General features: G+C 49.4%; 41 protein-coding genes, 1 other RNA gene and 2 riboswitches (1 of these 44 running past the window's edge). Of the genes, 39 read left to right on the forward strand and 3 right to left on the reverse strand.

Going from position 1 to position 47,287, the window contains the following annotated elements:
• Positions 1–91: the start of a PucR family transcriptional regulator gene (locus tag ACSR9A_RS18015; protein ID WP_473758675.1), read on the reverse strand. It extends 1,607 nt beyond the left edge of the window; 91 of the gene's 1,698 nt are visible here — the first part of the coding sequence; the start codon lies at positions 89–91; its stop codon lies off the left edge, out of view.
• Positions 92–320: 229 nt separating this feature from the next.
• Here ACSR9A_RS18015 and allC point away from each other — a divergent pair, with 229 nt between their 5' ends.
• The 3 genes from allC to ACSR9A_RS18030 all read left to right on the forward strand — a co-directional run bounded on the left by allC (position 321) and on the right by ACSR9A_RS18030 (position 4,593).
• On the forward strand, positions 321–1,634 hold the full coding sequence (allC, locus tag ACSR9A_RS18020; protein ID WP_473758676.1) for an allantoate deiminase: 1,314 nt from the start codon (positions 321–323) through the stop codon (positions 1,632–1,634).
• Entirely contained in the window at positions 1,631–2,881 is a 1,251-nt protein-coding gene (locus tag ACSR9A_RS18025; RefSeq protein ID WP_473758677.1) for a pyridoxal-phosphate-dependent aminotransferase family protein, read from the forward strand. Before allC ends, ACSR9A_RS18025 begins: the two co-directional genes overlap by 4 nt.
• 386 nt (positions 2,882–3,267) lie before the next feature.
• The gene (locus tag ACSR9A_RS18030; protein ID WP_473758678.1) at positions 3,268–4,593 is read left to right on the forward strand and encodes a cation:dicarboxylate symporter family transporter; all 1,326 of its coding nucleotides are present in this window, start codon (positions 3,268–3,270) and stop codon (positions 4,591–4,593) included.
• A 90-nt stretch (positions 4,594–4,683) separates the two neighbouring features.
• Here ACSR9A_RS18030 and ACSR9A_RS18035 read toward each other — a convergent pair whose 3' ends face one another.
• Entirely contained in the window at positions 4,684–4,956 is a 273-nt protein-coding gene (locus tag ACSR9A_RS18035) for a hypothetical protein (RefSeq protein WP_473758679.1), read from the reverse strand.
• 160 nt (positions 4,957–5,116) lie between these two features.
• Here ACSR9A_RS18035 and ACSR9A_RS18040 point away from each other — a divergent pair, with 160 nt between their 5' ends.
• The 22 genes from ACSR9A_RS18040 (at position 5,117) to ACSR9A_RS18145 (ending at position 32,812) form a co-directional block, all read left to right on the forward strand.
• Entirely contained in the window at positions 5,117–5,635 is a 519-nt protein-coding gene (locus tag ACSR9A_RS18040; protein ID WP_473758680.1) for a DNA-deoxyinosine glycosylase, read from the forward strand.
• An 81-nt stretch (positions 5,636–5,716) separates the two neighbouring features.
• Positions 5,717–6,163, forward strand: a complete 447-nt coding sequence (locus ACSR9A_RS18045) for a YwiB family protein (RefSeq protein ID WP_473758681.1) — start codon at positions 5,717–5,719, stop codon at positions 6,161–6,163.
• Between the two features lie 2 nt (positions 6,164–6,165).
• Positions 6,166–7,845 carry an arginine--tRNA ligase gene (argS, locus tag ACSR9A_RS18050; protein WP_473758682.1) on the forward strand — a complete coding sequence of 560 codons (1,680 nt, stop codon included), beginning with the start codon at positions 6,166–6,168 and terminating at the stop codon, positions 7,843–7,845.
• A 315-nt stretch (positions 7,846–8,160) separates the two neighbouring features.
• Entirely contained in the window at positions 8,161–9,177 is a 1,017-nt protein-coding gene (locus tag ACSR9A_RS18055; RefSeq protein ID WP_473758683.1) for a glycosyltransferase family 2 protein, read from the forward strand.
• 3 nt (positions 9,178–9,180) lie between these two features.
• Positions 9,181–10,440: a mannosyltransferase family protein gene (locus tag ACSR9A_RS18060; protein WP_473758684.1), complete on the forward strand. Its 1,260-nt coding sequence runs from the start codon at positions 9,181–9,183 to the stop codon at positions 10,438–10,440.
• 87 nt (positions 10,441–10,527) lie between these two features.
• Positions 10,528–10,615: riboswitch (cyclic di-GMP riboswitch) on the forward strand.
• A gap of 80 nt (positions 10,616–10,695) precedes the next feature.
• A riboswitch (cyclic di-GMP riboswitch) is annotated at positions 10,696–10,783 on the forward strand.
• 85 nt (positions 10,784–10,868) lie between these two features.
• Positions 10,869–11,816: a glycoside hydrolase family 26 protein gene (locus ACSR9A_RS18065; protein WP_473758685.1), complete on the forward strand. Its 948-nt coding sequence runs from the start codon at positions 10,869–10,871 to the stop codon at positions 11,814–11,816.
• A gap of 419 nt (positions 11,817–12,235) precedes the next feature.
• Positions 12,236–14,434 (forward strand): glycosyltransferase, encoded by a 2,199-nt coding sequence (locus ACSR9A_RS18070; protein WP_473758711.1) that lies wholly within the window; start codon positions 12,236–12,238, stop codon positions 14,432–14,434.
• Between the two features lie 66 nt (positions 14,435–14,500).
• Positions 14,501–15,748 (forward strand): Wzz/FepE/Etk N-terminal domain-containing protein, encoded by a 1,248-nt coding sequence (locus ACSR9A_RS18075; protein WP_473758686.1) that lies wholly within the window; start codon positions 14,501–14,503, stop codon positions 15,746–15,748.
• A 90-nt stretch (positions 15,749–15,838) separates the two neighbouring features.
• On the forward strand, positions 15,839–16,723 hold the full coding sequence (galU, locus tag ACSR9A_RS18080; RefSeq protein WP_341280458.1) for a UTP--glucose-1-phosphate uridylyltransferase GalU: 885 nt from the start codon (positions 15,839–15,841) through the stop codon (positions 16,721–16,723).
• Positions 16,723–18,051 carry a UDP-glucose 6-dehydrogenase TuaD gene (tuaD, locus tag ACSR9A_RS18085; protein WP_473758687.1) on the forward strand — a complete coding sequence of 443 codons (1,329 nt, stop codon included), beginning with the start codon at positions 16,723–16,725 and terminating at the stop codon, positions 18,049–18,051. The genes galU and tuaD overlap by 1 nt, the downstream gene beginning before the upstream one ends.
• Positions 17,945–19,558: a lipopolysaccharide biosynthesis protein gene (locus tag ACSR9A_RS18090; protein ID WP_473758688.1), complete on the forward strand. Its 1,614-nt coding sequence runs from the start codon at positions 17,945–17,947 to the stop codon at positions 19,556–19,558. The genes tuaD and ACSR9A_RS18090 overlap by 107 nt, the downstream gene beginning before the upstream one ends.
• 26 nt (positions 19,559–19,584) lie before the next feature.
• Positions 19,585–20,727, forward strand: a complete 1,143-nt coding sequence (locus tag ACSR9A_RS18095; RefSeq protein ID WP_473758689.1) for a glycosyltransferase — start codon at positions 19,585–19,587, stop codon at positions 20,725–20,727.
• 43 nt (positions 20,728–20,770) lie between these two features.
• Complete coding sequence (locus tag ACSR9A_RS18100) at positions 20,771–22,591, forward strand: polysaccharide biosynthesis protein (protein WP_473758690.1); 1,821 nt, start codon at positions 20,771–20,773, stop codon at positions 22,589–22,591.
• Positions 22,592–22,635: 44 nt separating this feature from the next.
• On the forward strand, positions 22,636–23,946 hold the full coding sequence (locus ACSR9A_RS18105; RefSeq protein ID WP_473758691.1) for an O-antigen ligase family protein: 1,311 nt from the start codon (positions 22,636–22,638) through the stop codon (positions 23,944–23,946).
• Between the two features lie 67 nt (positions 23,947–24,013).
• Positions 24,014–24,763, forward strand: coding sequence for a glycosyltransferase family 2 protein (locus ACSR9A_RS18110; RefSeq protein ID WP_473758712.1), 750 nt, complete (start codon positions 24,014–24,016; stop codon positions 24,761–24,763).
• Between the two features lie 38 nt (positions 24,764–24,801).
• Entirely contained in the window at positions 24,802–25,377 is a 576-nt protein-coding gene (locus ACSR9A_RS18115) for a sugar transferase (RefSeq protein ID WP_473758692.1), read from the forward strand.
• Positions 25,378–25,394: 17 nt separating this feature from the next.
• Positions 25,395–26,270: an SDR family oxidoreductase gene (locus ACSR9A_RS18120; protein WP_473758693.1), complete on the forward strand. Its 876-nt coding sequence runs from the start codon at positions 25,395–25,397 to the stop codon at positions 26,268–26,270.
• A gap of 35 nt (positions 26,271–26,305) precedes the next feature.
• Positions 26,306–27,943: a pectate lyase family protein gene (locus ACSR9A_RS18125; RefSeq protein WP_473758694.1), complete on the forward strand. Its 1,638-nt coding sequence runs from the start codon at positions 26,306–26,308 to the stop codon at positions 27,941–27,943.
• Between the two features lie 356 nt (positions 27,944–28,299).
• Positions 28,300–29,346 carry an SGNH/GDSL hydrolase family protein gene (locus ACSR9A_RS18130; protein ID WP_473758695.1) on the forward strand — a complete coding sequence of 349 codons (1,047 nt, stop codon included), beginning with the start codon at positions 28,300–28,302 and terminating at the stop codon, positions 29,344–29,346.
• 4 nt (positions 29,347–29,350) lie between these two features.
• Positions 29,351–30,748: an MBOAT family O-acyltransferase gene (locus ACSR9A_RS18135; RefSeq protein WP_473758696.1), complete on the forward strand. Its 1,398-nt coding sequence runs from the start codon at positions 29,351–29,353 to the stop codon at positions 30,746–30,748.
• Between the two features lie 12 nt (positions 30,749–30,760).
• A complete protein-coding gene (locus ACSR9A_RS18140) occupies positions 30,761–31,381 on the forward strand; it encodes a YdcF family protein (protein WP_473758697.1) in 621 nt (206 codons plus the stop codon).
• A gap of 51 nt (positions 31,382–31,432) precedes the next feature.
• Entirely contained in the window at positions 31,433–32,812 is a 1,380-nt protein-coding gene (locus ACSR9A_RS18145; RefSeq protein ID WP_473758698.1) for an ABC transporter substrate-binding protein, read from the forward strand.
• Positions 32,813–32,866: 54 nt separating this feature from the next.
• Here the strand turns inward: ACSR9A_RS18145 and ACSR9A_RS18150 are convergent, their stop codons facing one another.
• A complete protein-coding gene (locus ACSR9A_RS18150; protein WP_473758699.1) occupies positions 32,867–34,000 on the reverse strand; it encodes a S8 family peptidase in 1,134 nt (377 codons plus the stop codon).
• A 411-nt stretch (positions 34,001–34,411) separates the two neighbouring features.
• On the opposite strand from ACSR9A_RS18150, the gene rpoE reads away from it, so the two are divergent.
• The 14 genes from rpoE (at position 34,412) to ACSR9A_RS18220 (ending at position 47,025) form a co-directional block, all read left to right on the forward strand.
• The gene (rpoE, locus tag ACSR9A_RS18155) at positions 34,412–34,984 is read left to right on the forward strand and encodes a DNA-directed RNA polymerase subunit delta (protein ID WP_473758700.1); all 573 of its coding nucleotides are present in this window, start codon (positions 34,412–34,414) and stop codon (positions 34,982–34,984) included.
• Positions 34,985–35,383: 399 nt separating this feature from the next.
• Positions 35,384–36,988, forward strand: coding sequence for a CTP synthase (gene pyrG / locus ACSR9A_RS18160; protein ID WP_046229562.1), 1,605 nt, complete (start codon positions 35,384–35,386; stop codon positions 36,986–36,988).
• Positions 36,989–37,127: 139 nt separating this feature from the next.
• A complete protein-coding gene (locus ACSR9A_RS18165) occupies positions 37,128–37,523 on the forward strand; it encodes a response regulator (RefSeq protein WP_046229561.1) in 396 nt (131 codons plus the stop codon).
• Positions 37,524–37,941: 418 nt separating this feature from the next.
• Positions 37,942–39,201, forward strand: a complete 1,260-nt coding sequence (gene murA / locus ACSR9A_RS18170) for a UDP-N-acetylglucosamine 1-carboxyvinyltransferase (RefSeq protein ID WP_473758713.1) — start codon at positions 37,942–37,944, stop codon at positions 39,199–39,201.
• A 131-nt stretch (positions 39,202–39,332) separates the two neighbouring features.
• Positions 39,333–40,700 carry a transcription termination factor Rho gene (rho, locus tag ACSR9A_RS18175; protein WP_473758701.1) on the forward strand — a complete coding sequence of 456 codons (1,368 nt, stop codon included), beginning with the start codon at positions 39,333–39,335 and terminating at the stop codon, positions 40,698–40,700.
• A gap of 22 nt (positions 40,701–40,722) precedes the next feature.
• A complete protein-coding gene (locus tag ACSR9A_RS18180; RefSeq protein WP_473758702.1) occupies positions 40,723–41,979 on the forward strand; it encodes a radical SAM family protein in 1,257 nt (418 codons plus the stop codon).
• 241 nt (positions 41,980–42,220) lie between these two features.
• Positions 42,221–42,418, forward strand: a complete 198-nt coding sequence (gene rpmE, locus ACSR9A_RS18185) for a 50S ribosomal protein L31 (protein WP_046229556.1) — start codon at positions 42,221–42,223, stop codon at positions 42,416–42,418.
• 86 nt (positions 42,419–42,504) lie between these two features.
• Entirely contained in the window at positions 42,505–42,915 is a 411-nt protein-coding gene (locus ACSR9A_RS18190; RefSeq protein WP_473758703.1) for a hypothetical protein, read from the forward strand.
• A gap of 135 nt (positions 42,916–43,050) precedes the next feature.
• Positions 43,051–43,318: signal recognition particle sRNA large type (gene ffs / locus ACSR9A_RS18195), an RNA gene on the forward strand.
• Positions 43,319–43,486: 168 nt separating this feature from the next.
• Positions 43,487–45,274, forward strand: a complete 1,788-nt coding sequence (gene dnaX, locus ACSR9A_RS18200; RefSeq protein WP_473758704.1) for a DNA polymerase III subunit gamma/tau — start codon at positions 43,487–43,489, stop codon at positions 45,272–45,274.
• Positions 45,275–45,296: 22 nt separating this feature from the next.
• Entirely contained in the window at positions 45,297–45,608 is a 312-nt protein-coding gene (locus ACSR9A_RS18205) for a YbaB/EbfC family nucleoid-associated protein (protein WP_056037661.1), read from the forward strand.
• 43 nt (positions 45,609–45,651) lie between these two features.
• Complete coding sequence (gene recR, locus ACSR9A_RS18210) at positions 45,652–46,251, forward strand: recombination mediator RecR (RefSeq protein WP_046229552.1); 600 nt, start codon at positions 45,652–45,654, stop codon at positions 46,249–46,251.
• A gap of 217 nt (positions 46,252–46,468) precedes the next feature.
• On the forward strand, positions 46,469–46,762 hold the full coding sequence (locus ACSR9A_RS18215) for a DUF2508 family protein (protein WP_341280478.1): 294 nt from the start codon (positions 46,469–46,471) through the stop codon (positions 46,760–46,762).
• A complete protein-coding gene (locus tag ACSR9A_RS18220) occupies positions 46,759–47,025 on the forward strand; it encodes a pro-sigmaK processing inhibitor BofA family protein (RefSeq protein ID WP_473758705.1) in 267 nt (88 codons plus the stop codon). The genes ACSR9A_RS18215 and ACSR9A_RS18220 overlap by 4 nt, the downstream gene beginning before the upstream one ends.
• Positions 47,026–47,287: the final 262 nt, after the last annotated feature.

Raw genomic sequence — 47,287 nt, forward strand, 5'->3', positions numbered from 1 at the left:
CGGTGCTGACCTTACGGTTTAGTCCGGCGTGCCCGGCAGCCACCGTCGAGCCGGAGAGGGAAGGTATTTTCAATAGATCGGCTAAAATCATCGGTTCCGCTTCCTCGCTCTCTTCATGTGAGAATAGATAACGCGAATATATCATTTTTATAGCTGAAAAACAATGAAAATAAGTTAATGTAACCAATGAACAGTTATATCATTAGTTAAGTTGAACAATGACTTGCTCGTGTGCCGGTGATTATAATGAAGGTATGTTAGATAAACTGTGCGATTGGAAGAGGATAGGAAGCGGATTAGCGTCAGGAGGAGGTGGCAGCATGAGTGGCAGCGCACTGGGAACGGTAAAAGAGCGAGCAGTGCTTATTTCGTCGCTTGCTGAAGATTTGGAACAGCTGCTGGTATGGTTGTCCGGTTATGGAAAGCAGGAAGGCGGCGGGGTGACACGGCTGTTGTATTCTGAAGGATGGAAGGAAGCGCAGCTGGCGCTTGCTGAACGAATGCGTATGAGCGGGCTTATGCCTTCCTTCGATCGGGTGGGCAACTTGTATGGCAGGCTGGAGGGGGTGGAAGGAGCCCTTCCCTCTATCCTGACCGGCTCTCATGTCGATACAGTCAAAAACGGCGGTCTATACGATGGCGCGTTTGGCATAGCGGCAGGGATTATAGCGCTGGATTATTTGAAAAAGCATTATGGAGCGCCTAGGCGCAGCCTGGAGGTTGTATCCTTTTGTGAAGAGGAAGGCAGTCGTTTTCCCATCGCTTATTGGGGCTCTGGCAGTGTGACGGGCCGCTTTAAGCTGGAGGATGCGGCAAGCGTAGCTGATACGGATGGTGTGCGGCTGGTGGATGCCATGCGGCAGGCGGGCTTCGGCGCTGAGGGAAGTGCTGCGGGCAAAGGCGTGGATGGGCCGAGCGAAGCTGAACGGCGCGACATTGCGGCTTTCGTGGAAATTCATGTGGAGCAGGGAATTGTGCTGGAGCGCGAGCAACTGCAAATCGGAGTGGTTGAGGCGATTGTAGGCCAGCAGCGCTATACGGTAACGGTGACGGGCGAAGCCAACCATGCGGGAACGACGCCAATGGTTTGGCGCAAGGATGCCATGCGCGGAGCTAGCAAAATGATTGATTGGCTGCTGGATGCCGCTGCTCAGCAAGGGGCTCCGCTAGTCGCGACAACAGGCTATATGGAGGTTCGGCCAAATGTAACGAATGTCATACCGCAGGAAGTATCCTTTACCGTTGATGTACGGCATACGGATGAACGGGCTCTGACGTTATTTTGCGGCCAATTTCATGAGCGCTTTGGCGAAATCGCCGCCTCCCTGGGGCTTGAGGTGCATATTAAGCATTGGATGAATACGGCTCCGGTCGGTATGGATGAACAGCTGACTAGGCAGGTGGAGCAAATTTGCGAGCGAAATGGCATTGCTCACCGCCGCATGGTCAGCGGAGCGGGGCATGATGTGCAGGAGCTGCAAAGCATTTGCCCTTCAGCAATGATTTTTGTTCCAAGCCGTGGTGGAGTTAGCCATTCGCCGCTTGAGCATACCGATTCGCTGCAGCTTGCAGAAGGGACGGCCGTGCTGATAGAGCTTTTATACCAACTTGCCTATGGAGAGGGTTCGCTATGAAAAAATATAAAGATTTATCCCCTACGCCGCGTACGATTATGACTCCGGGTCCGGTAGAGGTTGACCCGCGTGTGCTTCGGGCGATGTCTTATCCGATTTTGGGGCAGTTTGACCCGGAATTTACAGGTCTGATGAATGAAACGATGGGCATGCTTCGCGAGCTGTTCCAGACGGAAAATGAGTGGGCGTTCCCGATCGATGGCACATCGCGCTCCGGTCTGGAAGCGGTGCTGACGAGCGTCATTGAGCCGGGCATGAAGGTACTGATTCCGATCTATGGCCGCTTCGGTCATCTGCTTGCGGAAATTTCCGAGCGCTGTGGGGCAAATCTAGTGATCTTGGAGCAGGAGTGGGGTCAGGTGTTTGACCCTGATGAGGTCATTAGAGCGATTAAACGCGAGCAGCCTGCTGTCGTGGCGATGGTGCATGGCGAAACGTCGACGGGGCGCATACAGCCGCTGGCAGAAATCGGCCGAGCGTGCCGGGAGCTGGATGTGCTGTTCATTGTAGATGCGGTCGCCACGATTGGCGGCGTTCCGGTAGAGACGGACAACTGGTGTATTGACGCTGTCATTGGCGGAACGCAGAAATGCTTGTCCGTCCCTTCGGGCATGGCGCCGATTACGTATAACAGCCGAATTGAGCGGCATATCATGCAGCGCAAACGTATTGAACGTGGGCTGCGTGATCCGGGCGAACCGCTGCCCCAGCTGGGCCGGACGATTCGGAGCAACTATTTTGACCTCAGCCAGCTTCAGGATTATTGGAGTGCAGCGCGTCTGAATCATCACACGGAAGCGACATCGATGCTGTATGCGCTGCGCGAAGGGCTGCGGATTTTGCTGGAGGAGGGGCTGGAGGCGCGTTTTGCCCGCCATCTGCTTAATGAGCGTGCGCTCGTCTCCGGCATTGAGGGAATGGGACTGGAGCTCTATGGCGATCCGGCATGCAAGCTGCCTGTTGTCACCTGCGTCGTTATTCCGGACGGTGTGGATGGTGAAGCAGTCCGAGCGATGCTGCTGGAGCAGTTCGGTATTGAAATTGCCAGCTCGTTCGGTGTATTGAAGGGGAAAATATGGCGGATTGGCACGATGGGCTATAGCTGCCGCAAGCAAAATGTGCTGCAGGTTCTCGGCGCGCTTGAAGCTGTCCTGACCTATTATGGTGTGGATGTTGTAAAAGGCAATGCTGTGCAGAAGGCACTCGCTATCTATCGGGAAGCGGAAGCTGGCAGCGGCTTGCATTAAGTCTTCCAGTCGGTGCCTGCTGAGCTGGGAGAGCATTTGTCCCGTTGGGGGCAGGGGCTCCTGCCCGTGTAATTGCAATCGCTTGGCATAGTGAATAGAGTAGGAGTCCGCCCATTGTGGCGGGCTTTTTTCTATTTGATTGTGTTAGCGAGTTTTTTCTACCTGGACAGTATGAAGCTGGTTGCGTTTGTGCTGAGGCTAGCGGACAAGTGGGGTAGGTTTGTTGAAGGTTTGTTATAAAATGTGTTGTTATCTAACATGACTAAAAACGAGGCATTCTTTTTGGTTACTATAGACAATGTAAAAAATCTGCATTCCCCTTATAATGATGTTAGTAAATGATACTTGATAAGTTATGAAACATAACATAATAGGGGGATTAAAGGATGGAACAAACTAAAAAATCGCGTCAGCCATTTTACAAAGGACTATTTTTTCAAATTATGCTGTCAATTGTGGCAGGTATTGCGGTTGGATACTTGTGGCCTACGTTCGGCGTAGCCCTGAAGCCTGTCGGGGACGGCTTTATCCGTCTTATTAAAATGGTCATTGCACCGCTCGTTTTCGTCGTTGTTGTGCTGGGCATCGCCAAGGTGGGCAACATTAAGACGGTAGGGCGGATCGGCGGGAAGACGCTGCTTTATTTTGAAGTTATCACGACGCTTGCACTCATTATCGGGATGGTCATTGCGAATCTAATGAATCCCGGCGCTGGCATGAACATTGATCCGGCAACGCTATCGACTGACGGTGTTGAGCAGGCGACGAAAAACGGCCATTTGCCTAGCGGCTCGGAGTTTTTCCTCAACATTATCCCAGAGAGTGCTGTAGCGGCATTTTCAACGAATACTATGCTGCAGGTATTGCTGGTTTCCTGCTTCGTGGGTTTTGCCATTGTACATATCGGCGGCCGTACGTCTGAGGTTCTAGTCGATTTTCTAGACCATGTAAGCAAAGTTATCTTTCAAATTATGGGCTATATTATGAAGCTTACTGCGCTAGCTACATTTGGCGCGATGGCCTTTATGGTCAGCCAATATGGCGTTCAGACGCTGATGGCATTCGGCAAGCTTTTCCTTGCCATGACGGTCGCGTGTGTGCTGTTCCTGCTCCTGCTGGCTGTTGTCATGCGAGTGTTCGTGGGCATTAGCCTATGGAAGCTGATCATGCTGGTGCGGGAGGAAATCGTATTTGCCTTTGCCACAGGCTCGACGGAGGCGGTTATGCCACAGCTCATGAACAAATTTGAAAAAGCGGGCTGTGACCGCGCTGTAGTCGGACTAGTTGTGCCGACAGGCTATTCGTTTAATTTGGATGGCGCCTCCATCTATCTTTCGCTTGCTGTAGTGTTTTTGGCGCAGGCGACAGGCGTAGATCTCGGTTTGAAGGAGCAGCTGGTGCTGCTTGGCGTGCTATTGCTTACCTCGAAAGGGATGGCGGGCATTCCGGGCTCGGCATTTGTAGCCTTATCCGCTACTGCGGCAAGCACAGGCTCTATATCGATGGCTGCGGTTGCGCTCATGCTGGCGCCTGACCGCATTATGGGCAACTTCCGGACGACGGTCAACATTATTGGCTATTCGGTCGCGACGTTTGTGATTGCCCGCTGGGAGGGGCTGCTCGATAAGGGGCTTGCGCAGCAGGCGATGCAGCGCAAGGCGGTGGCTGAGGCTCCGGGTATGGTTAAGAAAGCGCCGGTTGTCAGCAAATAAACGTTTGAGGCTGCGGGGCTGTTTATGCATGGATAAGTAAGGCCTGGTGGTAATTGGAGGGGGAAGCGGAGAAGCTATGCTTGCCCCAGCTCAGGGTCCGAAAAAAAGCACGGCGAGCGGTGAAAACATAAAAATATACCAGCTGAGCAGCAGGAAGTTGACCATTGCGATAGCTGTGCACCAACTAGATTGTTTCCTAGCCTGGAATGGGCCGAATAAGCTTATGATCGAGCCTGCTAGGCTGCTTGCAAACCCAATAAGCCACTGTGAGCCGAACAGCTGTTGTTTTGTTATTAAAAAATAGACGGTTAAAAGTGCCATACATGCGGCTAATAAGGTAAGTGTGCTGCGTGCTTTGCTCATTTGATCAGCTCCTTGTCTTTTTATTTTAGAAAAATAATACGGATTGAAGAAGTACTAACTTTGTGTAGTACTTCTTTTTAGCGTGTCTTTATTTGCGTGCGAGATATTTCCCTTCAAAAATGCCATAATAGAAAAAAAGCTGGCAGGGGGTGACAGAGCGATGACAGAGCGTGTTTATTCTTTTCCACCCGTCATTGATGAGCGGGCCCGCGTGCTGGTGCTGGGGACGGCGCCGAGCGTGAAATCGCTGGAGCATCGCCAGTTCTACGGTCATCCGCGGAACTATTTTTGGGGAATGGTGTATGGGTTGTTTGACGCTGGAGCACCGGACGAGGATTATGCGAAGCGGCTCGCTTTTTTGCAGGAGCATCGGCTGGCGGTGTTCGACGTCATTGAATCCTGCGAGCGCGAGGGCAGCCTTGATGTGAACATTAAAGATGAGAAGCCCAATGATCTGCCAGCGCTGCTGGCGCAATATCCGGGGCTGCGCTGCTTTGCATTTAATGGAACGAAGGCGTACGATACGTTTCGAAAATATTTTCGCGAGCATCCGGCGTTTGACTCGCTCGCGCTGCTCAAGATGCCGTCAACGAGCCCGATTCCGACGCAGAAAATGCGAAACCTTGAGGACCGGATCGAAGCGTGGCGCGGCATTATTCCTTTTTTGGAAAAACAGTAATCGCCCTTAAGCGTTGAAATTGCAGGGATACGTGTATATAGTAGAAGCATACGTTAAGACTGAAAATACAGGAGCACGAGCATGTCAGAAAGAATGAACGTCAGCATTAAGCTGGAAAGCAGGCAGGATGGCGCTGTTCAGGTGGGTGAGCACCGCGGAGAACTGTTTCGCAAGGACCGCTCGCTTTATATCCGCTATGAGGAAACGGTCGAAGGCGAAGCGAATTCGGAGCCAATCAGGTCGCTTATTCGCTATCGCCAAGGCGAGCTGCTTATTACGCGCCGGGGAGCGGTAGATTCGGAGCAGCTTTTCGCTATTGGCGGCAAGCGGGCTGGACGCTATCGGTCCCCATTTACGTCTTTTCAAATGGAGACGGAGACGGGGCAGCTCGCGCTTCAGGCGGAGGGCGCTGCTGCGGGAGAGCTGGCGGAGCCTCCTTTTACAATAGAATGGAAGTATGATTTGTGGATCGACGAGCATTTATCTGGCCGATTTCATATTCGGCTGCATATTCAGGGGGAACAGTAACGATGAGTGGAAATGTATTAGAACGATTGTATGAGCAGGTAAAAGCGGCTATTGCCGATGCGGCAGTAGCGGGCGGGCTCGCAGCACGGGAGGAGCTTCCGGCATTCGTGCTGGAGGTGCCTAAGGATAAAGAACATGGCGATTTGGCGACCAACGCAGCGATGCAGCTGACTAAGCTGGCGAAGAAAAATCCGCGGATGATCGCCGAAACGATTATCGCGAATCTCGACTATGCGAAAGCATCGATCCAATCGGCTGAAATTGCGGGGCCAGGCTTCATTAACTTCCGTATGGACAAAAGCTATTTGTACAGTGTTGTTGGCGAGGTTGTCTCAGGCGGGGACAACTACGGGCGTACGCAAATCGGCGCAGGCAAGCGCGTGGAGATGGAGTTCGTCAGCGCTAACCCAACGGGCAGCCTTCATCTTGGACATGCACGCGGTGCGGCGGTTGGCGATGCGCTGTGCAACGTGCTTGAATATGCGGGCTATGAAGTGACCCGCGAATATTATATTAACGACGCCGGTAATCAGGTGAACAATCTGGCAAAGTCGATTGAAGCGCGCTACCAGCAGGCGCTGGGCAAGGAAGCGGAGATGCCGGAGGACGGCTACCACGGCGCGGATATTATTGGTTTCGGAGGGCTGCTTGCTGAGCAGGAAGGCGATCGTCTGCTGAGCCTCAGCACGGAGGACCGTCTGGAGTTTTTCCGCAGCTTCGGCCTGGAGCGCGAGCTGGACAAGATCAAGCATGATCTTAATCGCTTCCGCGTCGGCTTCGATATTTGGTACAGCGAAACGTCGCTTTACAAGAACGGCAAGGTTGAGCAGGCGCTGGAAGTGCTCAAGGAAAAGGGTCATGTATACGAGGAAGAAGGCGCAACCTGGCTCGATACGATGCCTTTCGGCGATGATAAAAATCGCGTGCTCGTCAAAAATGACGGCTCCTACACCTATTTGACGCCCGACATCGCATACCATATGGACAAGTACAGCCGCGGCTACGACCGGATGATCAATATCTGGGGTGCAGACCACCACGGCTACATTCCGCGCGTTAAAGCGGCGATGGAGGCGCTTGGCAACGATTCAGGCAAGCTGGTCGTATTGATTGCCCAGATGGTCAGCCTGTTCCAGGACGGCGAAAAGGTGAAAATGTCCAAGCGTACCGGCAAAGCGGTAACGATGCAGGATTTGATGGATGAGGTAGGCGTAGACGCCATTCGTTATTTCTTCACGATGCGCAGCATGGACTCGCATCTGGATTTTGATATGGATCTCGCGATTTCGACATCCAACGAGAATCCGGTGTTTTATGTGCAATATGCGCATGCGCGGATTTGCAGCATTTTCCGTCAGGCACAGGAGCAAAGCCTTGCGCTGCTGCCGCTTGAGCAGATCGACCTCAGCAAGCTGACGTCGGAAGCCGAATATGACCTGCTGCGCAAGCTCGGAGAGCTGCCGCAGGAAGTGGCGGAAGCAGCGGAGCAGTATGCGCCGCACCGCATCGTTCGCTATGTATATGAACTGGCCTCCCAGTTCCACAGCTATTACAGAGCAGAACGCGTTATTACCGAAGACGCGGCACAGACTCAAGCACGCCTTGCGCTGCTTGGTGCTATTCGCACCGTCATTGCAAATGCGCTTTGCCTCGTAGGTGTTTCGGCTCCACAACAAATGTAATATTACCCATGCAGACAAAGATCAGTCTTTGCGGCAGCGGTAGCAGACAGCTACTCGTGCCGCAAGGGCTTTTTTTTCAAAGAAATGGAGCATAATACGGTTTAAACGCGCTGTGCCGCTAGAGGACGGCGACAGCCGTTTCACCGTGAAATATAGGAAAGGATATGATTATCCATCCATTCTCTACATTTCTCGGACTGAAACGCGCTGTGCCGCCAGAGGATGGCGACAGCCGTTTCACCTTGCTTTAACCAAGGTATGCTATTATACTAATTGTCGAAAATGGACAACATCATAGAGAGCGAGGGAAAAGTCATGAGAGGCGATGAGTCCGATTTGCCTATTGTATCGATTGTCATGCCCTGCTATAACGAGGAAGAAGCGCTGCCGGAAACGGTAAGACAAATGTCCCTGCTGCTGGAACGGCTGGTGAAGGAAAGAAAGGTATCCGAGCAGAGCAAAATGCTGCTTGTAGATGATGGCAGCCGCGATAAAACGTGGTCGCTTATTGATTCCTTCCACCGGAGCAACCGTTTTGTGAGCGGGCTGAAACTTTCTCGTAACGTTGGGCATCAGCGGGCACTGCTGGCGGGCTTGTTGACGGCGAAGGAATATGCGGATTGCATAATTTCCATCGATGCCGATTTGCAGGACGATATTAAGGTGATCGACGAGTTTATTGAGAAGTACAAGCAGGGCTACGAGGTCGTGTACGGCGTACGCAACAAGCGGACGACCGATACGATGTTCAAAAAGTTCAGCGCGCAATTTTTCTACAAATTAATGATTAAGCTTGGCGTCAACGTCGTTTACAATCATGCGGATTACCGGATGATGAGCAGGAAGGTCGTTGATAAGCTGGAGGAGTACCAGGAGGTCAATCTGTTCCTGCGCGGCATCATTCCTACCATCGGCTTCAAATCCGACAGCGTGTATTATGATCGTCTGGAGCGAACTGCTGGCGAATCGAAATATCCGCTGAAAAAAATGCTCATCTTCGCATGGGAAGGCATTACCTCCTTCAGCGTTTCTCCTATCCGCGCAGTATCGGTTGTCGGCTTTTTCATGTCGGTCATGAGCCTTTTGTTCGCCCTTTATGTATTCGTACGGCATTTGCAGGGCAACACGGTATCCGGCTGGAGCTCGATGATTCTTTCGATTTGGTTCATTGGCGGCATTCAGCTGCTATGCATTGGACTAATTGGCGAATATATCGGCAAAATTTACATTGAAACGAAGAAAAGGCCGAAATACTTCGTTGAAACAGAGCTGCATAACGTTGCATTGGCGGAGCCGAAAACGAAAACGCAGCAATTACAAGAGACGAGGTGACGAATGGAATCGCTGCTGCTTAAAGCAAAATCGAACACACAAGTTTTGATCTTCCTGCTTTCCTTGTTTGTCATCACGAGAATATTGCTTTATTTTGCAGGCTTTCTCGGCATGAATCTGTTTCCGAACTATCAAGTACCGCCAGACTATACGGTCGTACAGGGGCATGATTTCACATCGAGCCAGCTCTCGATCCAGACGGATATTTCACAGCTGAAGAAGCCGAGCTTTGAGGATTTAAGGAAATTTGACAGCGTATGGTATTTGGGTATTGCCGAAAATGGCTACGATACGTATAACATCAATGAACCGCATCCTAGTGCAAATTGGGTGTTTTTCCCTTTATACCCTTTGTTAGTCTTCCTGGTGGAGTCTATTTCTAAATATGATTCGACGGTCGTGGGATCGGTTTTATCGAATTTGTTTTTGCTCGTATCGCTCTTATATTTTTATGGCATTTGTTTGAAAAGAGGGCTGAAACAGGAGCACGCCCAAGTTGCGGTGCTGCTGCTGCTTGTTTTTCCGACCGCCATCTTCTATGCCGTGCCTTATACCGAGAGCCTGTTCCTCATGCTGTCGCTTATAACCGTATATTATGCGATGCAAAAGCGATATTTTCTCGCGTTTCTGTTCGGGGGCTTGTCCGCTGTGACGCGCAATCTGGGCTTCGTCAACTTGTTTTTCGTTGTGGGGACGCTGTTGATTGAACACAGGCTGTACCGTTTCAAGTGGAAGGACGCAAAATATTTAGGTTATGCTGTTATTTCAGCACTGCCGCTGGCTGGTTATCTATTGTATATGAAATGGCTCACGGGCGATTTGCTGGCTCCGATTACGGAGCAAAGCATCAACTGGTATCGCAAGACGGTTGCTCCATTTTCAAACTACATTCATTTTATCCAAAAACCTTATTTCTCAGGAAATGGTGGCTGGGAAAATGGCCTGCTTGCCTTTATCATTGCTAATGCCGTCCTCGTCATTTTTGCTGCCTTTCTTATTATGCGCTGGAAAGATATTCGCCGTAATGCACATGAATGGCTGTTTTTTGCATATGGTCTGCTGCTTATGCTCATTCCGTTCGCCAGCGCCGAATTTTTGCAAAGCATTCCACGCTATGTCATGGTCGCGTTCCCCTTCTATATTTATTTTGCGGATGTGCTGAAAAATAATAAGCCGCTGCAAATGTTTTATTTCATGATGTTTTTCCTGCTTCATATTGTGTACGCGATCTGCTACTTTAATGGATATTTTTTCGTTGTATAATTTATGAAAAAATAATTTGACGAAATTTGCGATCAAGGTGTACAATAACACCATATTACATTAGCTCATACTTTATACCTATTACGTTTAACGAAAAGGCAAACTCAGGGAAACCTGATGTGCGCAAAGCTACAGGGGCTTCATTCCTAACGGAATATGCTCGCCAGCTGCCGAATTCAACATCGCTTCTTCCTTTATTAATCAAGGTAGACTTTGTTCTTTCGGGAGCAGGGACTATCTTTTTTTATTGCTTCAAACACGAAAAGGCAAACTCAGGGAAACCTGATGTGCGCAAAGCTATAGGGGCTTCATTCCTACGGGAATATGCTCGCCAGCTGCCGAAGCCCAACATAGCCTCCTTTGCCTGATGAAGGTGTGGCGTGTTCTTCGGACCACGTACCATCATTCGCTCGGGGGAGGAACTTACAATGAAAAAGACAAAATTCGCACTTACACTCCTTATGCTCGCTTCGACATTACTCTGGGCACTCCCTGTTAGCGCACAAACGAACTTTTACAATGGAGCATGGATCGGCACTTGGCCGAACCAAAGCTTGAACAACATTGCTGCCTACGAGCAACTGATCGGTGGACACCAAGATGTTGTACATACTTTTGTCAATTCGAATCAAGGGATCAATGAGTGGAAGGGTTTTATGGACTATGTAAATAGTAATGGTTCGATTAACCTACTTACCCTTGAATTTAAAAATAAAAATTACAAAGAATATTCGACTGCTGATATCAATAGAGGCGTAGTAGACGCTTACCTGAAACAAACAGCTAAACAATTGATGAACTGGCAGGCGGCTAATAAAAACCCTGAAATCTGGCTGCGCCTTTTCCACGAAGGCAACGGCAACTGGTACGGCTGGGGCGTTGGCGACAGCACAGTGAACACGAACGAAACCTACAAAGCGGCATTCCAACGTGTCGTTACCATTTTCAAGGAGCAAGGCGCAACAAACATCAAATTCATGTACAACGTAAACGCTGAAAATGTTGGCAAAAACGCTTCGTTTACAGCTATGTACCCAGGCGATGCCTATGTGGACATGCTTTCGATCGATGGCTACAATTTTGGAACGAAAGAATCGTGGAGCTCGTGGAGAACGTTTAACGATGTATTCTATGCTTCTTACCAAGCGCTGACAAGCATGTCGAGCAAGCCAATCATCATCGCTGAAACAGGCACAACCGAAAGCGGCGGCAGCAAAAAAGAATGGGTTATTGACGCTATGAACCAAGTGCAATCGCCAGCGTACAGCCAAATCAAAGGTTTGATCTGGTTCAATGAAAACAAAGAACTGGACTGGCATATCGATTCGTCGGCTGATAGCCTGAGCGCTTACCAAACGCTGCAAAAAACACTTTAATAGATTTGGGCGGTAGTAAAGGCCTAGGCCTAACCTCTTCTTTAAATCACTAGTTGATATAGTACCAAATAGGTATTCTGAAAAAACTCTAATTTCGCGTAAACCGCGTAAAATTAGAGTTTTTTCGCTTTTTTTCTACACATTTGCATAGAAGATTAAGATGTTAAGAATAAAAATTAACTTTTAAAGGGGCAAGGATTGTGATAAGATAACTTTGAATTTGAGCCTTAGCCGCCAAAAATATCATATTTCCGGCCAATTTAACAAATATCGACAGCGAGAATAGACAGTATAGTCAATCCATGTTGTAGATTAGTCAGAAAAGGAATGGAATTATGGCGAATAAATAGAGCGCAAAGGATTGGGGTTATTTGAAAACAAAAGCTAGGTACATATTAACAACGGTATCCATTGCTATCATGATCGTGTATCTAGTATGGAGACTTGTACAAACACTCCCATCTGGCTGGTCATTAATTTTTGGATCTTTGTTATTATTTTTTGAAATCATTTCTATTTTTCAATCCGTTTTATTCCACATTCTTCTGCTAAAACCCACTGAAAGAAAGCCTGCGCCATTACCTGACAACCTTTATTCTGTGGATGTTACAATCGCTACCTACAATGAACCGCCATCCTTGGTTAGAAAAACCATCCTTGCCTGTAAAAATTTGAATTATCCGGAGCATTTATTAAATATTTGGGTATGTGATGACGGAAAACGAGCGGAAATGAGAGAAGTAGCCGAAGGCTTAGGCGTTCATTATCTCGATCGTCCCGGAAACGAGCATGCTAAAGCGGGTAATTTGAATCATGCGCTGACGAAAATGAAGGGCGATTTGCTCCTCACGTTGGATGCAGACATGATGCCAAAACCGGATTTTTTACAGCGAACGGTAGGTTTTTTTGCAAAAAATGAAAAGCTTGCTTACGTACAAACGCCCCAAGTTTTTTACAATGAAGATATTTTCCAATACAACTACTACCAAGGGCGTAATATTCCGAACGAGCAGGATATGTTTATGCGGCTTGTTCAGTCGGGAAGAGACCGTTTTAATGCTGTTATTTATGTGGGCAGCAACTGTATTTTTCGGCGCAGCGCTATTGATCATATTGGCGGTTTCGTTATTGGCACGATCACGGAGGATTTGGCTACGGGGATGAAGCTTCAATCCAATGGGTTTGATTCTTATTGCTTGAATGAGGTGCTGGCACTAGGCCTAACGTCTGAGTCCATATCCGATCAAATTAAACAGCGGGCCCGCTGGGCTAGGGGCACGATACAAACGACGAGGATGTCCAATCCGCTTGAGGCAAAGGGCTTATCGTTGATGCAGCGGCTGCTTTATTTCTCCAACCTGCTTTACTGGTACTTTGGCGTTACACGCTTTATGTACATACTGTCACCTATGCTCTTCTTGACCTTTGGCGTGGCTATTCTTGAAACAAGCTTGCAACAGCTGCTTATCTTCTGGCTGCCTTATTTCTTGTTCTCGATTACTGTAGTGCCTTACTTAACGAATAAGAAGCTCAATGTGTTTTGGAACAACGTTTACGAGACGGCCATGACGCCAACGCTATTCCTCGCAGCCCTTCAGGAAACCATCTTCCGCAAGGCTATCCCCTTTGAGGTGACGCCGAAAGGCATTTATCAGAACAAAACGTCCATTAATTATCGCTATATGATGCCGTTGTTCGTTCTGCTTGTGCTATCCGTTGTGCTGATGGCGATAAATGTGGGGCGTATTGCGGGTGCGGGCGAAAATGAATTGCAGTCCATGCTCATTAATTTGTTCTGGCTTGGTTATAACGGAGTGTTTCTTATTCTCGCGCTGCTGCTCGGTTTTGAACGCCCACGCATGCGGGAGTCGGAGCGCTTCGCCAAGGAGCTGCCGCTCACGCTTCGTTATATGGAAGATGAAGAGCTGAAGATGGAAAACGTCAAGACGCTGGATATTAGTGAGACAGGCTGCCGTATTTATACGGATACGATATTGCCGCTCCCGGATCGCATGGAGCTGGACATTCCATTATCACAGGACGCTATACGCGTGACAGCTGAGAAAATATTTTATGATAAGCATGGCTCCGGATTCCAGGTAGGCTTCAAGCTTCATTGGAGCAACATTGATGATGAGCGCAAATGGCTTGCTGAAGTATACGGCAATGCGGATGAGTTCGTTAAGGGCGTTTTTCAGGCGGGCGTATGGACTTCCGTAACCAGTTATATTTCTAATTTCAAGTACACCTATAAATCGATAAATCGCAAGTCTCCGCGAGTTAGGCTGAAGCGCCGTGCTTCGATTTTGGTCGATCAAGAGGACCGTTACCGGACGCAGCTGCTTGATATTAGCTACACGGGCTGCCGAATTGAGCTCCCGCAGAAGGCGGCGATGCATGAAGGCAAGAAGGTCAGGCTGCAAATTATCGGCTCAGCGTTCGAGGCAAACGGGCGTCTCATCCGCGTGGGATGGGCTAGGCGCAATAAGATGACGGCGGCCATTGTTTTCGATGAAGCTTTTGATTTAAGCCTGCTGCTGGGGGAGTCCAGCAGCATACCGCCAAGCAAGGAGCTTCGTTCAGGCATTGTGCCAGCAGAAGCGAACTCCAAGTCATAGTAGGGCGAACGTGAATGAAAGCCAAGCTATGACGGCGAATGATTGTTTTGCAAGGGGATGAGAGATTTGGAAATACACAGAATTGTTAAGCTGATCATCCGCAGATTGCCGTTTGTCATTATTCCGGCACTGCTGCTGTCAGCCGCAGTGGGCTATGTGAAGATGCAAAGTCCTCCGTCTTATAAGGCAACGGCTGAAGTTGTAATTACCTCACAAGAGACGAGCGATAATTTTACTTCGATTCAAGGCAGTCTCAAGCTGATGGATACGTATAATGTTATTTTGAAAAATCCACTGATTTTGGAGCAGGTAATTGCGGCGCTTGGCCTGCCTTACAGCACAGATCAACTGGCTGCCAAAGTTAGCGCGAAAAGCGTCGAGCTCTCGCAGGTTATCCGAATTACCGTAACCGATGGTGACCGTAAGCAGGCTGCCTCCATTGCCAACACCGTCGTTAGCGTGTTCCGCTCGCAAAGCTTGGAGCTGTTCAAAATCAACAACATTGTCCTGTTGCATAAAGCAAGCGCGGAAAAGGCGGTTTATGTGAGCGCCAATCCATTATTTTATATGCTGCTCTCGTTTGTTGGCGGGTTGATTGTACTTTTATGCCTGTGGCTTCTGCTGCATATGATGTCGCGCAAGCTGCAGACAGCAGCCGAGGTGCAAGCGATATTCGCTGACGTTCCAATGGAAACAACGAAGCTTGCCAGCCGCTTGGAAACAGCTATCCCGTTCTATGGGGGATGGATGAAGCGCCGTATGGCAGAGGAAGCGAAGTCGCGTGCACTGCGTTACCGCCATGTGATGGAGAAAAGCGGACAGCGCACATTGGCCTTCGGAACGCTTGACCGTAAGTTTGCGAGCGGAAATATCAGCAAGCAGTTGGCGATGAAGCTGTCTGGGGAAAGCAAGGTCGCTTGGGTGAGGTTTAACCCGAACGGCAAGCTGCCAAGTACGGCTTCTGGCAAAAAGGGCTATGCGGAATGGCCCATTAGCCAAGGCTTTTATGGCAAAATCAAAACCGCTGGAAAGCAGTTGGATTTCATCGAGGTATGTGTAGTAGGCGGAAGTCTTTCCATGAAAACGTCGGCTGAGGAGCTGATGGCACAGCTTCGGGAAAGCTACGAGGTTGTGATCTGGGATTTGCCTTCTTATGTTCATTGCTCGGAAGCGCAGACGATTGCGGAGCTGGCCGATTGGCATACGCTCGTAATCAAGGAGAACCGGGTACTCGCTCCGGTTGCACAGGAATGGAAAAGCCGTCTCGCGGCAACGGATGTTCAGATAAATAGTATCGTGTTTATTGAAGTGTAAAACGCGAAACGGTAGCTTTGCCGCCAGAGGGCGGCGACAGCCGTTTACGCTTATGTAACCACGTTTTATCTAACTTGGGAGGGATTTGCGATGAAAGTAACAAAAGCGATTATTCCGGCAGCCGGACTTGGAACGAGGTTTTTGCCAGCTACAAAGGCAATGCCGAAAGAGATGCTTCCCGTCTTGGACAAGCCAACGATTCAATATATTGTAGAAGAGGCCGTAAAATCCGGCATTGAAGAAATTATTATTGTAACGGGCAAAGGCAAGCGTTCGATTGAGGACCATTTTGACAATGCGTTTGAGCTGGAAGCCAATTTGCTGAAAAACCAAAAGCTGCATCTGCTAGAGAAGGTACAGGAAATTTCCAAGGTTGATATTCACTATATTCGTCAAAAAGAACCAAAAGGCCTCGGGCATGCGATTTGGTGCGCACGCAAGTTTATCGGCAATGAGCCGTTCGCTGTGCTGCTTGGTGATGATATCGTTAAAGGCGAGATTCCATGCACGAAGCAGCTAATTGATGCTTTTGAGCTAACGGGCAAATCGGTTATCGGCGTACAGCATGTACCGGATAAAGAGACGGCGCGTTATGGCATTATTGATCCATCTGAGGTAAATGATCGTTTTATTAAAGTGAACAATTTGGTAGAGAAGCCAAAACTGGGCACAGCACCTTCCAACTTTGCTATCATGGGACGTTATGTGCTGACGCCGGAGGTGTTCAACCTGATCGAGCAGCAGGAAGTTGGTGCGGGGCAGGAGATCCAATTGACCGATGCGCTGCAAAAGCTAAACCAGGTCGAGGATGTGCTGGCCTATCTATTTGAAGGCAGACGTTACGATGTCGGTGAAATTCCAGGCTTTATTTTGACAAATGTAGAGTTCGCACTCGAACGTCAGGAGTTTTCCGCAGATTTAATTAAATCGCTTGAACAGATTTTAAGCCGTGCGAAAAGTGGAGTGAATGCATAATGAAAGTTACGATAATTGGTACAGGCTACGTTGGCCTGGTGAACGGCGCTTGCTTCGCTGAGAAAGGCCATCATGTCATTTGTGCCGACATTAACCAAAATAAAATCGACCAGCTGAACGACGGTCAAATTCCAATCTATGAGCCGGGCCTCGCAGAATTAGTGCACGCGAACCGCCAATCGGGAAGACTTGCATTCTCAAGCGACGTGGAAGCGGCTGTACAGGCTTCGGATATTATTTATATTGCAGTAGGCACGCCAATGTCCCCAACCGGCGAAGCGGATCTGACTTACGTTGACGGCGTAGCTGAGACGATTGGGAAGTCGCTGAACGGCTATAAAGTCATCGTGAACAAAAGCACCGTGCCTGTTGGAACGGGCAAACGGGTAGAATCGATCATTCGGGGGCATCTGGGCACGAGCGATGCAAGCTTCGATGTCGTATCGAATCCGGAGTTTTTGCGCGAAGGCACAGCCATCAAGGATTGCATGAATATGGAACGCGCTGTCATTGGCGCCGAAAGCAAGCAGGCGATGCAGTTGATTCGCGAGCTGCATGAGCCATTCAACACAGTCATTGTCGAGACAAACATTGAAACGGCTGAAATGATTAAATATGCCAGCAACGCCTTCCTCGCGATGAAAATTTCCTTCATTAATGATATTTCCAATATTTGCGAGCGTGTCGGTGCGAATGTAGTCGATTTGTCTTATGGGCTAGGGCTGGATAGCCGCATTGGAAATAAATTTTTAGATGCCGGTATTGGATTCGGCGGCTCCTGCTTTCCGAAAGATACCGAAGCACTCATTTCCATTTCCAAAAATGTCGGTTACGAATTTAAGCTGATTGAATCGGTGATTACAACGAATAAAAATCAGCCGATCCATTTTGTACAAAAAATCGATACGATTGTTGGTTCTGTTGCAGGCAAAAAAATCGCCGTGCTTGGTCTGGCGTTTAAGCCGGAAACAGACGATATGCGCTCCGCGCCTTCGATTCCAATCATTCGTGAGCTTATCAGCCGCGGTGCTGAAGTGCATGCGTATGATCCGGTAGCAGTTGAGCAAGCGAAGCTGGTCATTGGCACGGATGTTGTTTATTCCGATGATCTGCTGCAAACGGTCGACGGCTGTGATGCTTGCGTGATTTTAACCGAATGGCCGCAGGTAGTGAAGATGGATTTGGATGAAGTGAAAAAGCGGCTTAAGCAGCCGATACTGATTGACGGACGCAACATATTTGATTTGGCAGAGATGGAGAAGCGGCAGTTCGTCTATGCTTCCATCGGTCGCCCGGATATTAACGCTTATGCCAGCCAACTCGGATAATCATGTGTCGGAAGCCGGCTTGACCCGCAGAACCCGCAAGGGCTTTCTGTGGGCATTCACGGGAACCGGATTGCAAAATGTCATCCAGATGGTCGTCCTGGTCGTCCTTGCCCGCTTCGTCGGTGCCGAGGAGTTTGGACTCATTAATTTGGCGCTCGTAATCGTCAGCTTCTCGACCTTGTTTGCCAGTATTGGTGTAGGTCCGGCCATTATTCAGCGCAAAGAAATTCACACGGTCGACTTGCAGGTTTCCTTCTTTATTTCTTCTATGCTTGGCATTGTGGTGGCAGCGGCACTGTGGCTGTCCTCTGATCTGCTGGCGGATTTTTTCAAAATGCCGCAGCTTGCAGCCGTGTTGGGCATTTTGGCACTCGTATTTCCGCTCAATGGCGTTGCCATTGTTTCAGAAGCTTTGCTGCAACGGGAGCTGAAGTTCCGTCAGCTATCGCTGTCGCAAATCGTATCTTATACGGCGGGCTACGGCATCGTCGGCATTACGCTCGGCGTGTATGGCTATGGCATTTGGGCGCTGTTAACCGCTCATTTAGTACAGACGGCTATCCGTTTTACGATGCTCATTGCCACGCAGCCGCCTCGGTTTCTGCGGGAAAAGGCGAGTGGACATGTACAGGCGGCCAAATCGCTGCTGCGGTTCGGCGGTGGCGCAACCATCGACAGCTTAAGCAATTATTTAGCGGTCCAAAGCGACAATTTAATCATTGGCCGCGGGCTTGGCGCAGCCGCGTTGGGAATGTACGGCAGAGCCTATCAGCTGGCGGTACTTCCGGCTACGCTGCTTGGACAAGTGCTCGATAAAGTGTTGTTTTCGTCAATGTCCAAGCTCCAGGATGATCTTCAGCAGCTAAAAGCCTCTTATATAAGAAGCATTTCTTATACATCCTTGCTTGTTGCTCCTATTAGCGTCATCTGTTACCTGCTGGCTTCTGAGATTGTCGCTGTTGTCTTAGGAAGCGGGTGGACAGAGGTCGTTTTTCCATTCCAAATTCTATGCATGGGCATGTTATTCCGTACGACTTACAAAATCAGCAATTCTCTCGTATTGGCAAGAGGGTACGTGTACAAACGGGCTTCACGGCAGGTGCTTTATGTCCTGTTCGTTATTGCGGGCGCAGTGATTGGTATGCACTGGGGCTTGCCTGGGGCCGCTTTCGGCGTTTTGATTGCCATAAGCTTGCACTACTTCAATATGCTGTACTTGTGTAAATCGATTTTATCGTGCACTTGGCGCGAGCTGGGGAATGCGCATTTGCCAGCGCTGCTCGGCAGTGTGTGGATGCTGATTGGCTTGTATGCCATGACGGAAGCGATCAGGCCGCTAGGGTGGATCAGCTTCGTAAACCTTGTGGTGTCCGGCATGTTCGCGATTGTATGGTTTGCGATGGTTGTGCTGTTGTTCCCTAGTGTGATGGTACATATGAGCAGAACGGCGCTCCGCGGCAAAATGCAGCAGGTGCTGGGCAAGGTGCGCAGAAGACGGCAAGCTTAAATTTTTCAGGCAGAAGGTGGTTTACGATGGTTCAACATAAGGTGGTTCATATGACAACGGTGCACCATCCGATGGATACCCGCATTTTCCATAAAGAATGCGCCTCGCTCGCGAATGCGGCCTATGATGTGACGCTGATTGCGACGGACCATCCGGATCTGGACCGAGTAAAACCGGCTTTCAAGCTGATCAAGCTAAAGAAAGCAGCGAACCGTTGGGTTCGTATGACGAAGAACAGCTGGCAGGCTTACCGGCTCGCGAAGCAGCTTGAGGCGGATGTGTATCATTTTCACGATCCCGAGCTGATTTGGGTAGGCTGGCTGCTCAAAAATAAATCCAATCATGTCGTTTATGACATCCACGAGGATTACGAGACGGGCATTCGGCAAAAAAAATATTTGCCCGTTTGGGCAAGAAACACGCTTGCGAGCATCTATCGCATCGTTGAGAAGCTTTGCATTAACCAGTTCGAAATTGTGCTGGCGGAAAAATATTACCGGGATAAATATTTGCGCGGCGTAGATGTGCTGAACTATCCGATCTTGCAGCCGATGGCGGATAAGCCTGCTGCTAACGCAGAAGCAGGCGCAGCGCAGCAGAATGATGCCATTCATCTGCTGTACACGGGCAACGTCACGCTGGATCGCGGCTCTGAGCTGCATGCTCAAATAGCGAAGCTGGACAAGCGCATTCATGTGCATTATGTAGGCAAATGCGCGCAGCCGATTGCGGACCGGGTTGCAGAAGCTGCCGGGGAAGCGGCGGCTCGCGTAACGATTGACGGCGTGGAGAAGTTTATTGCACGCGATGCGATTGACGCCTATTATGCCGAGAGCCGCTGGCTGGCGGGTCTCGCGCTGTTCCCGCCGACTGAGCATTATGCGAAGAAAGAGCTGACGAAGTTTTTTGAGTATATGAATGCGGGGCTTCCGATTATTTGCTCTAATTTTCCAAGCTGGGAAGCGTTCGTGAATCTTCATGGGTGCGGTATTGCGGTTGATCCTAATGATGGACCGGCGGTGCTGCGTGCGATTAATGAACTTAAGAACGATCCGGAAAAAGCGGCGAGAATGGGACGCAATGGAAAGCGTGCTGTACGCGAAGAGCTGAACTGGGTGCACGAAGAGAACAAGCTGCTTGGTTTCTACTCGCAGCTGCTGACCAAATAGAGTCTACAATTATAGTAAGTTGGTATAGGAGGAGAGAAGAGAGATGTGGAAAAAAAGAATTCCACTCTTGTTATTCGTTGATATGATTACAAGTACGCTCATCACATTAATTTGCTTCGCTTTGATGTATGAAGGCGAAGGAGCGAGCTACTGGCACGCGGTGCTTATTTTTGCGCCAGTCCTGTCGGCATCAACGATTTTATTCATGCTTCGTTACAATTTGTACCAGCGAATATGGAAGTATTCGAGTGTCGGCGAGCTTGTGTCGATTTTCAAAGCGGTCTCGTTGGGTGTTATCGTCAGCGGAATGCTGTTTAGCGTTCTGAAGTGGGAGTGGGTGAATCTAGCGCTGCTGCTGTTTATTTTCCAGTCTTCGCTAATCGTAAAGGGCAGCACGCGCTTCGCGCTGCGTCTCAAAAGCGATACCTACAACAAAAAAGGCACCGGCGACCTCAAAGTATTGATTATCGGCGCAGGCGACTGCGGCTCGATGGTTGCCAAGGAAATCAAGCAAAACAAATACATCAACAACAGCTACCCAGTCGGTTTCATTGATGATGATGAGCAGAAGCGGGGCAACCGTGTAGGCGGACTTCGCGTACTGGGAAATCGTAATGATATCGCCGCCGTTGTAGAGAAGCATGAGATTAACCACATCATTATTGCCCTGCCGGCAGCAAGCAAGAAGGATATTTCCGAGATAATCAATCTCTGCAAGGAAACAGGCTGCGAGCTTAAGATTGTGCCGCGGCTGGACGACATTATTCTTGGCAAAGTGACGGCATCATCGATTCGTAATGTCGAAGTAGAAGATTTACTTGGCAGAAGCCCAGTGGCAATCGATCTCGAAGGCATTGCGAATTACGTGGAAGGCAAGGTTGTACTGGTGACGGGAGCGGGCGGTTCTATCGGTTCAGAGCTATGCCGCCAAATTGCGCCGTTTAAGCCAGGCAAGCTGCTGCTGCTCGGTCATGGGGAAAACAGCATCTATCAAATTGATATGGAGCTGAGCAAGACGTTTAAGGAATTGAAGACAGAGGCGATTATCGCCGATGTACAAGACCGTGAGACGCTGTTCGCGCTGTTTGGTGAATACAGTCCACAAGTCGTGTTCCACGCGGCCGCTCATAAGCATGTTCCTTTGATGGAGCGCAATCCGAAGCAGGCCGTCATGAACAATATTATGGGTACGAAAAATGTAGCCGAAGCCTGTGACCAGCACGGCGTTGAGCGCTTTGTCCTTGTCTCAACAGACAAAGCGGTCAACCCTACGAGCGTCATGGGCGCGACGAAGCGCGTAGCTGAAATTATCGTGCAGTCGATCAGCTTTTATAGTAATACGAAATTTGCAGCTGTGCGGTTCGGCAACGTATTGGGCAGCAGGGGCAGCGTTATTCCGCTGTTCAAGGCACAGATTGCCGAGGGCGGTCCGGTTACCGTAACCGATCCGGAGATGATCCGTTATTTTATGACGATACCGGAAGCTTCCCAGCTTGTCGTGCAAGCAGGCGCCTTCGCCAAGGGCGGCGAGGTGTTCATTCTCGATATGGACAAGCCTGTTAAAATTTACGAGCTGGCCAAAGACTTGATTCGCTTATCCGGCTTCGAGCCGTATCGCGATATTGACATTAAATTCACCGGCCTGCGTCCGGGCGAGAAAATGTATGAAGAGCTGCTGACCGATGCTGAAGGCATGTCGGCTACGCTGAACAACCGCATTTTCATTGGCAAGCCAATGGCGCAGGATATTGAGCCGGTCATGCTGGAGCTTCAGCATTTGGAAGGCATTATCCGTTCTGATTTGTCGGAGGTTAAAGCCTTCGTGAAGCGGACGATCACATCCCGCAGCCGCAATGCCGTATAGCTTTACTGCATACTTTTTATGAAGGAAAGAGAGGGTGGTCACTGATGTTAAAATCAAATGCATTTGGGGCCACGCTCTTGCCTGGCGCTGGGCGGAAGTGGGGCGCGCTTGCTGCCCCGTTTGCGATACTCGCGTCAGGGGAATTTCTGCTGGGCGTATTTTTATTATCCGGCTATATTAAATCGGGCATATCGTTTCCCGTGGACTTAACCTTTTTTCTAATGGCTGTCACGATGTTTCTTTATTTTATCCGCCTTATGCAATCCCAAGAGCTGCCGAAGCCGGCGCTAATCCCGCTGCTGCTGTTCGTGCTGCTGCTTGGCTACATGTTGTTCAGCTTTTCATATTCAACAAGCTATTCATTCGCAATTCAGAAAACATCCCGTTTCTTGCTGCTGACCGCTTGGTCCTTCATCGGGCCTTTTTTGCTTATTCGTGATAAAAAAGGGCTGGAGCGTTTTTTCGTCGGCATTATTGCCGTCTCCTCGCTGATGACCTTCTATTGCCTGCAGATGTTTTTGGAGAAGCTGCAAGCTGGTCAATTTATCGGGCAGATTGAAGTGCTGGGCTCGGATTATCTCTCGCTTGGACGAACGAATGGCATCGCGGTTATCGCCTTGATCGGTTTATATTTATACAATCCGCTGCTGCGGACACCCGCCAAAATTCTCGCCAGCCTGTTTCTGGCGTTGACCTTTCTATCGGTTGCTGTCAGCGGGGCACGGACGCCGCTTATTACGCTGGTCGGAACAATCGTGCTGATCATGTTCCTGTCCGTGAAAGTGAATCGGGGCAAAATCACCTTCTCCAAAGGAGTAGGCACGCTTTTTTCAATCATTTTGCTGCTCGCTGTGCTCGCAGTACCACTTGTGGCTTCTGGCGTCATGGATACCTTCATTTACCGAATCTCGGTGCTGTTTAATCAGCCGGGGGGCGGAGAGTCGGCGGAGGGACGAGTCGAGCGCTATGCGGTGGCATGGCAAATGATTCAGGATCATTTTTTCTTCGGCGGCGGCATTGGCAGCTTTACGATTGCCTTCGCCCATGAGGATGTTTCGAATTATCCGCATAATATTTTTCTGGAGCTGTGGAGCGAGCTGGGGCTTGCTGGCGTATTGCTGTTTCTGGCGATATTTTGGGGAGCGATTCGAGCAACTGCACGCTTTATTTCTGGAAAAATGACAGACCGCTTCACTTTGGTTACTGTTTTCTCGGTCGTTTTTCTATTCTTGAACGCTAATGTTTCTGGCGATTTGAATGAAAATCGCTTGTTGTTCTGCTATGTGGCGATAGCCTGGCTGCTGCCCTATGCTGCATACCAAGAGCGCAGGCCGCTGGATTTATTCAGGAAATAGGCAGCTATGCCTGCACGCACCGCAAGTTCTCTAATGATAAGCTGGAGGGATATTCGTGTCTAATCTGATGGATCCGGTCGTTACGATTGTAACGCCGTCCTACAACTGCTCGCGTTTTATAAAGGAAACGATTGCTTCGGTTAAAGCCCAGACGTTTGAGGATTGGGAAATGATTATTGTGGATGATTGCTCCTCGGACAATTCCTGCGAGATTATTGAAGCGGAAGCTGCGCTCGACAGCCGGATTAAGCTGCATCGCTTGCAGAAGAACAGCGGAGCGGCGGTAGCCCGCAATACAGCGATGAATATGTCGCGTGGCCGTTACCTCGCCTTTCTGGACAGCGATGATTTGTGGCTCCCGACGAAGCTGGCGCTGCAGCTCGATTTTATGCGGACGCAGGATATCGGTTTCTCCTTCACGAGCTATCGTGTCATGTCGGAGGAAGGGGAACTGACAGAGCGAGTTATCGGAGTGGTTCCTTCTATTAATTACGATACGCTATTGAAAAATACGATTATCGGCTGCCTTACCGTCATGCTGGATCGACATAAGCTTGGCCAGGTGCAGATGCCGAACATTCGGGCAAAGCAGGACACGGGCATGTGGCTGTCGATTTTGAAAAAAGGGCATTTGGCCTACGGCCTGCCCGTCGAGCTGAGCTATTATCGCCTCGTGAAGGGCTCGATCTCGAACAATAAAATCAAAGCCGTCTACAAAATGTGGCGTTTGTACCGCGATGTTGAGAAGCTAAACCCTTTTATAGCTTCATGGTGCCTGACGAATTACGTTAAGAACGCCGTGTTTAAGAGATTGTAGAGATAAAGGCTATATAGTGTGGGGAGGAGCGAAAACGCATGTACAATCAAGTTTTAAAAAGAGCATTCGATTTTATATCCGCTGGCATTGCGCTAATTGTGTTCAGCCCGGTCATGCTGGTGGTGGCCATTTTGATCAAGCTGGAATCGCCGGGACCCGTGTTTTTCGTCCAGCAGCGGATGGGGCAAAATAACCAGCTGTTCGCGATTTACAAGTTCCGCAGCATGCGGACGGATACGCCGAACGTAGCAACAGATTTGCTGCAGGATCCAGCATCCTACATAACGAAGACGGGAAGATTTTTGCGAAAATCAAGCCTCGACGAGCTGCCTCAGCTTATTAACGTCGTGAAGGGGGAAATGTCTGTCGTCGGCCCAAGGCCTGCGCTGTACAATCAATATTCCCTAATTGAGAAGCGCAATGACCGCAAAATCAATGATATTAAGCCGGGCTTGACAGGCTACGCCCAAGTGTCGGGCCGGGATTCGATCTCCGATGACGAGAAGGTCCGTCTGGACGAGCATTATTTGAAGCAGATGTCCTTCGGCTTTGACATCAAAATTATTTTCATCACTATTTTCAAAGTTTTCAAAGCAAGCGATATTAAAGCTTAAGGCGGGAGGCAAAAGCAATGATTCTGGTAACGGGCATAACAGGGCTGACGGGCCGATTTCTATATGAGCAGCTTCAGCGGGATTTTAAGCGCGATCAAGTATGCTACATGGTCAGGGAATCAAGCGATGTATCCTGGATGAAGGACGGCGAGCGTTTCGTCTACGGCAATTTGCGTGATGCGGACAGTGTACAGAAGGCTTTCGGCCATGAAGGGATTACGGAGGTATTGCACCTGGCGCCGCGCAATCAACTGAAAAATGTGCTCGATGCTTGCCTCCAGCATGGTATTCAGCGCATTTATTACGTGAACAGCACAGGCATCTACAGCAAGTTCAAGAGCTCCTCGCATATTGATTTGCAAAATGAACAGCTGCTGCGTGCCAGCGGTCTGACCTATACGATTATTCGTCCGTCGATGATTTGCGGCAATCATCAGGATGGCAATATCCATATGCTCGTCAAAATCATGAAGCGTTTTCCCGTTTATCCGATTTTGGGAGCAGGGGATGGCCTGATGCATCCGATCTACGCCAATGATTTGGCGAAGGTGCTCGTTTCGATGCTGAATCGCGAGGAACTGACGCGCGGCCAAGAATACGATGTGGCAGGCAAAGCGCCGCTGAAATACAAGGAGCTGCTTAGCTTGATCGCTGGGGCGATGGGCAAGAAGATTGTATTTTTGCATATTCCTTATAAGCTGGCTCTGCTCGCAGGCCGAATCGGAGAAAAAATACCAAACCGGATCATTAATTATGAGAAGGTTCTCCGCCTGAATGAGGATAAAAACTTTGATTACTCCAAAGCGGCGAAGGAGCTGGATTTCAAGCCGATTGGCTTCGATGAAACCATCAAGCTGGAAGTTGCAGCGCTGCGCAAGCATGGGACGATATAATGAGCCGATTCACGAGAGAGGGAAACAACAACACGATGAGACGCAGCTGGATTTGGGGAATTAGTTTATTGGTTGTTATTATAGCCGCGCTGGCTTTGCCGTCGCTGAAGTCAGATAAGGTGCAAACCTCCTCTAATGGCGGGAGCACAGGCTTTCATCTAGAGGTGGAGGGCAATCCAGTGGCGAGCGCCGCCGCAGCGACAAGCAGTGCGGATGCCGCTTCTATTAATGTAGTGGATTACGGTGCAGTAGGGGACGGCAAAAAGGATGATTGGAGCGCGATTTCCAAAGCGATTGCCAAGGCAAAGGCGCTGCGGGATAAGGGCCGGCAAGTAACGCTGCTTTTCCCGGAGCTAACGGAATACCGCTCCTCTAAAGCAATTGTGATTCCAGCGAATATTTCGGTGGATCAGCGTGCCCCGCTCATATATACCGGAACGGCCTATGAGCCTTTTCTGACGCTGGGCGAGGAAAGTACAGTGACGGGAGCTGAATACAGCGGCCTTAATGTACGGCGAGGCAAGCTGGCGGATTGGTCCAAGGACAAGTCGCGTAAGGCGATCGGCATTCGGATTATTAATGCCAACAATTCGGGTATTCACATTCAGCGTGCCGAAAACTTCTCCGTAGGCGTAGAGACGATTGGGATTGGTACAGGCTTTGCCTACAATGACATTCGCCTTGGCAAGCTTACCTCCAACCAAATCGGCCTAAAGGTAACCAATAAGCGAAACAAAGCCAAAGTATCGGGCTGGAACAATGAAAATTTGTATACGGGCGGCAACTTCGCGGTGTGGAGCGGCAACAATACGTCGCAGAGCCGATACGGCATTGTGATTACGACGGAGGACGGCTCCTACACGAATAATAACAACAATGTATTCGTAAAGCCTAGCTTTGAGCTGAACCAGCGCAATACGACAGGCTCTGCCGAGAGCGTGCCGATTGTCATTGAGCATGGGCTGAACAATACATTTGATTATGTTCGCAATGAGACGAATGGCGTCTATATAGCCCGGTTGAAAAATAAAAGCAACAACAACACCTTTAATGTCAGCTACGGCGACGCCAAGCTGGATGACCAATCGGAGTTCGGTAATCAAATTGTATCGACGCAGGAATCGAGCTTTTTTGACCAGTTCACGCTGCGCGAATCATTTAATTTGTCGGAGCGCTGGAGCAAGTCGAATACAGATGCCTCGCTTGACGGCATGTCCTTCTTGAGCAATAAGGGCGGCGAGCCTACGGCGACGAATAATTTTGCCTGCATCAGCAGCAGCAAAGGCTTTGTTACTTTTGCGAATGGCTGTGTCGCTGTAGGGGCAATGGTCGATGTCTCGGTCGTTAAGCAGTTCGTTATTAAGCGTGCGGCGCAGGATGAGCTTGGCGGACGGGTTATTGTTCGCGGCTATGACAAAAATGGCAAGCAGCTCAGCAGCTCGGGCAATTGGCTGCGCGGCATGAGCAACAACAGCTTTTATTTTGCCGATACGTACGGCGGTGTTTATATGTCGGCCCGCGATATGTCGGACCCGATCTACTTCGACGTGAAGGACAACGTGAAAAAGATTTGGGTCGGCGTTACGGCTGGCAGCGGCAAGGCGGTTATTAATTCGTTTGGCATCTTTACGAAATCCGTCCATTACCCTGCGGTTTATAGCGGGGTATCGTAGAGCTTTGCTTGGTGAAGAGAGGGCTACGCTGCGCGGAAAGGTTCGGGGTTCGTGTGTAGATTCGGTCGTAGTTACTCGGTAGAAGGTTGTTTGGTCGAAGAATAGTGGCAGCGGACTGAGATGCCGCTATTGTAAGAGATACAAGAAGAATGGGCAGTTGTGCGGACAGGAAAGACGCTATTCCCTTCAAAACCCCGAAAAATGAAGGGTAAATGGACAAATAGCGGCTCTACTGTCCGGCTAGCGGCTAAAAGGCGGTATTTTACCGAAATAACGGCACTGGTGTCCGTGTCCGCCAGCATACTATTTTTAAAAAGTATCTACGCAGTGGAAGTTGATAATGGGGTGTGGGGATCATGAGGTACAAACTTGCGGGTAAAGCGCTGCTGGCCTTGCTTGTGGCGCTGGTTGCCTGGGAAGGCATTTTGGAGGTTACAACGATTCGTACGACAGGCTTCCAGCAGCATCCTGAACTGGGGCGCATCTTGAACCCGGGGCTGTATGTGAACGGACAGGAAGGCTACGGCATCACTAAGATTTATGCGGAAGGCGCCATCGCGCAGCCTTTTCCCGATCCGAATGAGACGGCCGCTGCCCGCAAGGCAGAGTACCGGATATTATTTTTGGGCGATTCCTATACGGAAGCGCTCCAAGTTGGCGATCAAGTGAAGTTTTTTCGCCAAGTCCAGACACGGATGCCTAAGCTGGATTCACGCAAGGTCATGACCTATGATGCTGGACGCAGCTCCGCCTCACCCGCACATTATGCCTATTTGGCTGACTTCTACAAGAAGCGCGTCGATCCCGATGCCGTTGTCATCCAGATTAATGAGAATGATCTCAAGGATCTGTACGGTGAAAATGCCAGCTACTATGCCACAAAAGACGGGGACTCGTACAAGCTTGTTTTTAATGAAGACTTTATTAGCCGCAATGCGGTTGCAGCAAAGCTTCAAGCCTTCTATGGCCTATTGCGGCTGTCTGTTGTTCGTGTTGGCTCTGATCACATGCAAAAGCTGCTGGAGAAGGATGAAGCTGCGTCAGAGGGTACCAAGAGCCCAGACTTCACACCTCAAGCGGGAGATGAACAGCTGGTCAACTGGATATTCGGTATTTTGAAGGAAAAATATCCGAAGCTTGTTTTTGTCTTTTTACCCCAAATCGACTTTCAGTCGCTAGATGGCGAGCAGCAGCCTGGTTATTTTGAAGAAATTGCCGAGCGCACAGCCAAAGAGCAGGGAATTCCAATGCTGAATATGAGACGGGATTTTGTGAACGCCTATCAGGATACGGGGCTGCCAGCCTATGGTTTCTCCAACACTACATATGGAACTGGGCATATGAACAGCTCGGGGCATGATTTAGTGAGCAAAGCAGTAGCGAATTATTTCGAAGGAAGATGAGAAAATGATATTTTCAAGCTGGGAGTATCTGCTGTTTTTTGCCATAATGCTTATCCTGTTATCTACTATTAAAATACATGCGCTGAAAAAAGCGGTTTTGCTGATCGGCAGCTATTATTTTTACAGCGTATGGGATTACCGTTTCGTCCTGCTCGTGCTGGTAATGACGCTTATTAACCATGTGAGTGCCGTGTCGATTGACCGGGCTACAGAGGCTGCGGTGCGCAAGCGCTGGCTTATATTCAGCGTCATTGCCAATCTCGCAATTCTTGGCTTCTTCAAATATTTTAATTTTTTCATAGATTCGGCAAATGGCTTGCTGGATCAGTTTGGCATGACGTTTCCGCTGCTGTCAATCGTGCTGCCCGTGGGGATCTCGTTTATTACGTTCGAGGTGATGAGCTACACGATAGATGTGTACAAGCGCGACATCAAGCCTTCGTCCATTTGGGACTTTTCGCTGTTAATCGTGTTTTTTCCGCATTTGATCGCAGGGCCGATTCTCAAACCGCGGCATTTTCTGCCGCAAATGGCCCGTGACATCGTCATTAAGCGCAGCAATCTAATTGAGGGCGGACAAATATTCATCTTTGGTCTGGTCAAAAAGATTATTATCGCCGATCATATGGCGATGTTTGTCGATCCGGTATTTGCAAGTCCCGGCGAATATTCGCCACTTACCGTATGGCTCGCAGTTATTGCGTATGCGGTGCAAATCTATTGCGATTTTTCCGGCTACTCCGATATGGCGATCGGTTCGGCAAAATGCATGGGCATCGACATTCCGCGCAACTTCAATATGCCGTACCTGTCCCGCAGCGTCACAGAATTTTGGCGGCGCTGGCATATTTCGCTGTCGTCTTGGCTCCGAGAATATTTGTATTTCTCTCTTGGCGGCAATCGCAAAGGGCCTATTCGTGCCAATATCAATCTCATTCTCGTAATGCTGCTTGGCGGACTTTGGCATGGAGCAAGCTGGAATTTCGTATTATGGGGGCTGCTGCATGGCCTTGCCCTCGTCATTCACAAGCTTTATTTCAACCATGTGCTTAAAAAACAGGAAATCAACCACTGGTTATACCGAACCGCTTCGTGGGCGCTTACGTTTGTATTTGTCTGCGTCACGTGGGTGTTTTTCCGTTCTCAAAGCTTTGAGCATTCCTTGCTGGTGCTGCGCAAAATGTTCCTCATCGACACCGGCGGCCTCATGTGGTTCTATCCTTACTTGGGCTTCGTGCTTGTGCTTGTTTTGGCCGGCCATATGGTGGGCGTAAGGCTAAAAACGTATCCTAGCGTCAATTTAACGACTTTTGGCGGCTTGTTTATTTTATTTTTCGTGCTGCTTGCGCTCCTGTTGCTTATGCCTACAGCCTCCACACCATTTATTTATTTTCAGTTTTAAGGGGGACGGAGCGTGAATCGGCAATGGAGTCGAAGGAAACGTATCACCTTGTGGACGCTGGGCATGCTGCTCGTTTTGCTGGCGGTTGCCGTATGGCGCGCCGGGTACTTTTTGGCGGTTGCGCCGAACGCTTCTGCCTCGCAGGCGATTATTGTATTGAGCGGCGAGGAGGGGCGGCTGGCGAAGGGGCTAGAAATTTATCAGCAATATGAAGCGGAAGCACTCATTATTTCCAATGCAAACGACCATTATATTCAAGAGGAGCTTCGCCTTGCTGTTTTGCCACCAAGCGGGGTTTATTTGGAGACGCAGGCGCGAAGCACGAAAGAAAATGCGGCTTACGTAAGGGCGCTTATGGATCAGCATGGGCTCAGCTCCGCTATCGTGGTCACTTCTGATTTTCATATGCGTCGGGCGAGATATCTTTTTGGGCAAACGTTTGAGGATGGGGATTTCCGGCTCACCTACGCCAGTTACGAAAGCCCGCAGTTTAACGCTGCCAAATGGTGGAGCAGTAAAACTAGCCTGATGATTACCGGAAATGAATATATCAAGCTGGGCGGAAATTGGCTCGGTATCGATGGGAAGGAGGCCAAACGCCTGCTTAAACGCTTGAATAAAGCTGTATTCTGATTGGGATAACGACAGCTGCAGCCAGAATGATTTTACAATGGGGGTTTTGTGATGAAAAAGATGTGGGTGGTCCTTGCGCTGCTTGTGCTTGTGATAGGGAGCTATCTGGCATTTGGCCAAACGAAGCAGCAAGGTGCCTCTCCGGAAGCGTCTCCAGTAAAGCCTGCGGAAAAAATCAGCTTGTCCTTCTGGACATATTATGGCGGCTGGGAGGATACCATCAAGGCATTTAACGATCTGCATCCAGAGGTTGCGATTAAGGTGACAGAGGTTACCTACGCCGATCAGGTTGAAAAATATACCGAAGCGCTTGCCTCAGGCAGCGTTCCAGATATCATTATGCTTGATAGCGCCGCCTTTCCGAACTTTGGGGACAGCGACAAGCTGGAAAATCTGCTCGACGCTCCTTACAATGCTGGCGAATACAAGGCTGGCTTCAGCCAGCCGCTGTGGGACAGCAACCTTTCCTTCGACGGAAAGCGCCTTATCGGCTGGCCGCTCTCCTCATCGCCAAAGGTGACCTACTACCGTGAGGATATTTTGAGGAAATACGGCTTCCCTACCGATCCGGATAAGCTGGCGACGTATATGGATGATCCAGACAACTGGGTCAAGATGAACAACACGCTGCAAAATAAGGGCGTTCGGATTACGCAGTGGTACGGCGAGACAATCAATCTGTTTGCCAGCGCCCAGAGGACGGGCTTGGTTAATAATAACAATCAGTTCGCTTACAATAATGATACCTTCGAGCAGGCGATTGCGCTGACGCAGCGTTTGAAGGAGCATGTGCCCGGCGTCAACATCTGGGAGGATTCAGGTGAAGAGGCTGTACGGGATGGCAAGCTGGCTATGGTGTACCTAGGCATCTGGGGAGACTCAGTTCTGGAGCAGTGGGCACCGGAAACGGCAGGCAAGTGGCGGCAAACCCGTCTGCCGCTGAAATTGAACGGCTGGGAGAACAGTTCGGTATTTCTACTTCCTTCCGGCGGCAAGCATAAGGAGATGGCTTGGACGTTCATGAATTACGTCGTAACCGATCATGCGAAATATGGTCTTGGCAATGCGGTTCCGGCCTATGCTCCCGTGCTGACCAAAAGCAGTCAAAAACCTGAGCCTTCGACATTTTTGGGTGGGCAAATCGTTTATCCGCTTAATGTAGAGCTCGCGAGCAAGATGCATGAGCGCAAATACACAGCGCTTGATTTTGACGCGCAGAAGCTGTGGAACGAGCAGCTCGCCAAAGGCATTGAGAAGGGTTGGAAGCCGAAGACCATTCTGGATCAGGCTGAAAAAGAAATCAATCGCAGGCTTGCTGACCAAGCAAGCAAAGCTGGTGCCACAGCACCGGCAGCTGATGGGGCAGGCCATGCATCAACTGATGCCGCTGCAGCGTCTGAGGGAGCCTCCAGCGCGGCAGTGAAGCCTTAAATGGTGCAAGGCGCCGCAGCTGAGCGGAAAGGCTGGAATGAAAAGCCGCTGACCTCATCGGTCGGCGGCTTGCAGCATGCGCATAATATCAAGCTCCCCGATGAGCCGCTGGGCTTTGCTGCCCCGCAGCGGCTGGTTGGATCGCTTGAGTATCCATTTAATGTCGGCGGGCGATAAGCCCGGTTTATAGGCGAGCAGCAGCGCAATAGCGCCACTGACATGAGAGGTTGCCATGGAGGTGCCGCTCATCTCATGGTATTTGCCGCGCAGCCATGAGGAGACGATTTTATCGCCAGGGGCGTAAATATCGATATGGGTACCGCGATTGGTGAAAGGGGCGACACGCCTAAGACGGGTAGTAGCGCCTACCGAAATCGTTTGCGGATAACGTGCTGGATAATCAACCGAGCGACGTTTGCCGTCGTTGCCTGATGAAGCGACTACTATAATCCCTGCGTTATATGCATTGGTAATGGCGGTAAGCAGCGCTTTGCTGCGGGTTTTCATGCCGAAGCTCATATTGATAATATTAACCCGGTTTCTCACGCACCAGTCGATGCCGAGGATGATGTCCGAGACGAAGGCGCTGCCGTTGTGGTCGAACGCTTTCACGGGGTAGATTTGTGCGCGCGGAGCGATGCCAATCATGCCCTGCAGCTGATTGGCGGCAGCAATTGTTCCGGCAATATGGGTGCCATGTCCATTGTCATCATGGGGAAGCATGCTGCGGTTCAGCAAATTTATGCCGCGCGACAGCGACTGGCGCAGGTCGGGATGGCTGAAATCGACGCCGGTATCAATGACGCCAATTTTAATGCGATGGCCGGTGGTCATGCCCCAGGCTTGCGGAGCCTTGACATGCTGGACGCCCCAAGGGATTCCTTTTTCGGACATTGAGGATTTGGGTGTAGCGGCATGAACGGTAATGCGTCGATCATCCTCAATCCATACCCCTGTGGAGAATCGGGCGAGGGTTTCTTCGACAGGCAGACGACAGGAAATAGCGCGTATGATGGGCAGCTGTTTGACGGTTTTAAGCGCAGTCTTGCCATCAGGCAGCTCCGACCAGTCTTTTATAAACCGCTGGTACTCGCTCTGCTGGTAAAAACGGATAATGCGCTTTGGTGTCGTCTGCTCCGAGCCTGCCATCGCGCCTTGCAACCAATGGAGAAAAACGGTAGTGTCCAAATTTCGCGTCCCCTCCCGACGGACGATGCTGAGCTATTGTATGATGGAGGGGAGCAAGCTGCATAAGCCACTTGCCTTTTTTGATATAATTAGGCGTGAAACCGTGTCAAAATGCACGGTCGCACATAGGATGATGTAAGAGTTCTATGGGGCTCTTACCTCTCCGGAACGTTAGCGGCCAGCGCGGCCCGGATGGATACAGTCAGAGCGAAGGGATTCCTTCGCTTTTTATCATGTTGTACAAGCTGCGGAGAGCGCTTCAAACCGCTCTAGCGCTAATAAATTCATTATCATGGTGCGAGCTTTGTGGACAAGTCCCACAATGGAAAGGCTGACGCTTGCTTTTTTGAAAGAAATAGGTTTTACTATAGTTTGATAATGAATGAAGATGGCAAGAGAGGATGTGTCCATATGAGCGGCAGCAACATCACTTTGAAGCTGGACCCTGAGCGGATTAAGGAAATGCCAATGGTTGATTTGGCATTTGAATTTCTTAAGACAACTAATAAGCCGTATTACTACCGTGATCTCATGATGGAGATTGCTAAAATACGCGGATTGTCTACCGATGGGATTAATCAAGTTATTGCACAAGTATATACTGAAATTAATATTGACGGCCGTTTCGCTTGCGTCGGCACAAATATGTGGGGGCTTAAGCGCTGGTATCCAGTAGAGCGCAACGAAGACCCGATTTCCAACGCCAAACGCTCCAGAATCATTAACGACGACGACGATCTCGATGATGAAGATCTGTTCGCGGATGAGGAAGAGGAAACTTACGCAGCGGACGAAGAGGACTACGATGTTTATGATGAAGATCGTGAGTTCGAGGAAGCTGAAGAAGAAGCCGAAGCAGACGAAGAAACCGGAATCGAAGGCGAAGAGCTGGAAGATGAAGATGATGATTCGGATGAGGAACTGGAAGAAGGCGAGGAAGCGGAAGATTTTGAAGAAGATGAAGAGGAAGAGGGCAGCAAGTAAGTCCTTGTTCACCCATGAATCGTTTAGGCTTGAAATATAAGAATGGATAAGAAGGTCTCTTATTCAGGCCGCTTCTATTTCAGCGTGGAACGCTCGTTGCCGCCAAGTACGACAGGCAGCGCCGTTTATACTTGACAGGTTGTATACGTCAGAGTAAACTATTGCATGGGCTTTAGATTCGGTTAAGACAACCGCTTAATAATACGCCAAACGAAAAGTGCCCCGTACTCTACGGGTGTCACTTTTTTTGTTTGTAGAAGAACATGTTCGGCGACGGAAGGCTTTGGCTTTTCGTTTGATGATACAGATAAACCGCTGTGGCGCGAAAGCGCCTATGTTTATTGGATAGATTGGGAATCCTATAGGAATACACACTAGAGCTTGGAGGGTATTGGCACAGTGACAAAATATATTTTCGTAACCGGAGGCGTGGTCTCTTCCTTGGGTAAAGGGATTACAGCCGCATCGCTTGGTCGATTGTTGAAGAACAGAGGCCTCAAAGTAACGATTCAAAAGTTTGACCCGTACATTAACGTAGACCCGGGAACGATGAGCCCTTATCAGCACGGTGAAGTGTTTGTAACCGATGATGGCGCAGAGACGGATCTTGACCTTGGCCACTACGAGCGTTTCATCGATATCAATCTGTCCAAAAACAGCAATGTAACGACAGGCAAAATTTATTCCAACGTTATTACCAAAGAGCGCCGTGGCGACTATTTGGGTGGAACGGTGCAGGTTATCCCGCATATTACAAATGAAATCAAGGATCGTGTATTCCGCGCAGGCAAAGAATCGGCTTCCGATGTTGTCATTACGGAGATTGGCGGAACGGTTGGCGATATCGAGAGTTTGCCATTCTTGGAAGCTATTCGTCAAATCAAAAGCGATATTGGCCGTGACAATGTAATGTACATTCACGTGACGCTGATTCCATTCATTAAAGCGGCTGGTGAAGTGAAAACGAAGCCGACCCAGCACAGTGTAAAAGAGCTTCGCAGCATCGGCATCCAGCCGAACGTAATCGTATGCCGTACGGAGCATGCGATGGCGGAGGACCTGAAGCACAAAATCGCCTTGTTCTGCGATATTGATGCAAATGCAGTTGTGGAATGCCGTGATGCTTCCACCTTGTATGAAGTGCCTTTGATGCTTCGCGAGCAAGGCTTGGACGATATCGTCGTCAACCACTTGAAGCTCGGCACGAACGAGCCGGATATGACGGAGTGGACAAGCCTCGTACAGCGCGTGAAGTCGCTGCACAAAACAACAGAGATCGCGATTGTTGGTAAATACGTAGCTTTGCATGATGCTTACCTAAGCATCGTGGAATCTCTTGCTCATGCAGGTATCGATGCGGATTCCGAAGTGAAAATCCGTTGGGTAAATGCGGAAGAATTGACGGATAGCAATGTGGCAGATCGCTTGCAGGGCGTTCACGGCATTCTCGTGCCGGGCGGCTTTGGCGATCGTGGTATTGAAGGCAAAGTTATTGCCATTCGCCATGCCCGCGAACAGCAAGTGCCGTTTTTCGGTATTTGTCTTGGCATGCAAGTGGCTGTTATTGAATATGCACGTCATGTGGTTGGCCTTGATGGCGCCAACAGCTCGGAGATTAACCCATCGACGCCATACCCTGTCATTGACCTGCTGCCTGAGCAGAAGGACATTGAAGATATGGGCGGCACGATGCGTCTTGGCCTATATCCTTGTAAGCTTATTCCAGGCTCGCTCGCTGCTACAGAATATGGCGATGAGCTGGTATATGAGCGTCACCGTCACCGGTACGAGTTCAATAATGAATTCCGCGAGCAAGTGGAAGCAGCTGGCTTGACCATTTCGGGAACTTCCCCAGATGGCAGACTAGTAGAAATGGTGGAAATGAAGGATCATCCTTGGTTCCTAGCCGTTCAATTCCACCCGGAATTCACTTCCAGACCTAATCGTCCTCAGAAGCTGTTCCGCGGATTTGTCCGCGCGGCGCTTGCGTTTTCGGAGAGATAGTGTATTCGTAACATAAATGTATAAACCGTCCAATTTTTTTCCTGGAGCAGAAGGATATTCCGACTTGATCCGCGAATATATTAACGATGATGGAAGAGCAGGCCAATTGTTGTCGCTCTGTCGTGGGAGGTATTATATTTTGGAACAAAAGAAGCTATTAATAGTGGACGATCAGAATGGAATCCGTGTGCTTTTGATGGAAGTGTTCAGCAGTGAGGGTTATGCGACTTTTCAAGCCTCCAACGGCAAGCTTGCCTTGGAAATTGTGAAGAAGGAAAGCCCTGATTTGGTGCTGCTTGACATGAAGATTCCCGGTATGGACGGTTTAGAAATTTTAAAGCATGTGAAAGCCATTAATAAAGACATAAAAGTCATTATGATGACGGCTTATGGTGAGCTGGATATGATTAAGGAAGCGACCGATCTCGGAGCTTTGATGCATTTCACCAAGCCGTTTGATATTGATGAAATGCGAATAGCGGTGAACATGCAGCTAGATGGCGGTTCCAGCAGTCGATTCGCGATAGGGTCCTGATTAGCGGGCCCTTTTTTATTATTCTATTATTGGAGTCTTGGCAAAAGAGCTTTACCATTCCTGACGCCATTATGGTATAATGGCTCAGAATCAAGCTGTTCATTTGTCTATCGCATTAGGTATTGGTAAAATAAATGTAAACACAGAGAACCATGTGGCTTGCAGCTCTGCAATTCTCGAAAATGATGTCGGCGAATGGACAAGGCTTTCATCCATGGAGATACCTGTCTCCTGCTCGCTTTGCAAAGCAAGCTGTATTTCAAGAGAAAATCCGCTTGTTCGGAAGTAACAATCAAGCGTAACAACAGGAGCACGGGATGACGAACCGCCTTCTAACAGTGTGCATGCGGCGGCGTGTGCTCGCTGTGGCGGTTTTTCCTTTGTTCTCTTTCGATACAACGGGAGGACTACAAAATTGATGGAGAAATTGATGATACGCGGCGGACGTCCGCTGCAAGGAACGGTCCAAATCAGCGGTGCTAAAAATAGCGCTGTAGCGTTGGTTCCCGCTGCAATACTGGCGGAGTCCGAGGTTGTGCTGGACAATTTGCCTCATTTGAGTGATGTTGCTGTTTATAGCGAAATTTTGCAAGATCTTGGTGCGGTCATTGACTGGCAAGGCGATATGATGCGCATTGATCCTTCTAATCTTAAAGCGAAGCCTATGCCCAATGGCAAGGTTAAGCTACTTCGTGCTTCCTACTACTTGATGGGAGCGATGCTGGGACGCTTTGGAGAAGCTGTTATTGGCTTGCCTGGCGGCTGCAATTTTGAACCAAGACCTATCGATCAGCATATTAAAGGCTTTGAAGCGCTTGGCGCAACCGTAACGAATGAGCATGGCTCGATGCGCATATCTGCCAAGGAGCTGCGGGGAGCGAAAATTTATCTTGATGTGGTAAGTGTAGGAGCAACGATCAACATTATGCTTGCGGCCTCTCGGGCCAAAGGCTCTACTATAATAGAAAACGCGGCAAAAGAGCCTGAAATTATAGATGTAGCTACTCTTCTCAATGCCATGGGCGCAAAAATTAAAGGGGCCGGCACGGAAACCATTCGGATTGAAGGGGTGGATAGCCTGCACGGCTGCCGCCACTCCATTATTCCTGACCGCATTCAAGCCGGAACCTACATGATTATCGCCGCGGCAACGCGCGGAGATGTCACGATTGACAATGTCATCCCGAAGCATATGGAAGCTATGACGGCGAAGCTGGAAGAAATGGGCGTTACCGTATACGAAATGGATGAGTCTATCCGCATCGTGGGCGCTCCAAAGTACAATGCTATTGATGTTAAAGCATTGGTTTATCCAGGCTTTGCTACCGATTTGCAGTCCCCTATGACGAGCTTGCTGACACAAGCGAGCGGCGTAAGTATTTTAACCGACTATGTATACAGCAATCGCTTCAAGCATGTCCCTGAACTTGCGCGCATGGGCGCCAACATTCGTGTTGAAGGAAGATCAGCCATTATTGAAGGCGGCCCGCTTAACGCCGCTAAGGTTCGAGCAGCAGATCTGCGTGCAGGCGCGGCGCTTGTTATTGCTGGCTTGACCGTACCGGAAGGCATTACCGAAATAAGCGGCGTGGAATATATTGACCGTGGCTACGATCATTTGGTTGATAATTTGCGAAGACTGGGCGCCGATGTGTGGCGCGAGACGGAAACCTCCTAAATAAGCAGGCAGACCTGAGCTTGGCGCTGGTCCATAGGGATGAGGAATAACCGGCGCCAACTATGGTATATACTGATAGATCGGACTTTAGCGGTATGCTGTACCATAAAACTGAATAAAGTGGTGAGAACATGACAGATCTTCAGATCGCCGATCTGGAAGAGTTGAAGCTGACGGATTTGTATAAGCTGGCGAAGCAGTATCAAATTCCGTATTATGGCCAACTCAAGAAGAAGGAATTGATTTTCGCAATATTGCGGGCTCAGGCTGAGAAAAGCGGCTTGATGTTCATGCAGGGCGTCCTGGAAATTTTGCCGGAAGGCTTCGGCTTTCTTAGGCCTATCAACTATTTGCCAAGCAAAGAGGATATTTATATTTCGGCTTCCCAAATTCGCAAGTTCGATCTTCGTACAGGCGATCTAGTATCCGGCAAATGCCGGCTTCCGAAAGATTCGGAGAAATACTTTGGTTTGCTGCAAGTAAATGCAGTTAATGGGACGAGTCCTGAACTCGCAGCTGAACGGTTACATTTTCCCGCATTGACTCCTCTTTTTCCACAGAAAAAACTGGTGCTTGAGACGGCATCCTCTAAACTTTCCACACGAATTATGGATTTAATTGCACCTGTTGGACTTGGCCAGCGTGGACTCATTGTTGCACCTCCGAAAGTCGGCAAAACGTTGCTTCTCAAAGAGATTGCCAACAGCATTTCTACCAATCATCCTGAGATTGAGCTGTTCGTATTGCTTATTGATGAACGGCCTGAGGAAGTTACAGATATGCAGCGTTCGGTTAAGGGCGAAGTCATCGCTTCTACTTTTGATGAAGTACCGGAAAATCATATTAAGGTAACAGAGCTTGTCTTGGAGAGAGCGCTGCGACTGGTGGAGCACAAGAAGGATGTTGTTATTTTGATGGATAGCATTACGCGTCTGGCTCGTGCCTACAACTTGGTAGTGCCGCCATCCGGCCGTACGCTGAGCGGTGGTATCGACCCTGCTGCATTCCATCGTCCGAAGCGGTTTTTTGGTGCGGCGCGGAATGTGGAAGAGGGCGGAAGCTTGACGATCCTTGCGACAGCGCTTGTGGAGACAGGCTCGCGTATGGATGACATCATTTATGAAGAGTTTAAAAGTACAGGCAATATGGAGCTGCATTTGGACAGAAAACTGGCTGAACGCCGTATTTTCCCAGCGCTGGATATCCGCAGATCGGGTACGCGCCGAGAAGAAATGCTCCTGACGCAAGAAGAGCTGGAGAAGCTATGGGTGGTTCGTAAAAATATGAACGATTCGATTGAGTTCGTTGACGGCTTCCTCAAAAAGCTGAAAAACAGCGAAACGAATAGTGAATTTCTCATGTCGCTCGATTCCATGCCTGAGACGAAGCCGCCGCAGCGCAGCAGCGGAATCAAAAGCAGCAGTACTAGTTCGTCGTCATCATCAACGCCAGCGGCGGGCCGCCGTTCGGCAGCCCCTCGCACGACGCATAGCTCTTAGCGCTGCCTGAAAGGAGAACATCATGAATCTTGTATATGCTGATGAACAAGGAAATGTCTTTGATCATCCTCACTATATAGCCTTAGGCCGCAGCGGCGATATGATTGTCGAAATGATGGAGGACGAGCTCATTCCGTTGCCGGAAGGGGCGACGCTTGTAAGCTTGCCATTTACGAAGGCAGTGGGCCTTAACCCGGATACGGGCGAAATGCAGCTGCTTCCAGGCAATAAGCAGGCGGTTGGCGCGCTTTTGCCGCAAGGCTTTACGCGGCTTGCTCTGCCAGGCTATGTCAAAGCAGACAAAAATGAAAAACTGCCTTTATTCGGCTATACGGCAGTCGTATGGAAAAACAATGGCTTCTACGTTGCAGCAGAGCAATCCGATAATCCGGAGCGCTGGGATCCGTTGAATTGCGACCGTGATGAGGTAAAGCAGCAAGTTGAACGCATTACGTCTAAATATCCGGAAAATCGTCTATATAAGCATTTGTCGAACTGTGCACTTGGCTATGAATGCTTGACGTCGTCTAATACGTTCCTGCAACGCTGGGAAGGTGCGGTTCCGGTTTCGTATTCGTGTAATGCAGGATGCTTTGGATGTATTTCTGAACAGCCGGACGACAGCGGCTTTGTTGCTCCGCAAACACGGATGAACTTCAAGCCGACAGTGGACGAAGTGACTGAGATTATGCTGGAGCATCTTCGCCATGAAGATTCCATCATCAGCTTCGGGCAAGGCTGCGAAGGCGAGCCTTCTACGCAGGTGCGGATTATTGTCGACGCGATGCGACGGGTAAGAAGCCAGACATCACTTGGCTACATTAACATTAATACGAACGCTGGGCTGACGGATCACATTCGTGCAATTGTCGATGCGGGCCTCAATCTGATGCGTGTCAGCACCATCAGTGCGCTTGATGACCATTACAATGCCTATTACAAGCCGCGTGGCTATACGCTCGCCAATGTAGAGAAGTCGTTGAAATACGCGACGGACAAGGGCGTATATACGTCGATTAACTATTTGATTTTCCCTGGTGTGACGGATCGTGAGGAAGAGATGGAGGCGATGATCGGCTTTGTTAAGCGGACTGGACTCAAGCTCATCCAAATGCGGAACCTGAACATTGACCCGGAAAGCTATTTATCCTTGATCCCGCCGGCGCAAGGCGAGATTTATGGGATGAAGCAGATGCTGGAAATTTTCCGTGATGAGCTGCCAGATGTCGTAATTGGCTCGTTCACCCATGTTCCGCCTGCGAGCTTAATTCAATCTTAATGCCCTAGAAGGAGCAGATTGTCCAGTAATGGGCAGCTCCTTCTTTTGAAATATAGGAAAGCATATGATTTCTCCATACTTTCTCTATATTTCTCGGACTGAAACGTGCCGCGCCGCCAAAGGACTGCGACAACCGTTTCACCTTGTGTTTTACAACATGGACTGGGCTATGCTATAATGCAGAGATGTATGACTTAATTCTGGGCCCGCCTGTGGCTCAGGGCAGAAAGAGGTGAAAGAGATGAAACAAGCTATTCATCCGACATACCATATCACTACAGCAACTTGCGCTTGTGGTAACACTTTCGAGACTGGTTCCATTAAACCGAACCTTCGTGTAGAGATTTGTTCCCAATGCCACCCATTCTATACGGGTAAGCAGAAGTTCCTGGATGTGGGCGGCCGCGTCGATCGTTTCAAAAAGAAATACGGCATCTAATTGCTGTGATGTCTATTTTGTCTATATTTGGCAGAATACAAGAACCTCCCTTAGCCATTCTAATGGTTATAAGGGAGGTTTTTTTGATGAGAAGGAGCATATTGCTTTCAAAAAGCTCGCGCATGCTGTTGTTGGCAGGTGTCCTGCTGCTGGCAGCGACAAGTGCTGTCGGCTGTGGTCAGCCTGATCATAAGCAGCAGATGCAATCCTATGGCCATGACGGTTATATGGGGCTGTCTAACAGCAACCCGAACATACCGAATAAGCATTCGTATTTAAATTACGGCTCAGACGGAAAGTTTGTCGGCGAGCTGATCAAGAAGATGGATGGTGTCCATAAAAGCTGGATTCATTTTAATGGGGAGCATTTGGTCGTTCATTTGACCGCCAAACCGGGCATGTCCGATGCGCAGGTGAAGCAGCTTCAGCATAAAGCAGAGGAAACTTTGCAATATAATATGCCGCGCTATGAGGTGCGGGTAAAAACGAGCCGGTAATGCCCGTTTTTATGCGGAAAGGTCCTTCCTCTTATTGAGAAGGCCATGACGCTCACGCTTGCTGAAAAGCTGCATATCATGTCTTGTCTCCAGAAAAGTTGCGCTTTGTAACATTATCAGCTATACTTATTTTTGCCGTGCTAGATGGGGAGTTAGCGGTGCCCTGTAACTCGCAATCCGCTTTAGCGAGGTTGAATTCCTGTTTGAGGTTATGTCTATGCGGGGTTTGGCGCTTGCGAGCAGTGTTGACAGTTGGGTCCTCCGCAATGGACGCTTGTGAACTCGGTCAGGTCCGGAAGGAAGCAGCCGTAAGTAAGTTAGTTCATGTGCCGGGGGAGTGCCTGGCTCGAGCTGTGGTGCAAGAGTGCCGCCTGGGTTACATTAATCAAGGGCAGGTGCACGGTATTAAAGTTTTATATTTCGGATGTTCACAGACACCGGCGACGCTTTTCGATGAATTCGAATGGTGCTGCGGGTGTTTTTTGTTTGGCTTGAGGCTTTGATCATGTATAATAAGAGATAGAGTATTTTTGCAGAATTCCTGTAAGGAAACAAGAAGGGAACGGTCCATGTGACTCATATTGCCTTGTACCGTGCCTGGCGTCCCCAGACGTTTCGGGACATGGTGGGACAACAGCATATTGTGCAGACGCTGCAAAATGCGATAAAAGAGGATCGCGTTTCGCATGCCTATTTGTTCAACGGTCCCCGTGGGACGGGGAAGACGACGACAGCTAAGGTATTGGCGAAAGCAGTCAATTGTGAATCTGGCCCGGCAGTGGAGCCCTGCAATGAATGCGACGCATGCCGCGGTATTACAGCTGGTCATATTATGGATGTCGTGGAGATTGATGCTGCCTCCAATCGGGGCATCGACGAAATTCGCGATATACGGGATAAGGTGCGCTACGCCCCATCTGAAGTACGATATAAAGTGTACATTATTGATGAGGTACACATGCTTACTTCAGAGGCGTTCAATGCTTTGCTCAAAACATTGGAAGAGCCGCCTGCACATGTTATCTTTATATTAGCAACAACAGAGCCGCATAAGCTTCCTGCAACGATTATTTCCCGCTGCCAGCGTTTTGATTTTCGGCAGGTGTCGCTTGCAGAGCAGTCGGAGCGGCTTCATGAGATTTGTAAGGAAGAAGGCATTAGCGCCGAAGAGGATGCGATTGCTTATATTGCAAGGCTGTCGGAAGGCGGCATGCGTGACGCCATTAGCCTACTTGAGCAGGTAGCGGCTTTCGGAGGCGGAAGCATTACGCTGGATGGCGCTGTCGATGTAACGGGCGGGATGGCGGCCGACCAGTTCTATGAACTAGCGGAAGCGGTTCGCGATCGTGATGTTGGCGCTGTAATGCCGCTTGTCGAAAGCTTGACACAAGCGGGCAAGAGCGCGGATAAGTGCATGGAGAACCTGATTTATTATTTCAGGGATTTGCTTGTGCTTAAGCTTGCTCCGCAAGGCGGAGCAGCAACGGAACGCGTCGTTGATGCGGACCGTTTCCGGGCAATGGCGGATGCTTTTACGCCGGATCGCCTGTTTCGCATGATTGATACGCTGAACAGCTATCAATCGGAAATGAAGCATGCCGCTCAGTCGCAGACGCTGTTCGAGGTCGCTTTGATGAAAATTTGCACCATCAGCGATAGCCACGAAGGCGCGTCTGCGGGGGATGCTGCCCAGCCATCTGGCGGGGCAGCGAGTTCTTCCGCAGAGGTGGGCCGTCTGCGCCAGCAAGTGGAGCAGCTCGAACGCAAGCTGGAGCAGCTGTTGCAAAATGGCGTTCCGGCTGTTGGTGGAGGTGCGTCTGCCAGCGGTGCAGCAGCCCGGACCGGGGCAAATGGCAATCGTCCTGCCTTTAATAACCGCAGTGGTGGTTCTAACTCTGTATCTGTTCGCACGTCAGTTAAGCTGGGGCCGTATTTATCCGCTGCTGGCAGCAGTGAAACGGGGCAAGTCCGCATGAAGTGGAGCGAGCTGCTGCAGCGGGTGAAGGAAACCAAAATCACCGTCCATGCGTGGTTGATGGACGGTGAGCCGGTATCGGTCGTGGACGGCACTGTGTTGGTTGCTTTCAAAAACACGATGCACCGAGAAACAACGGAGAAGCCGACGCATAAAGAAATTATTGAGCGGGTTCTGCAAAGCGTGTTCGGGGAGCCGCTTCAGCTTGCGACGGTTATGATTAAAGAATGGCAGTCTGCAACCGATAGTGGCTCAGGTACGCCGGACGAAGCGTTTGAACTGCAATCGGATATGCCGGACGCAGCGCCAGCCCAGCCTAAATGGGTAGAGGAAGCGGTAAAGCTGTTTGGCGAAGATCTTGTCGTTGTGAAAGAGGATTTTTAACTATAAATAAGAGGTGATTACAATGAACAATATGAATCAAATGATGAAGCAAGTGAAAAAGATGCAAGAGCAAATGATGAAAGCACAGGAAGAGCTTGTCCACAAAACCGTTGAAGGCACAGCAGGCGGCGGCGTAGTTAACGTTACTGTAAACGGCCACAAAAAAGTTCTTGATATTACAATTAAACCGGAAGCGGTAGATCCGGAAGATGTAGAAATGCTGCAGGACTTGATTATTACAGCTGTAAACGATGCCCTTTCAAAAGTGGACGATGTTGCGAACCAGGACATGGGTAAATTTACAGGTGGCATGAAAATCCCAGGCTTGTTCTAAAAATAAGCCACTGCTCGTTCTGATTTGAAAGGAGCTACACCTGTTGCATTATCCCGAACCGATAGCGAAGTTGATTGACAGTTTCACCAGGTTGCCGGGTATTGGACCGAAAACAGCTGCGAGACTGGCTTTTTATGTGCTGCGCATGAAGGAAGATGATGTCATTGATTTTGCTAAAGCGCTCGTAAGCGTGAAACGCAATCTGACTTATTGCTCCATCTGCTGCAACATAACAGATACGGACCCTTGCCGTATTTGCCAGGATAAGCTCAGGGACAACTCCGTCATTTGCGTCGTACAGGAGTCGAAAGATTTGGTGGCGATGGAACGGACGAAGGAGTTCATGGGGCATTATCACGTGCTGCAAGGGGCGATCTCTCCTATGGAGGGAATCGGTCCGGATCAGATCAAAATTGCCGAGCTGCTGCGCCGCCTCAGTGATGAGCGAGTGCAGGAACTTATTCTGGCGACTAATCCGAATGTCGAAGGAGAAGCGACCGCGATGTATATATCGCGGCTTGTGAAACCTTTTGGCATACGGGTCACGCGAATTGCTCACGGCTTGCCAGTTGGTGGAGATTTGGAATATGCCGATGAAGTTACGCTGTCCAAAGCATTGGAAGGCCGCAGAGAGCTGGGCTAAAGATAGGCAAAGCTGTTCTTATCGTTCAAAACGATAGGGGCAGCTTTTTTTATATGAAGCATGTAAGGGTATGCGAGAATAACGTACTGCTTTTTCGCTTAGAAAGCTGTTGTGGTTGATTGATATCGACGCTAGTTCTATTTGCAAGGTTTTTAGCTTATATATGGAATAGAGGCAGCCTTGGCTTTTGAATGGACAAGCGGGAGGTCATGAGGGGATGAAACAGCTCAATAAATGGAGAAGCGGCAGTATGACGGCGGAGAAAAAGTCGGTTAATGGGGTACAAGGGGAGATGGATGCCCTGCAGTGGACCGATCGGCTGCGCCAGGAAATTTATGAGGCCCATTTGGAATGGGAAAATGCAAACCGCTTTTTTGACTATGCTTTAGGTAAAGACCAGATTGATTATGCGATATACGCCATCATTACGGCTGAAAAGCGTTATGACTCTTTGCTCCGCACCGCCAAAAGAGCTTGCAAGAGCTGGTCGGAATGGAGGGCGGTCCAATGATGAATAACATATTACTTGTTGTTCTGGTCTTCTCTTCGGTTGCGCTGCTTGCCATAATAGTTCGACATCGTCTTTCATGGTCATGGGCAAAAAGCTTCACCTTGCATCTGGTATGTGCTTGTGCAGTTCTTTATTTATTGAATTACTCCGGTCTTATTTCTGATATTAAAATCCCTATTAATCCGGCAACGATATCAACGGTGGTTGTACTCGGAGTTCCGGGTATTGCGCTTATTGTAGGTCTGCAGCACATGATGGTTTAAGTATTTAGGAAGCAATGAAAGGCAGTGTTAATGGACTAAAGGAGATCAGGACAAGCCTGAAATAAGGGCTTTCCTGATTTTTTTGTATTTGGGTTGACTTGTCCGTCTGGTTCATGGTATTCTATATCTCGCGTCAAGGGCAGGTACATACAGTGTTGAAAAGCACTGAAAAAGTTTTTTAAAAAAGTACTTGCATTTACTTGGGCGCCTGTGATATATTATATGAGTCGCCGCTGAGACATACGGCAGACAAGAACGAAAC

It is taken from the genome of Paenibacillus sp. R-74696, assembly GCF_055814915.1.

Excerpts from the sequence above, each read along its gene's own strand:
- ACSR9A_RS18180 (WP_473758702.1), top strand. The coding sequence starts at position 40,723 with ATGAATCTTGTATATGCTGATGAACAAGGAAATGTCTTTGATCATCCT.
- ACSR9A_RS18100 (WP_473758690.1), top strand. The coding sequence starts at position 20,771 with ATGTGGAAAAAAAGAATTCCACTCTTGTTATTCGTTGATATGATTACA.
- galU (WP_341280458.1), top strand. The coding sequence starts at position 15,839 with ATGAAAGTAACAAAAGCGATTATTCCGGCAGCCGGACTTGGAACGAGG.
- ACSR9A_RS18030 (WP_473758678.1), top strand. The coding sequence starts at position 3,268 with ATGGAACAAACTAAAAAATCGCGTCAGCCATTTTACAAAGGACTATTT.
- ACSR9A_RS18065 (WP_473758685.1), top strand. The coding sequence starts at position 10,869 with ATGAAAAAGACAAAATTCGCACTTACACTCCTTATGCTCGCTTCGACA.
- ACSR9A_RS18130 (WP_473758695.1), top strand. The coding sequence starts at position 28,300 with ATGAGGTACAAACTTGCGGGTAAAGCGCTGCTGGCCTTGCTTGTGGCG.
- ACSR9A_RS18025 (WP_473758677.1), top strand. The coding sequence starts at position 1,631 with ATGAAAAAATATAAAGATTTATCCCCTACGCCGCGTACGATTATGACT.
- ACSR9A_RS18215 (WP_341280478.1), top strand. The coding sequence starts at position 46,469 with ATGAAACAGCTCAATAAATGGAGAAGCGGCAGTATGACGGCGGAGAAA.
- ACSR9A_RS18110 (WP_473758712.1), top strand. The coding sequence starts at position 24,014 with ATGGATCCGGTCGTTACGATTGTAACGCCGTCCTACAACTGCTCGCGT.
- rpoE (WP_473758700.1), top strand. The coding sequence starts at position 34,412 with ATGAGCGGCAGCAACATCACTTTGAAGCTGGACCCTGAGCGGATTAAG.
- ACSR9A_RS18190 (WP_473758703.1), top strand. The coding sequence starts at position 42,505 with ATGAGAAGGAGCATATTGCTTTCAAAAAGCTCGCGCATGCTGTTGTTG.
- ACSR9A_RS18055 (WP_473758683.1), top strand. The coding sequence starts at position 8,161 with ATGAGAGGCGATGAGTCCGATTTGCCTATTGTATCGATTGTCATGCCC.
- ACSR9A_RS18115 (WP_473758692.1), top strand. The coding sequence starts at position 24,802 with ATGTACAATCAAGTTTTAAAAAGAGCATTCGATTTTATATCCGCTGGC.
- ACSR9A_RS18145 (WP_473758698.1), top strand. The coding sequence starts at position 31,433 with ATGAAAAAGATGTGGGTGGTCCTTGCGCTGCTTGTGCTTGTGATAGGG.
- ACSR9A_RS18040 (WP_473758680.1), top strand. The coding sequence starts at position 5,117 with ATGACAGAGCGTGTTTATTCTTTTCCACCCGTCATTGATGAGCGGGCC.
- ACSR9A_RS18120 (WP_473758693.1), top strand. The coding sequence starts at position 25,395 with ATGATTCTGGTAACGGGCATAACAGGGCTGACGGGCCGATTTCTATAT.
- ACSR9A_RS18125 (WP_473758694.1), top strand. The coding sequence starts at position 26,306 with ATGAGACGCAGCTGGATTTGGGGAATTAGTTTATTGGTTGTTATTATA.
- allC (WP_473758676.1), top strand. The coding sequence starts at position 321 with ATGAGTGGCAGCGCACTGGGAACGGTAAAAGAGCGAGCAGTGCTTATT.
- rho (WP_473758701.1), top strand. The coding sequence starts at position 39,333 with ATGACAGATCTTCAGATCGCCGATCTGGAAGAGTTGAAGCTGACGGAT.
- murA (WP_473758713.1), top strand. The coding sequence starts at position 37,942 with ATGGAGAAATTGATGATACGCGGCGGACGTCCGCTGCAAGGAACGGTC.
- ACSR9A_RS18045 (WP_473758681.1), top strand. The coding sequence starts at position 5,717 with ATGTCAGAAAGAATGAACGTCAGCATTAAGCTGGAAAGCAGGCAGGAT.
- ACSR9A_RS18070 (WP_473758711.1), top strand. The coding sequence starts at position 12,236 with ATGATCGTGTATCTAGTATGGAGACTTGTACAAACACTCCCATCTGGC.
- ACSR9A_RS18060 (WP_473758684.1), top strand. The coding sequence starts at position 9,181 with ATGGAATCGCTGCTGCTTAAAGCAAAATCGAACACACAAGTTTTGATC.
- rpmE (WP_046229556.1), top strand. The coding sequence starts at position 42,221 with ATGAAACAAGCTATTCATCCGACATACCATATCACTACAGCAACTTGC.
- ACSR9A_RS18135 (WP_473758696.1), top strand. The coding sequence starts at position 29,351 with ATGATATTTTCAAGCTGGGAGTATCTGCTGTTTTTTGCCATAATGCTT.
- ACSR9A_RS18035 (WP_473758679.1), bottom strand. The coding sequence starts at position 4,956 with ATGAGCAAAGCACGCAGCACACTTACCTTATTAGCCGCATGTATGGCA.
- tuaD (WP_473758687.1), top strand. The coding sequence starts at position 16,723 with ATGAAAGTTACGATAATTGGTACAGGCTACGTTGGCCTGGTGAACGGC.
- ACSR9A_RS18205 (WP_056037661.1), top strand. The coding sequence starts at position 45,297 with ATGAACAATATGAATCAAATGATGAAGCAAGTGAAAAAGATGCAAGAG.
- argS (WP_473758682.1), top strand. The coding sequence starts at position 6,166 with ATGAGTGGAAATGTATTAGAACGATTGTATGAGCAGGTAAAAGCGGCT.
- ACSR9A_RS18105 (WP_473758691.1), top strand. The coding sequence starts at position 22,636 with ATGTTAAAATCAAATGCATTTGGGGCCACGCTCTTGCCTGGCGCTGGG.
- ACSR9A_RS18095 (WP_473758689.1), top strand. The coding sequence starts at position 19,585 with ATGGTTCAACATAAGGTGGTTCATATGACAACGGTGCACCATCCGATG.
- ACSR9A_RS18220 (WP_473758705.1), top strand. The coding sequence starts at position 46,759 with ATGATGAATAACATATTACTTGTTGTTCTGGTCTTCTCTTCGGTTGCG.